This is a genomic window from Pseudomonas sp. LBUM1645 (assembly GCF_059716185.1).
Genome location: NZ_CP166811.1, coordinates 5,745,952 through 5,803,622 on the forward strand (window position 1 = coordinate 5,745,952; position 57,671 = coordinate 5,803,622).

52 protein-coding genes and 1 pseudogene (2 of these 53 only partly in view) are annotated in these 57,671 nt (G+C 59.3%); 21 read left to right on the forward strand and 32 right to left on the reverse strand.

Features of this window, described 5'->3' with window-relative positions; translation table 11 throughout:
* From ispC to rpsB, 7 genes are all read right to left on the reverse strand, one after another.
* On the reverse strand, window positions 1–408 hold the start of the coding sequence (ispC, locus tag ACA079_RS26085) for a 1-deoxy-D-xylulose-5-phosphate reductoisomerase (RefSeq protein ID WP_497701445.1). 783 nt of this gene lie to the left of the window's left edge; only the first 408 of its 1,191 coding nucleotides appear in the window; it begins with the start codon at window positions 406–408; its stop codon lies off the left edge, out of view.
* Window positions 405–1,211: a phosphatidate cytidylyltransferase gene (locus ACA079_RS26090; protein WP_415771118.1), complete on the reverse strand. Its 807-nt coding sequence runs from the start codon at window positions 1,209–1,211 to the stop codon at window positions 405–407. The genes ispC and ACA079_RS26090 overlap by 4 nt, the downstream gene beginning before the upstream one ends.
* Window positions 1,211–1,966: a polyprenyl diphosphate synthase gene (gene uppS / locus ACA079_RS26095; RefSeq protein WP_033056297.1), complete on the reverse strand. Its 756-nt coding sequence runs from the start codon at window positions 1,964–1,966 to the stop codon at window positions 1,211–1,213. Before uppS ends, ACA079_RS26090 begins: the two co-directional genes overlap by 1 nt.
* Before the next feature lie 13 nt (window positions 1,967–1,979).
* Entirely contained in the window at window positions 1,980–2,537 is a 558-nt protein-coding gene (gene frr, locus ACA079_RS26100; protein WP_208669802.1) for a ribosome recycling factor, read from the reverse strand.
* Complete coding sequence (pyrH, locus tag ACA079_RS26105; RefSeq protein ID WP_003172271.1) at window positions 2,534–3,277, reverse strand: UMP kinase; 744 nt, start codon at window positions 3,275–3,277, stop codon at window positions 2,534–2,536. The genes frr and pyrH overlap by 4 nt, the downstream gene beginning before the upstream one ends.
* Window positions 3,278–3,487: 210 nt before the next feature.
* Window positions 3,488–4,351, reverse strand: coding sequence for a translation elongation factor Ts (tsf, locus tag ACA079_RS26110; protein WP_033056302.1), 864 nt, complete (start codon window positions 4,349–4,351; stop codon window positions 3,488–3,490).
* A gap of 192 nt (window positions 4,352–4,543) precedes the next feature.
* Complete coding sequence (gene rpsB, locus ACA079_RS26115; RefSeq protein ID WP_003219330.1) at window positions 4,544–5,281, reverse strand: 30S ribosomal protein S2; 738 nt, start codon at window positions 5,279–5,281, stop codon at window positions 4,544–4,546.
* Window positions 5,282–5,654: 373 nt separating this feature from the next.
* Between rpsB and map the strand changes: the two genes are divergently transcribed.
* From map to ACA079_RS26155, 8 genes are all read left to right on the forward strand, one after another.
* Complete coding sequence (map, locus tag ACA079_RS26120; protein WP_123365851.1) at window positions 5,655–6,437, forward strand: type I methionyl aminopeptidase; 783 nt, start codon at window positions 5,655–5,657, stop codon at window positions 6,435–6,437.
* A 45-nt stretch (window positions 6,438–6,482) separates the two neighbouring features.
* Window positions 6,483–9,185 (forward strand): [protein-PII] uridylyltransferase, encoded by a 2,703-nt coding sequence (locus ACA079_RS26125; RefSeq protein WP_497701446.1) that lies wholly within the window; start codon window positions 6,483–6,485, stop codon window positions 9,183–9,185.
* Between the two features lie 214 nt (window positions 9,186–9,399).
* On the forward strand, window positions 9,400–10,599 hold the full coding sequence (gene dapC, locus ACA079_RS26130) for a succinyldiaminopimelate transaminase (RefSeq protein ID WP_497701447.1): 1,200 nt from the start codon (window positions 9,400–9,402) through the stop codon (window positions 10,597–10,599).
* A 165-nt stretch (window positions 10,600–10,764) separates the two neighbouring features.
* Window positions 10,765–11,496 carry a M12 family metallopeptidase gene (locus ACA079_RS26135; protein WP_497701448.1) on the forward strand — a complete coding sequence of 244 codons (732 nt, stop codon included), beginning with the start codon at window positions 10,765–10,767 and terminating at the stop codon, window positions 11,494–11,496.
* Between the two features lie 534 nt (window positions 11,497–12,030).
* The gene (locus tag ACA079_RS26140; RefSeq protein ID WP_059407789.1) at window positions 12,031–12,393 is read left to right on the forward strand and encodes an ArsC family reductase; all 363 of its coding nucleotides are present in this window, start codon (window positions 12,031–12,033) and stop codon (window positions 12,391–12,393) included.
* 33 nt (window positions 12,394–12,426) lie between these two features.
* Window positions 12,427–13,461 carry a 2,3,4,5-tetrahydropyridine-2,6-dicarboxylate N-succinyltransferase gene (gene dapD, locus ACA079_RS26145; RefSeq protein WP_497701449.1) on the forward strand — a complete coding sequence of 345 codons (1,035 nt, stop codon included), beginning with the start codon at window positions 12,427–12,429 and terminating at the stop codon, window positions 13,459–13,461.
* A 138-nt stretch (window positions 13,462–13,599) separates the two neighbouring features.
* On the forward strand, window positions 13,600–14,805 hold the full coding sequence (locus ACA079_RS26150) for an aminotransferase class V-fold PLP-dependent enzyme (RefSeq protein WP_497701450.1): 1,206 nt from the start codon (window positions 13,600–13,602) through the stop codon (window positions 14,803–14,805).
* Window positions 14,802–15,209, forward strand: a complete 408-nt coding sequence (locus tag ACA079_RS26155; RefSeq protein WP_497701451.1) for a SufE family protein — start codon at window positions 14,802–14,804, stop codon at window positions 15,207–15,209. The genes ACA079_RS26150 and ACA079_RS26155 overlap by 4 nt, the downstream gene beginning before the upstream one ends.
* A 92-nt stretch (window positions 15,210–15,301) precedes the next feature.
* Here ACA079_RS26155 and tcdA read toward each other — a convergent pair whose 3' ends face one another.
* Window positions 15,302–16,120, reverse strand: coding sequence for a tRNA cyclic N6-threonylcarbamoyladenosine(37) synthase TcdA (gene tcdA / locus ACA079_RS26160; protein ID WP_497701452.1), 819 nt, complete (start codon window positions 16,118–16,120; stop codon window positions 15,302–15,304).
* Between the two features lie 228 nt (window positions 16,121–16,348).
* Here tcdA and ACA079_RS26165 point away from each other — a divergent pair, with 228 nt between their 5' ends.
* The 4 genes from ACA079_RS26165 (at window position 16,349) to ACA079_RS26180 (ending at window position 21,595) form a co-directional block, all read left to right on the forward strand.
* A complete protein-coding gene (locus ACA079_RS26165; protein ID WP_497701453.1) occupies window positions 16,349–18,940 on the forward strand; it encodes a glycosyltransferase in 2,592 nt (863 codons plus the stop codon).
* 233 nt (window positions 18,941–19,173) lie between these two features.
* Entirely contained in the window at window positions 19,174–20,325 is a 1,152-nt protein-coding gene (gene dapE / locus ACA079_RS26170; protein WP_111451022.1) for a succinyl-diaminopimelate desuccinylase, read from the forward strand.
* The gene (locus ACA079_RS26175) at window positions 20,325–21,134 is read left to right on the forward strand and encodes a putative RNA methyltransferase (RefSeq protein ID WP_415771137.1); all 810 of its coding nucleotides are present in this window, start codon (window positions 20,325–20,327) and stop codon (window positions 21,132–21,134) included. Before dapE ends, ACA079_RS26175 begins: the two co-directional genes overlap by 1 nt.
* Window positions 21,135–21,217: 83 nt before the next feature.
* Window positions 21,218–21,595: a hypothetical protein gene (locus tag ACA079_RS26180; RefSeq protein WP_008146702.1), complete on the forward strand. Its 378-nt coding sequence runs from the start codon at window positions 21,218–21,220 to the stop codon at window positions 21,593–21,595.
* Window positions 21,596–21,731: 136 nt separating this feature from the next.
* Here the strand turns inward: ACA079_RS26180 and ACA079_RS26185 are convergent, their stop codons facing one another.
* On the reverse strand, window positions 21,732–21,941 hold the full coding sequence (locus ACA079_RS26185) for a cold-shock protein (RefSeq protein ID WP_008146705.1): 210 nt from the start codon (window positions 21,939–21,941) through the stop codon (window positions 21,732–21,734).
* Window positions 21,942–22,105: 164 nt separating this feature from the next.
* Here ACA079_RS26185 and plsB point away from each other — a divergent pair, with 164 nt between their 5' ends.
* The 4 genes and pseudogenes from plsB to ACA079_RS26205 all read left to right on the forward strand — a co-directional run bounded on the left by plsB (window position 22,106) and on the right by ACA079_RS26205 (window position 26,281).
* Entirely contained in the window at window positions 22,106–24,589 is a 2,484-nt protein-coding gene (gene plsB, locus ACA079_RS26190) for a glycerol-3-phosphate 1-O-acyltransferase PlsB (RefSeq protein ID WP_497701454.1), read from the forward strand.
* A gap of 114 nt (window positions 24,590–24,703) precedes the next feature.
* Window positions 24,704–25,306, forward strand: coding sequence for a hypothetical protein (locus tag ACA079_RS26195; RefSeq protein ID WP_497701455.1), 603 nt, complete (start codon window positions 24,704–24,706; stop codon window positions 25,304–25,306).
* A gap of 88 nt (window positions 25,307–25,394) precedes the next feature.
* A pseudogene (locus ACA079_RS26200) lies at window positions 25,395–25,562 on the forward strand (YbaY family lipoprotein); the annotation flags it as partial.
* A 29-nt stretch (window positions 25,563–25,591) separates the two neighbouring features.
* Window positions 25,592–26,281, forward strand: coding sequence for a DUF4197 domain-containing protein (locus ACA079_RS26205; RefSeq protein WP_497701456.1), 690 nt, complete (start codon window positions 25,592–25,594; stop codon window positions 26,279–26,281).
* A gap of 124 nt (window positions 26,282–26,405) precedes the next feature.
* On the opposite strand, the gene ACA079_RS26210 is transcribed toward ACA079_RS26205, so the two are convergent.
* From ACA079_RS26210 to ACA079_RS26220, 3 genes are all read right to left on the reverse strand, one after another.
* Complete coding sequence (locus ACA079_RS26210; RefSeq protein ID WP_497701457.1) at window positions 26,406–27,752, reverse strand: Fic family protein; 1,347 nt, start codon at window positions 27,750–27,752, stop codon at window positions 26,406–26,408.
* A gap of 96 nt (window positions 27,753–27,848) precedes the next feature.
* A complete protein-coding gene (locus ACA079_RS26215) occupies window positions 27,849–30,920 on the reverse strand; it encodes an efflux RND transporter permease subunit (protein ID WP_497701458.1) in 3,072 nt (1,023 codons plus the stop codon).
* Between the two features lie 6 nt (window positions 30,921–30,926).
* Complete coding sequence (locus ACA079_RS26220; RefSeq protein WP_497701459.1) at window positions 30,927–32,027, reverse strand: efflux RND transporter periplasmic adaptor subunit; 1,101 nt, start codon at window positions 32,025–32,027, stop codon at window positions 30,927–30,929.
* 93 nt (window positions 32,028–32,120) lie between these two features.
* Between ACA079_RS26220 and ACA079_RS26225 the strand changes: the two genes are divergently transcribed.
* Window positions 32,121–32,765, forward strand: coding sequence for a TetR/AcrR family transcriptional regulator (locus ACA079_RS26225; protein WP_497701460.1), 645 nt, complete (start codon window positions 32,121–32,123; stop codon window positions 32,763–32,765).
* A gap of 118 nt (window positions 32,766–32,883) precedes the next feature.
* Here ACA079_RS26225 and ACA079_RS26230 read toward each other — a convergent pair whose 3' ends face one another.
* Window positions 32,884–33,666, reverse strand: coding sequence for a class I SAM-dependent methyltransferase (locus tag ACA079_RS26230; RefSeq protein ID WP_497701461.1), 783 nt, complete (start codon window positions 33,664–33,666; stop codon window positions 32,884–32,886).
* A gap of 94 nt (window positions 33,667–33,760) precedes the next feature.
* Between ACA079_RS26230 and ACA079_RS26235 the strand changes: the two genes are divergently transcribed.
* Entirely contained in the window at window positions 33,761–34,381 is a 621-nt protein-coding gene (locus ACA079_RS26235; protein ID WP_497701462.1) for an energy transducer TonB, read from the forward strand.
* A gap of 17 nt (window positions 34,382–34,398) precedes the next feature.
* Here ACA079_RS26235 and ACA079_RS26240 read toward each other — a convergent pair whose 3' ends face one another.
* The 7 genes from ACA079_RS26240 to ppc form a co-directional block, all read right to left on the reverse strand.
* Entirely contained in the window at window positions 34,399–35,094 is a 696-nt protein-coding gene (locus tag ACA079_RS26240) for an extensin-like domain-containing protein (RefSeq protein ID WP_497701463.1), read from the reverse strand.
* Between the two features lie 2 nt (window positions 35,095–35,096).
* Window positions 35,097–35,918, reverse strand: a complete 822-nt coding sequence (locus ACA079_RS26245; protein ID WP_497701464.1) for an isocitrate lyase/PEP mutase family protein — start codon at window positions 35,916–35,918, stop codon at window positions 35,097–35,099.
* Window positions 35,919–35,951: 33 nt separating this feature from the next.
* A complete protein-coding gene (locus tag ACA079_RS26250) occupies window positions 35,952–36,812 on the reverse strand; it encodes a DUF72 domain-containing protein (protein WP_497701465.1) in 861 nt (286 codons plus the stop codon).
* Complete coding sequence (locus ACA079_RS26255) at window positions 36,812–37,117, reverse strand: hypothetical protein (protein WP_008156859.1); 306 nt, start codon at window positions 37,115–37,117, stop codon at window positions 36,812–36,814. Before ACA079_RS26255 ends, ACA079_RS26250 begins: the two co-directional genes overlap by 1 nt.
* 268 nt (window positions 37,118–37,385) lie before the next feature.
* A complete protein-coding gene (gene tsaB / locus ACA079_RS26260; protein WP_497701466.1) occupies window positions 37,386–38,060 on the reverse strand; it encodes a tRNA (adenosine(37)-N6)-threonylcarbamoyltransferase complex dimerization subunit type 1 TsaB in 675 nt (224 codons plus the stop codon).
* 93 nt (window positions 38,061–38,153) lie between these two features.
* Entirely contained in the window at window positions 38,154–38,801 is a 648-nt protein-coding gene (adk, locus tag ACA079_RS26265; protein WP_497701467.1) for an adenylate kinase, read from the reverse strand.
* A 289-nt stretch (window positions 38,802–39,090) separates the two neighbouring features.
* The gene (gene ppc / locus ACA079_RS26270; protein ID WP_497701468.1) at window positions 39,091–41,721 is read right to left on the reverse strand and encodes a phosphoenolpyruvate carboxylase; all 2,631 of its coding nucleotides are present in this window, start codon (window positions 41,719–41,721) and stop codon (window positions 39,091–39,093) included.
* A gap of 933 nt (window positions 41,722–42,654) precedes the next feature.
* Between ppc and ACA079_RS26275 the strand changes: the two genes are divergently transcribed.
* The 3 genes from ACA079_RS26275 to lptF all read left to right on the forward strand — a co-directional run bounded on the left by ACA079_RS26275 (window position 42,655) and on the right by lptF (window position 44,525).
* On the forward strand, window positions 42,655–42,999 hold the full coding sequence (locus ACA079_RS26275; protein ID WP_415759296.1) for a pilin assembly protein: 345 nt from the start codon (window positions 42,655–42,657) through the stop codon (window positions 42,997–42,999).
* A 274-nt stretch (window positions 43,000–43,273) separates the two neighbouring features.
* On the forward strand, window positions 43,274–43,687 hold the full coding sequence (locus ACA079_RS26280) for a DUF4398 domain-containing protein (RefSeq protein WP_415771159.1): 414 nt from the start codon (window positions 43,274–43,276) through the stop codon (window positions 43,685–43,687).
* A 49-nt stretch (window positions 43,688–43,736) separates the two neighbouring features.
* The gene (gene lptF, locus ACA079_RS26285) at window positions 43,737–44,525 is read left to right on the forward strand and encodes a lipotoxin F family OmpA-related lipoprotein LptF (protein ID WP_497701469.1); all 789 of its coding nucleotides are present in this window, start codon (window positions 43,737–43,739) and stop codon (window positions 44,523–44,525) included.
* Between the two features lie 165 nt (window positions 44,526–44,690).
* Here lptF and ACA079_RS26290 read toward each other — a convergent pair whose 3' ends face one another.
* From ACA079_RS26290 to ACA079_RS26345, 12 genes are all read right to left on the reverse strand, one after another.
* Window positions 44,691–45,020 carry a PA3694 family proteiin gene (locus ACA079_RS26290; RefSeq protein ID WP_033056344.1) on the reverse strand — a complete coding sequence of 110 codons (330 nt, stop codon included), beginning with the start codon at window positions 45,018–45,020 and terminating at the stop codon, window positions 44,691–44,693.
* On the reverse strand, window positions 45,017–45,931 hold the full coding sequence (locus tag ACA079_RS26295) for an alpha/beta hydrolase (protein ID WP_497701470.1): 915 nt from the start codon (window positions 45,929–45,931) through the stop codon (window positions 45,017–45,019). The genes ACA079_RS26290 and ACA079_RS26295 overlap by 4 nt, the downstream gene beginning before the upstream one ends.
* Window positions 45,932–46,094: 163 nt before the next feature.
* The gene (locus ACA079_RS26300) at window positions 46,095–47,345 is read right to left on the reverse strand and encodes a flavohemoglobin expression-modulating QEGLA motif protein (protein ID WP_497704383.1); all 1,251 of its coding nucleotides are present in this window, start codon (window positions 47,343–47,345) and stop codon (window positions 46,095–46,097) included.
* Window positions 47,346–47,409: 64 nt separating this feature from the next.
* Entirely contained in the window at window positions 47,410–47,964 is a 555-nt protein-coding gene (locus ACA079_RS26305; RefSeq protein ID WP_497701471.1) for a hypothetical protein, read from the reverse strand.
* A 159-nt stretch (window positions 47,965–48,123) separates the two neighbouring features.
* On the reverse strand, window positions 48,124–48,840 hold the full coding sequence (locus tag ACA079_RS26310) for a TetR/AcrR family transcriptional regulator (RefSeq protein WP_046048164.1): 717 nt from the start codon (window positions 48,838–48,840) through the stop codon (window positions 48,124–48,126).
* A 102-nt stretch (window positions 48,841–48,942) separates the two neighbouring features.
* A complete protein-coding gene (lysS, locus tag ACA079_RS26315; RefSeq protein WP_415771169.1) occupies window positions 48,943–50,445 on the reverse strand; it encodes a lysine--tRNA ligase in 1,503 nt (500 codons plus the stop codon).
* 71 nt (window positions 50,446–50,516) lie between these two features.
* Window positions 50,517–51,612, reverse strand: a protein-coding gene (gene prfB, locus ACA079_RS26320) for a peptide chain release factor 2 (protein ID WP_095920368.1) whose coding sequence is annotated in 2 segments (ribosomal slippage) — window positions 50,517–51,539 and window positions 51,541–51,612 — 1,095 coding nt in all. Because the reading frame shifts where the segments join, the coding sequence is not laid out codon by codon here.
* Window positions 51,613–51,896: 284 nt separating this feature from the next.
* The gene (locus tag ACA079_RS26325; RefSeq protein ID WP_497701472.1) at window positions 51,897–52,898 is read right to left on the reverse strand and encodes a diguanylate cyclase domain-containing protein; all 1,002 of its coding nucleotides are present in this window, start codon (window positions 52,896–52,898) and stop codon (window positions 51,897–51,899) included.
* A 47-nt stretch (window positions 52,899–52,945) separates the two neighbouring features.
* Entirely contained in the window at window positions 52,946–53,956 is a 1,011-nt protein-coding gene (locus tag ACA079_RS26330; RefSeq protein WP_497701473.1) for a chemotaxis response regulator protein-glutamate methylesterase, read from the reverse strand.
* A complete protein-coding gene (locus tag ACA079_RS26335; RefSeq protein ID WP_497701474.1) occupies window positions 53,953–56,241 on the reverse strand; it encodes a hybrid sensor histidine kinase/response regulator in 2,289 nt (762 codons plus the stop codon). Before ACA079_RS26335 ends, ACA079_RS26330 begins: the two co-directional genes overlap by 4 nt.
* Window positions 56,238–56,921, reverse strand: coding sequence for a chemotaxis protein CheW (locus ACA079_RS26340; RefSeq protein ID WP_497701475.1), 684 nt, complete (start codon window positions 56,919–56,921; stop codon window positions 56,238–56,240). The genes ACA079_RS26335 and ACA079_RS26340 overlap by 4 nt, the downstream gene beginning before the upstream one ends.
* On the reverse strand, window positions 56,918–57,671 hold the 3' portion of the coding sequence (locus ACA079_RS26345; RefSeq protein ID WP_497701476.1) for a CheR family methyltransferase. The gene runs 521 nt beyond the window's last position; the window shows 754 of its 1,275 coding nt (coding positions 522–1,275); its start codon lies beyond the right edge, outside the window; the stop codon is at window positions 56,918–56,920. Before ACA079_RS26345 ends, ACA079_RS26340 begins: the two co-directional genes overlap by 4 nt.

The following is a 57,671-nucleotide window of genomic DNA, read 5'->3' on the forward strand; positions in this document are numbered from 1 at the left end:
CGCACCGGACATCACCAGTGCTTCTTTGTTGGCCAGGAGGATTTTCTTGCCGGCTTCGACCGCCGCCAGAGTCGGTCGCAAGCCCGCAGCGCCAACGATGGCCGCCATGACCGCATCGACCTCAGGATCGGAAGCAACCTGACACAGACCCTCCTCACCCACCAGCACGCGGGTCGGCAGGCCTGCGGCGCGCAGGTCGTCCTGCAAACCTCGGGCAGCACCCGCCTCAGGCACTACGGCGAACCGCGGCGTATGACGAACACACAGCGCCAACAGCTCGCTCAGACGGGTGAAACCGCTCAAGGCGAAAACCTGATAACGCTCGGGATGGCGAGCGATGACATCAAGCGTGCTCAGACCAATCGAACCGGTCGCCCCCAGGACTGTAATCTGCTGCGGGCGGCTCACGGTGCCGCCATCCACAGCAGCACAGCAAACACTGGAATCGCTGCAGTCAGGCTGTCGATACGGTCCAGCACGCCGCCGTGACCCGGTAGCAGATTACTGCTGTCCTTGATCCCGGACTGACGCTTGAACATGCTTTCGGTGAGATCACCTACCACCGAGATAAACACGATGATGGCTGCACCAATCAGACCTTTGAACAGCTGCGCCACCGTCCAGTCTCGAACCAGACCGACAATGACAGTAATGAACAGACTCGCCGCGAGGCCGCCGTAGACGCCCTCCCAGCTTTTGCCGGGACTGACCTGTGGCGCCAGCTTGCGCTTGCCAAAGGCACGGCCAGAGAAGTAAGCACCGATATCAGCGCCCCAGACCAGCACCATCACCGCCATGATCAGCCAGTTGCCCAAAGGCTCCTGCTTGATCTGAACCAGACCTTGCCAGGCGGGCAGCAGGATCAGCAGACCGATCACCAGCTTGCAGGCAGCGCTGGACCAGAGTTCGCTGGAGCGCGGATACGTCAGCACCAGATAGGTTGCAACGCCCCACCAAAGCACCGAAGCGCCCAATACCCAAGGCGCGAGCCCAGGCACGATATGCATGACAAACAGCATCAACGCGACCACAGCTGCATAGGCAATGCGGATCGGCTGCTCAGTGAAGCCTGCCAGGCGAGCCCACTCCCATGCACCGAGGGTCACGACCAGCCCGATGAACAGCGCAAAACCGGTGCCTTCGAGCAGGAAAAACCCGCACAGGGCAATCGGCAGCAAGATCAGCGCAGTGATGATTCGTTGTTTAAGCATTAAACCCGGGCTCCAGCCTCGACCTGCTCGCTCGTTTTACCGAAGCGGCGCTGCCGAGAAGCAAAATCGGCCAGCGCGGTACGCATGGCATCGTGTTTGAAGTCCGGCCAGAACAGGTCGGAGAAGTACAACTCGGCGTAAGCCAGTTGCCACAGCAGGAAGTTACTGATGCGGTGCTCGCCACCGGTACGGATGCACAAGTCCGGCAACGGCAAATCGCCGGTAGCCAGGCAGGTTTGCAACAGTTCGGGGGTAATGTCTTCCGGTCGCAGGTGCCCGGCCTGAACTTCCCGAGCCAGACGCTGTGCGGCCTGCGCGATATCCCACTGTCCGCCATAGTTGGCAGCGATCTGCAGAACGAAGCGATTGGTGCCCGCCGTCATTGCCTCAGCTTCACGCATGGCAGCCTGAAGCTCTGGATGAAAGCGCGAACGGTCACCAATAATGCGCAAACTGATGTTGTTTTCGTTCAGGCGCTTGGCCTCGCGGCGCAATGCCTTGAAGAACAGATCCATCAAGGCGCTGACCTCGTCGGCCGGGCGCTGCCAGTTCTCGCTGGAGAAGGCGAACAGGGTCAATACTTCGACCCCGGCCTCAGCACACACCTCGATCACCGCACGAACCGCATCCACGCCCGCTTTATGACCGGCGACACCCGGCATAAAGCGCTTTTTCGCCCAGCGATTATTACCATCCATGATGATCGCGACATGGCGCGGCACCGCGGACGGCGCAGTCTGCTTGGTCTTTTCCATGAAAACGCGACCCTTATACGGCCATCAGGTCTTTTTCTTTCTGTGCCAGATTCGCGTCGATTTCAGCCACGTACTTCTTGGTCAAATCGTCGATCTCGCCAGTGGCGCGACGTTCTTCGTCTTCGCTTATTTCTTTTTCCTTGACCAGATCCTTCAGCGAGCTGTTGGCATCGCGACGGATGTTGCGCACGGCAACACGAGCATCTTCAGCGACATCGCGAGCCTGCTTGGTGAAGCCCTTACGGGTTTCTTCGGTCAGGGCCGGCATGGAGATCAGCAGCAATTCACCCAGGTTGGTCGGGTTGAGGTTCAGACCCGCGCTACCGATGGCCTTGTCGACGGCACCCAGCATGTTGCGCTCAAAGGCAACGACTTGCAGGGTACGGGCGTCTTTGACGGTGATGTTCGCCACTTGCTTGATCGGAGTGTCGGAACCGTAATACGGCACCATCACGCCTTCAAGGATGCTCGGGTGCGCCTGGCCGGTACGAATACGGCCGAAGTTGTGCAGCAGCGACTCGACGGATTTTTTCATGCGCTCTTGAGCGTCTTTCTTGATTTCGTTGATCATTGTTGGCCTTCCTCGATCAGGGTCCCTTCAGCGCCGCCATGTACGATATTCAGCAGGGCGCCGGGCTTGTTCATGTTAAATACGCGCAACGGCATCTTGTGGTCGCGGCACAGGCAAATGGCGGTCAGATCCATCACGCCCAGCTTGCGATCCAGCACTTCATCGTAAGTCAGATGATCGAACTTCTCGGCATGCGGGTCTTTGAATGGGTCAGCGGTGTAGACGCCATCGACCTTGGTCGCCTTGAGCACGACATCGGCATCGATTTCGATTGCACGCAAGCACGCTGCCGAATCCGTGGTGAAGAACGGATTGCCGGTACCGGCCGCGAAAATCACGACTTCCTTGGCGTTCAAGTGGCGCATGGCTTTGCGGCGATCATAGTGATCGGTTACGCCAACCATGGAAATGGCCGACATCACGATGGCCGAGATATTGGCACGTTCCAGCGCATCGCGCATGGCCAGGGCGTTCATCACAGTGGCCAGCATGCCCATGTGGTCGCCGGTAACCCGATCCATGCCGGCCGCGCTCAGCGCTGCACCGCGGAACAGGTTGCCGCCGCCGATCACCAGACCGACCTGAACACCGATGCCGACCAGTTGGCCGACTTCCAGCGCCATGCGATCCAGAACTTTCGGATCGATCCCGAACTCTTCCGAGCCCATCAGGGCCTCGCCGCTAAGCTTGAGTAGAATGCGTTTATAGCGAGCCTGATAACCACTGCCCTGCTGAGCCATTGCGAATCTCTCCTGCGGCGTATTTTAAAAATTCTTTGCGAGCTGTTTACAGCTGGCGCTCACTCTAACTTGGCGCTGCTTCAGCGCCATCGGAACATGGCTTTGTAAGCCAGTTCCAAAAGGAAACCAATTAAAAATTGGTGCCCCATCTGAAAAGAGGCTGCGCGCGTGAGCGGGCAGCCTCTTCAGGGCGACAGTTAAAAAACCGTCTTATTGCTTGGCGGCAGCCAGCTGGGCAGCAACTTCTTCAGCGAAGTTGTCGACCGGCTTCTCGATGCCATCGCCTACTTTGAAGTAGGTGAAGGAAACGATTTCAGCACCGGCTTTCTTGGCCAGTTCGCCAACCTTGATTTCAGGGTTCTTGACGAACGCCTGCTCAACCAGGCTCGCTTCAGCCAGGAACTTGCTGATACGGCCTTTGACCATGTTTTCAACAATGTTTTCTGGCTTGCCGGCGATCTTGTCAGCGTTGAGGGTCAGGAACACGCCTTTCTCACGCTCGACCGCTTCAGCGGAAACTTCCGATGGCAGCAGGAATTCAGGGTTGGTCGCCGCTACGTGCATGGCGATGTCTTTGGCCAGCTCAACGCTGCCGCCTTTAAGGGCAACCACAACACCAATCTTGTTGCCGTGCAGGTAACCACCAACAACATCACCTTCAACGCGAGCCAGGCGACGGATGTTGACGTTTTCGCCAACCTTGCCGACCAGAACCAGGCGATCGGCTTCTTGAGCTGCGATCAGCGGAGCGACGTCAGTCAGTTTGTCAGCGAACGCTTTTTCAACGCTGGAAGCGACAAATGCCTTGAAGTCGTCCTGCAGAGCCAGGAAGTCGGTCTGCGAGTTCACTTCCAGCAGAACGGCGGATTTACCGTCTTCTTTAAGAGCGATAGCGCCTTCAGCGGCAACGTTGCCAGCTTTCTTGGCAGCCTTGATGGCGCCCGAAGCACGCATGTCATCAATGGCTTTTTCGATGTCGCCGCCGGCCTTGGTCAAGGCCTTTTTGCAGTCCATCATGCCTTCGCCAGTACGCTCGCGCAGTTCTTTGACCAACGCTGCAGTAATCTCTGCCATTTCAAAATTCCTCTTGGATAGGTTTTCAACCATTCCACCCGATCGAACGGGCGATCAATTCTTCCCGAACCACCCTTGCTGGCTGCTGCAGGTTACAGAGGCTGTAACTGCGCTGCCGACAAACGGTTTTCGAGGTGGCAAAAAGGGGGCCAAGCCCCCTTTTTGCTTACTGAGTCAACGCCAAGGCGTCAATTACTCAGCTGCTGCTACCGGAGCTTCTTCAACGAACTGCTCGGTGCCGCCAGCAACGTGGTTGCGACCGCGGATAACTGCGTCAGCCATCGAACCCATGTACAGCTGGATAGCGCGGATTGCGTCATCGTTGCCTGGGATGATGTAGTCAACGCCTTCCGGGCTGCTGTTGGTATCGACTACGCCGATAACCGGGATGCCCAGTTTGTTGGCTTCGGTGATCGCGATGCGCTCGTGATCAACGTCGATAACGAACAGTGCGTCTGGCAGACCGCCCATGTCCTTGATACCACCCAGGGAACGATCGAGCTTCTCAAGATCGCGAGTGCGCATTAGCGCTTCTTTCTTGGTCAGCTTGGCGAAAGTACCGTCTTCGGCTTGCACTTCAAGGTCACGCAGACGCTTGATAGAAGCACGGATGGTTTTGAAGTTGGTCAGCATGCCGCCCAACCAGCGGTGATCGACGTACGGCGAACCGCAACGTGCTGCTTCTTCAGCAACGATCTTGCCAGCGGAACGCTTGGTGCCGACGAACAGAATCTTGTTTTTGCCCTGGGCCAGACGCTCTACGAAAGTCAGAGCTTCGTTGAACATTGGCAGGGTTTTTTCAAGGTTGATGATGTGGATCTTGTTACGCGCGCCGAAAATGTATTTACCCATTTTCGGGTTCCAGTAACGGGTCTGGTGACCGAAGTGCACACCGGCCTTCAGCATATCGCGCATGTTGACTTGGGACATGATAGTTCCTTAATAAGTCGGGTTTGGCCTCCACGTATCCCAATGACCAACCAGCAGCATCAGCTGAAGGCACCCAGGTCATCGTGTCGACACGTGTGTGGATTTAGGCTTTTCAGGGGATCCCCGGAAAGCGGCGCATTTTATATCACAAGGCTGAAAAAAACGGAACCCGGATTGTTAAATCCTGTCGCGCGCCTTGGTTCCGCCCCTTGGAATCCTCCAAGAATGCGCCATTCTATAAGGAGAAGCGATGCACAGAGGCTCAGATTTGCGCTGCTCGTCTGTTAGAATCGCGTTTTTCAGGGCCGCGAAGATCGACCGCGCAACGCCCATCCCGTTTTAGAAGGCGCCATCGAGCGCAGAGAGAGCCTGTATGACCGTCACCCTCAAAACCCCAGAGGACATCGCAAAAATGCGCATCGCCGGCAAACTGGCCGCCGATGTGCTGGAAATGATTGCCGAACATGTCAAGCCGGGCATTACCACTGAAGAACTGGACCGCATCTGCCACGACTACATCGTCAACGAGCAGAAAGCCATCCCTGCCCCGCTCAACTACAAGGGTTTCCCGAAGTCGATCTGCACCTCGATCAACCACGTGGTCTGCCACGGCATTCCGAACGAGAAGCCATTGAAGGATGGCGACACGCTGAACATCGACGTCACCGTCATCAAGGACGGCTACCACGGCGACACCAGCCGCATGTTCCACGTCGGCACCGTTCCGGTCTGGGCAGAGCGCCTGTCGCAAATCACCCAGGAATGCATGTACAAGGCCATCGAAATCGTCAAACCCGGCTGCCGTCTGGGCGACATCGGTGAAGTGATCCAGAAGCACGCTGAAAAGAACGGTTTTTCCGTTGTTCGCGAATTCTGCGGTCACGGCATCGGCAAGGTGTTCCACGAAGAGCCGCAGATCCTGCACTACGGCCGCGCTGGCACCGGCATGGAACTGAAAGCCGGCATGACGTTTACCATTGAGCCGATGATCAATCAGGGCAAAGCGGACACCAAGGTGTTGGGCGACGGCTGGACCGCGATCACCAAGGACCGCAAGCTGTCGGCACAGTGGGAACACACCCTGCTGGTAACCGAAACCGGTTACGAAATCTTCACCCTGCGCGCCGACGACACCATCCCGCGCGTTTCGGCCTGATCCGGGCGCGCAGCTCCTCAGCCTTATAGACAGGAAAGCCAATCGATGCCGCAGGTGGATCCCGAACTCTTCGACCGTGGCCAGTTCCAGGCTGAACTGGCCCTGAAGGCAAGCCCGATCGCGGCCTTCAAAAAGGCGATTCGCCAGGCCCGCGAGGTGCTCGACGAGCGCTTTCGCAGCGGCCGCGAGATTCGCCGGTTGATCGAGGATCGCGCCTGGTTCGTCGATAACATCCTGCAAAAGGCCTGGGAGCAGTTCAATTGGAGCGAAGACGCCGACATCGCGCTGGTCGCGGTCGGCGGCTACGGTCGCGGCGAGTTGCACCCTTATTCCGACATCGATTTGCTGATCCTGCTGGACAGCGCCGATCACGAAGTTTTCCGAGATTCCATCGAGCGTTTTCTGACGCTGTTGTGGGACATCGGCCTTGAAGTCGGTCAGAGCGTTCGCTCCGTGGACGAGTGCGTCCAGGAGGCCCGCGCCGACCTGACGGTCGTCACCAACCTGATGGAAAGTCGTACCATCTGCGGCCCCGAGCGCTTGCGCCAGCGCATGCTGGACGTCACCAGCACCGCGCACATGTGGCCGAGCAAGGACTTCTTCCTGGCCAAACGCGCCGAGCAGAAGGCCCGTCACCACAAGTACAACGACACCGAATACAACCTGGAACCCAACGTCAAAGGCTCGCCCGGCGGCCTACGGGATATTCAGACGATTCTGTGGGTGGCCCGTCGTGAATACGGCACCCTGAACCTGCGGGCCCTGGCTGGCGAAGGTTTCCTGGTCGAGAGCGAAAACGCGCTGCTGGCCTCCTCCCAGGAATTCCTGTGGAAGGTTCGTTACGCCCTGCACATGCTCGCCGGCCGTTCCGAAGACCGCCTGCTGTTTGATCACCAGCGCACCATTGCCGGGCTGCTGGGTTTCAAAGGCGATGACGCCAAGCAAGCCATCGAAAACTTCATGCAACAGTATTACCGGGTGGTCATGAGCATTGCCCAGCTCAGCGACCTGATCATCCAGCACTTCGAGGAAGTCATCCTCGCGCCCGAAGACGAAGCGCCACCGCAGCCGATCAACTCGCGATTCCAGCTGCACGACGGTTACATCGAGGCGCGCAACGACAACGTGTTCCGCCGTACACCGTTCGCCATGCTGGAAATCTTCGTATTGATGGCCCAGCAGCCGGAAATCAAAGGCGTGCGCGCCGACACCATTCGTCTGCTGCGAGAAAACCGTCACCTGATAGACGACGATTTCCGCAACGACATCCGCAATACCAGCCTGTTTATCGAACTGTTCAAGTGCAAGATCGGCATCCATCGCAACCTGCGACGGATGAACCGTTACGGCATCCTCGGGCGCTACTTGCCGGAGTTCGGCTTCATCGTCGGGCAGATGCAGCACGACCTGTTTCACATCTATACGGTCGATGCTCACACCCTGAACCTGATCAAACATCTGCGTAAGTTGCAGTACACCCAGGTGTCGGAAAAATTCCCGCTGGCCAGCAAGCTCATGGGCAAATTGCCCAAACCCGAGCTGATCTACCTGGCCGGCCTGTACCACGACATCGGCAAGGGCCGGCATGGCGATCACTCGGAAATCGGCGCCGTGGATGCCGAAGCCTTTTGCCAGCGCCATCAGTTGCCGGTGTGGGACAGCCGCCTGATCGTCTGGCTGGTGCAGAACCATTTGGTGATGTCGACCACGGCCCAGCGCAAGGACTTGTCCGACCCGCAGGTCATCCACGATTTTGCGCAGATCGTCGGCGACGAAACTCACCTCGATTATCTGTATGTACTGACCGTCGCCGACATCAACGCCACCAACCCGACGCTGTGGAATTCCTGGCGCGCCAGCCTGTTGCGCCAGCTCTACACCGAGACCAAGCGTGCCTTGCGCCGCGGCCTGGAAAACCCGGTCGATCGCGAAGAGCAGATTCGCCAGACCCAGAGCGCAGCACTGGATATTCTGGTGCGCGGCGGCACCGATCCGGACGACGTCGAGCAGCTGTGGGCACAATTGGGCGATGACTATTTCCTGCGCCACACCGCCGGCGACGTGGCCTGGCACAGTGACGCGATCCTCCAGCAGCCGGCCGACGGCGGGCCGCTGGTGCTGATCAAGGAAACCACCCAGCGCGAGTTCGAAGGCGGCACGCAGATCTTTATCTACGCGCCGGATCAGCACGACTTCTTCGCCGTGACCGTGGCTGCAATGGACCAGCTCAACCTGAACATTCACGACGCCCGGGTCATCACCTCCAGCAGCCAGTTCACCCTCGACACCTACATCGTGCTCGACACCGACGGCGACTCGATCGGCGATAACCCGGCGCGGGTCAAACAAATCCGCGACGGCCTGACCGAAGCCCTGCGCAACCCGGACGACTACCCGACCATCATTCAGCGTCGGGTACCGCGCCAGCTCAAGCATTTCGCGTTTGCGCCACAGGTGACGATCCACAACGACGCCCAACGCCCGGTAACAGTGCTGGAGCTCAGCGCCCCGGATCGCCCCGGCCTGTTGGCGCGGATCGGCACGATCTTCCTGGAGTTCGACTTGTCGCTACAGAACGCCAAGATCGCCACCTTGGGCGAGCGCGTGGAAGACGTGTTCTTCATCACCGACGCGAACAACCAGCCGTTGTCCGACCCATTGCTGTGCAGCCGCTTGCAGGATGCAATCGTCGAACAGCTGACCGTCAGTAACGAACCCGATATCAAACTGTCGCGCATCAGCATTTGATTTGAATTAACAAACTTCCCCCCTGTGGGAATGAGCAACCCCAAGAATGTTCAGTTAAACGAAACCCATGTGGGAGCGAGCTTGCTCGCGATAGCGGAGGATCAGCACACATTGTTGTTGAATGTGCCGCCGCCATCGCGAGCAAGCTCGCTCCCACAGGTTTTATGTCTTGATTGAGATTTGAGTGCGCTCCCCACATTGAACGAGGCCCCGCATGAACAACGCTCTGAACCAGTTGCAGCCCTACCCGTTCGAGAAGCTCCGCGCCCTGCTCGGCAGCGTCACGCCAAACCCGGAAAAGCGCGCCATTGCGCTGTCCATTGGCGAGCCGAAACACCGTTCGCCAAGCTTTGTCGCCGAAGCCCTGGCAAGCAATCTGGATAAGATGGCCGTGTACCCGACCACCCTCGGAATTCCGGCCCTGCGTGAAGCCATCGCCGCGTGGTGCGAACGTCGTTTCAGCGTTCCGAACGGCTGGCTCGACCCGGCGCGCAATGTGCTGCCGGTCAACGGCACTCGTGAAGCGCTGTTCGCCTTCACCCAGACCGTGGTCAACCGTGGCGACGATGCACTGGTGGTCAGCCCGAACCCGTTCTATCAAATCTACGAAGGCGCAGCGTTCCTTGCCGGGGCCAAGCCGCATTACCTGCCATGCCTGGACGAAAACGGCTTCAACCCGGACTTCGACGCCGTTTCCCCAGACATCTGGAAACGCTGCCAGATCCTGTTCCTGTGCTCGCCAGGCAACCCGACCGGCGCACTGATCCCGGTCGAAACCCTGAAGAAGCTGATCGCCCTGGCCGACGAATACGACTTCGTGATCGCCGCCGACGAGTGCTACAGCGAACTGTACTTCGACGAACAAACCCCACCCGCCGGCTTGCTCAGCGCCTGCGTGGAACTGGGCCGCAAGGACTTCAAGCGTTGCGTGGTGTTCCACAGCCTGTCCAAGCGCTCCAACCTGCCGGGCCTGCGCTCGGGTTTTGTGGCCGGTGATGCGGACATTCTCAAAGGCTTCCTGCTGTACCGCACTTATCACGGCTGCGCGATGCCGGTTCAAACCCAACTGGCCAGTGTTGCCGCGTGGAATGACGAAGTGCATGTACGCGCCAACCGTGCGCTGTATCGCGAGAAGTACGATGCAGTGCTGGAAATCCTTGGCCCAGTGATGGACGTGCAGCGTCCGGATGGCGGTTTCTACCTGTGGCCGAGCGTTGACGGTGATGATGAAGCGTTCTGCCGTGATCTGTTTGTCGAAGAGCATGTGACGGTAGTGCCGGGTTCTTATCTGTCCCGTGAAGTTGACGGCACTAATCCGGGTGCCGGTCGCGTGCGCATGGCGCTAGTCGCACCGTTGGCCGAATGCGTAGAAGCGGCGAAGAGAATTCGCGACTTTATTATTCGTAATAAGTAAGTATCCCGGCCCGCATTGTGCAACGCAATGCGGGCCTCTCATACAGCCAGTTACACTTCAGCCAAAATTAAAGTTCACCGAACTGCAGAGCCCCCTTACTCTCATGTAGCGCATTACTGTGCGCACTCACACAATTTTTACCAAACTTCATGGAAGAAGTAGCCAATGAACAGTATTGAAGACTGCAACCTCATCCAATGGCCCGACGATCAACAATCCTACGACGCTGCTGTTAACGAGAACCCTGATAACACAGGTTCCGCAACCAGCACTCGGCGCAAGCGCTCGCTGATCAATTATTCGAAACTCTGGGCAAACGGACGCACGCTCAAAATCGCTTTTATCGATGGCCCCGACGATGACCACAAACAGAAGATCATCGACGCCGCCAGTCAATGGCTGCCGTATATCAATCTCAAATTTGAGTTCGTCGATGATTTGCAGGGCGAGATTCGGATCGCCACCAGGAACGATGACAACAGCTCAATGCTGGGCACCGACGCGCTGTTGATTCATCCCGACTGGCCGACCATGAACCTGGGGGTTAAACCCGAGCATGAAGACTTCAAGGTGATTGTGACTCACGAATTTGGTCACGCCTTGGGAGCAATGCACGAACATCAACACCCCGAAGCCAATATTCCCTGGGATAAACCGAAGGTGTATGAGTTCTACCAGAATAGAGAGATGAATCCATTGACCAAAGAGCAGGTCGATAGAAATCTCTTTGAGCCCTTCAATACAATCGAAGCGATTTATAAGCCGTACGACAGAAAATCCATCATGCACCACCCGGTCGCTAACACGCTGACACTGAGCAATTGGGAAATCCCTATCAACCGAAAAATCAGTAAAAAAGATAAAAAACTGATGAAGTTGCTTTATCCAAAACGTTAGCAATCAAGCATCAACATCCTGAGGCAAACATTCCGTGGGGCAAGGAAAAAACCTACGAGTTGTATCGACAAAAATTTGGTTGGTCGAAGGCGCAGGTGGACCTGAACGTCTTTCCACTCCCCCGCGATGCCAGCCGGACTTTGCGGCGTATGACCGACATTCGGTCATGCACTATGAGATATCCAACGAGTACACCCTGGGTGATTGGAAGCAAACAGAAAACCCACATATCAGCACAGCCGACATCACGTTTATTCGTCAAATTTACCCTTAAGTGTCTATCCAGCCAAACGCCTGTTACACCGCCCTTATTCACCAATGGGAGTTCCCCAGGCACACTTCAGGTAACAGGCTGCAGTGGAAGTGCCATATTCGCCGCTTAGACTGGAGGCTGGCCGCCGCAAAAAGGTCGCATCCGACCCGGTCGCCGCTCAGGCCGCCGGGTAACACCTGGACGTGGCTGAGGCCGAAACCGTCCGGTCATGGCATAATCCTTCACCTTTTATTTCCAGCACCTGCAAAGGGGGCAATTCCTTGACCGTTTCAAGCAAAACGTTGCACCTTTTCGGCATCAAAGCCTGCGACACCATGAAAAAGGCGCGCACCTGGCTCGATGAACACGCTGTCAGCTATGACTTCCATGATTACAAAGCGGTCGGAATCGACCGTGAACACCTGACCCAATGGTGCGACGAGCACGGCTGGCAAGTGGTGTTGAACCGTGCAGGCACGACCTTTCGCAAGCTCGACGACGAACGTAAAGCCGATCTCGACCAGCCGAAAGCCATCGAATTGATGCTCGCACAACCCTCGATGATCAAGCGCCCGGTGCTTGATCTCGGTGACCGAACCCTGATTGGCTTCAAGCCAGATATCTACGCGGCAGCACTCAAGTAAGGCAGCCCGTTCCATTTTGTTAGAGGTATCAACATGTCTACTACCCTGTTCAGCCTGGCCTTTGGTGTCGGCACTCAAAACCGTCAAGGCGCATGGCTGGAAGTGTTTTACGCACAGCCACTGCTCAACCCGTCGGCCGAACTGGTCGCTGCCATCGCGCCTGTTCTGGGCTACACCGAAGGCAATCAGGCCATCGCCTTCACCACCGCTCAGGCGTCGCAACTGGCTGAAGCCCTGAAAAGCGTCGACGCAACCCAGGCTGCCTTGCTGACCCGTCTGGCCGAGAGCCACAAGCCGCTGGTCGCGACCATTCTGGCCGAAGACGCTCAGCTGACTTCCACGCCTGAGGCTTACCTCAAGCTGCACCTGCTGTCCCATCGTCTGGTCAAGCCGCACGGCCTGAACCTGGCGGGCGTGTTCCCGTTGCTGCCGAACGTGGCATGGACCAGCCAGGGCGCAATCGACCTGGCCGAACTGGCCGAACATCAACTGGAAGCCCGTCTGCGTGGCGAGCTGCTGGAAGTGTTCTCGGTGGACAAGTTCCCGAAAATGACCGACTACGTGGTTCCGGCCGGCGTGCGCATCGCTGACGCGGCACGTATTCGTCTGGGCGCCTACGTCGGCGAAGGCACCACCGTGATGCACGAAGGTTTCGTCAACTTCAACGCCGGCACCGAAGGCCCGGGCATGATCGAAGGCCGCGTTTCCGCTGGCGTATTCGTCGGCAAGGGTTCGGACCTGGGCGGCGGTTGCTCGACCATGGGCACCCTGTCGGGCGGCGGTAACATCGTGATCAAGGTCGGCGAAGGCTGCCTGATCGGCGCGAACGCCGGCATCGGCATTCCGTTGGGCGATCGCAACACCGTTGAATCGGGCCTGTACGTGACCGCTGGTACCAAAGTGGCGCTGCTGGACGAAAACAACAAACTGGTCAAAGTCGTGAAGGCGCGTGAACTGGCCGGTCAACCTGACCTGCTGTTCCGTCGCAATTCGGAGACCGGTGCCGTGGAATGCAAAACCCACAAATCGGCCATCGAACTGAACGAAGCGCTGCACGCTCACAACTAAGCAGAGCGTCAAACGATCACCTGTAGGAGCTGAGCTTGCTCGCGATGGGGCCCTTGAGGCCGCCAAGAGCTTCGCGAGCAAGCTTTGCTCCTACAGGCTCAGGCGTACACCCGCCCATGTTTAACAGGGCTCGATAGCATGATGATTCCCTCTCCCTGGCGCGCCGATTTTCCGGCCATCGCCGCATTGCAACGGCAAGACCAGACGTATCTGGACAACGCCGCCACCACGCAAAAACCTCAAGCCCTGCTGGATGCCCTGGCGCATTACTACGCCAACGGCGCGGCCAACGTGCATCGGGCGCAACACCTGCCCGGCGCCCACGCCACCCAGGCATTCGAGGCCAGCCGCAGCAAAGTCGCCCACTGGCTCAATGCCGGCGATTGCGGGCAGATCATCTTTACCCATGGCGCAACGTCTGCGCTGAACCTCCTGGCTTATGGCCTGGAACATCTTTTCAATCCAGGCGATGAAGTTGTCATCAGCGCCCTGGAGCATCACGCCAATCTGTTGCCGTGGCAGCAGCTGGCCCACCGTCGCGACCTGAAGCTGGTGATCCTGCCACTGGACGCTGACGGTTTGATTGACCTTGATGCTGCCGCGCAGCTGATCGGTCCGCGAACCCGCTTGCTGGCGGTCAGTCAGCTGTCCAACGTACTCGGCGCCTGGCAGCCCTTGCCCGCCCTCTTGACGCTGGCCAAGGCGCATAACGCGTTGACCGTAGTCGATGGCGCCCAAGGCGTGGTTCACGGCCGGCACGACGTGCAGGCGCTGGGCTGCGACTTCTATGTGTTTTCCAGCCACAAGCTCTACGGCCCCGATGGTCTGGGCGTACTGTTCGGTCGCAACGAAGCGCTTGAGCAACTGCGTCACTGGCAATTCGGCGGCGAAATGGTGCTGGATGCGGATTACCACAGCGCACGGTTCCGCCCGGCGCCGCTGGGTTTCGAGGCGGGTACGCCGCCGATTGCCGGTGTGATTGGTTTGGGGGCGACGCTGGATTATCTGGCTGGGCTCGATCAGGACGCGGTTTGCGCCCACGAAGCGGCGCTGCATGACTATTTGCTCAAAGGCCTTGAATCGCGCAACGGCATTCGGTTGTTGGGCAAGCCGCAACTGGCGCTGGCCAGTTTTGTCGTCGAGGGTGTGCATAACTCTGATTTGGCGCATTTGCTGACCGAACAGGGGATCGCGGTGCGCGCCGGTCATCATTGCGCCATGCCGCTGCTCAAGCGTTTTGAACTGGCTGGGGCGATACGGGTGTCGTTGGCGCTGTACAACGATTCCGAAGACCTGGAGCGGTTCTTTGAAGCGCTGGATCAGGCGCTGGAGTTGTTGCGATGAACTTGCCTGCCGATGCGGCCACGGCGCTGGAGACTTTTCAGAATGCTGCCGGTTGGGAACAACGGGCGCGGCTGTTGATGCAGTGGGGCGACCGTCTGCCCGCGTTGAGTGATGTGGATAAGAGTGACGTCAACCGCGTGCATGGCTGTGAAAGTCAGGTATGGCTGGTGGGCGCGCTGGATGACGGTCACTGGCAGTTTGCCGCGAGCAGCGATGCGCGGTTGATTCGCGGGTTGGTGGCGTTGCTACTGGCGCGGGTCAACGGGTTGTCGGCGGCTGAATTGCGACAGGTGGATTTGCCGGAGTGGTTCAATCAGCTTGGGCTGAGCCGTCAGCTCTCCCCTTCACGCAGCAATGGCCTCAATGCCGTGTTACAGCGGATGCGGAGCCTGAGCGACGTGTAGGAGCTGCCGAAGGCTGCGATCTTTTGATCTTTAGCGGGAGCACCTACGCCGAAGATCAAAAGATCGCAGCCTTCGGCAGCTCCTACACGGGTTTACGTTTCAGTTTGAGATTTGATGCGATCCGCGGGGCGACGCACACCCGCCACAATCTTATCCACAGCCTTGGTCGCCGCGACCATGCCAAACGTCGCCGTCACCATCATCACCGCACCAAACCCTCCGGCGCAGTCGAGCTTCACACCGTCACCGACAAAACTCTTCTGCAAGCAAATGCTGCCATCCGGTTTCGGGTAGCGCAGTTGTTCGGTGGAAAAAACGCACGGCACGCTGTAATGGCGGGTCACGGTGCGTGAGAAGTTGTAATCCCGACGCAACGTCGAGCGCACTTTCGAAGCCAACGGATCATTGAAGGTCCGATTCAAATCGCAAACCTGAATCAACGTCGGATCAATCTGTCCGCCCGCGCCGCCGGTGGTGATGATCTGGATCTTGCGGCGTTTGCACCAGGCGATCAGCGCCGCCTTGGCATTCACGCTGTCGATGCAATCAATGACGCAGTCGATGTTCGGCGTGATGTATTCGGCCATGGTCTCGCGGGTGACGAAATCCGCCACCGCGTGCACGGTGCAGTCCGGGTTGATCCCGCGCAGGCGCTCGGCCATCACGTCAACCTTGGGTTTGCCGACGGTGCTGTCCAGCGCGTGCAACTGACGGTTGGCGTTGCTGACGCAGACGTCATCCAGGTCGAATAGCGAAATCTCCCCCACGCCACAACGGGCGACGGCTTCCGCCGCCCAGGAACCGACGCCACCGACGCCGACGATCGCCACGTGGGCCGCGCGCAAGCGCTCCAGGCCGTCGATGCCATACAAACGGGCGATGCCTGCAAACCGCGGATCTTCTGTACTCATGACCATTACCCCAAAAACCGGCGCGCATTATAGGGCCACAGTGCGAGAACTTTTAACCTTCCAGCGACAAGTGTAAGAACTTATGTGAAACCAGAGTGCCCAATGTCGGGCGTTTCCCTGTTCGCTGTACGGTCAGAGAACCTCCAGTGTAGGATGCGCGCCCCTGCCCCCTGGCAGCCAGCCGCAAACCGTTCCTTCGTTCCACAGCCTTTGGAACCTGAAAAAGCTATGTCATCGCGTAAATTTGGACTCAACCTGGTCGTGGTGCTCGCCATCGCTGCCTTGTTTACCGGCTTCTGGGCGCTGATCAATCGCCCGGTCACCGCCCCCAACTGGCCTGAACAGATCTCCGGCTTTTCGTACTCGCCGTTCCAGCAAGGGCAGTACCCACAAAAAGAGCAATATCCGACCGACGATGAAATGCGTCGCGATCTGGAGATCATGAGCAAGCTGACGGACAACATCCGTACTTACTCGGTCGATGGCAGCCTGGGTGATATTCCCAAGCTCGCCGAAGAATTCGGTTTGCGCGTGACGCTGGGTATCTGGATCAGCCCGGACCAGGAGCGCAACGAGCGTGAAATCCTGCGCGCCATTGACCTGGCCAATACCTCCCGCAGCGTGGTTCGCGTCGTAGTTGGTAACGAGGCGATCTTCCGTAAGGAAATTACCGCCGCCGAACTGAGCGTGATCCTGGATCGCGTCCGCGCGGCAGTGAAAGTACCGGTGACGACCTCCGAGCAATGGCACGTCTGGGAAGAAAACCCGAGCTTGGCCAAGCACGTCGACCTGATCGCCGCCCACGTCCTGCCGTACTGGGAACATGTTCCGATGGAGCAGTCCGGGCAGTTCGTACTCGACCGCGCCCGTGACCTGAAAAAGATGTTCCCGAAAAAACCGCTGCTGCTGTCGGAAGTCGGCTGGCCGAGCAACGGCCGTATGCGCGGTGGCGCCGACGCGTCGCCGGCAGACCAGGCAATCTATCTGCGGACCTTGGTCAACAAGCTCAATCGCCAGGGCTTCAACTACTTCGTAATCGAAGCCTTTGACCAACCGTGGAAGGCCAGTGACGAAGGTTCCGTGGGCGCTTACTGGGGCGTTTTCAACGCCGCGCGCCAGCAGAAATTCAACTTTGAAGGCCCCGTCGTCGCGATCCCGCAATGGCGCGTACTGGCGGTCGGTTCGGTGGTTCTGGCGCTGCTGTCCCTGACCTTGCTGATGATCGACGGCTCGGCCCTGCGTCAACGCGGCCGCACCTTCCTGACCTTTATCGCCTTCCTCTGCGGATCGGTGCTGGTGTGGATCGGTTACGACTACAGCCTGCAATACAGCACCTGGTTCAGCCTGACGGTAGGATTCCTGCTCGCCCTCGGCGCACTCGGGGTCTTTATTGTGCTGTTGACCGAGGCCCATGAACTGGCCGAAGCGGTCTGGACCCACAAGCGCCGACGTGAATTCCTGCCGGTGGTCGGCGAATCGGACTACCGACCGAAAGTCTCGATTCACGTACCTTGCTACAACGAGCCGCCGGAGATGGTCAAACAGACCCTCAACGCCCTGGCCAACCTCGACTATCCGGATTTCGAAGTCCTGATCATCGACAACAACACCAAGGACCCGGCGGTCTGGGAACCAGTGCGCGATTATTGCGAAACCCTCGGCCCGCGCTTCAAGTTCTTCCACGTTGCACCGTTGGCCGGCTTCAAGGGTGGCGCGCTGAATTACCTGATTCCGCACACCGCCAAGGATGCCGAAGTGATTGCGGTGATCGACTCGGACTACTGCGTCGACCCGAACTGGCTCAAACACATGGTGCCGCACTTCGCCGATCCGAAAATCGCCGTGGTGCAGTCGCCGCAGGATTACCGCGACCAGAACGAAAGCACCTTCAAGAAGCTCTGCTACGCGGAATACAAAGGTTTCTTTCACATCGGCATGGTTACCCGTAACGACCGTGACGCGATCATCCAGCACGGCACCATGACCATGACCCGGCGCTCGGTGCTCGAGGAACTGGGCTGGGCTGACTGGTGCATCTGTGAAGACGCCGAGTTGGGTCTGCGCGTATTCGAAAAAGGCTTGTCAGCGGCGTATTACCACACCAGCTACGGCAAAGGCCTGATGCCCGATACCTTTATCGACTTCAAGAAACAGCGTTTCCGCTGGGCTTATGGAGCGATTCAGATCATCAAGCGTCACACCACCAGTCTGCTTCGCGGCAAGGGCACCGAGCTGACCCGTGGCCAGCGCTACCACTTCCTCGCGGGCTGGTTGCCATGGGTGGCGGACGGCATGAACATCTTCTTCACCGTGGGTGCCCTGCTGTGGTCGGCGGCGATGATCATCGTGCCGCAACGGGTCGACCCTCCGTTGTTGATTTTCGCGATCCCGCCATTGGCGCTGTTCGTGTTCAAGGTGGGCAAGATCATCTTCCTGTACCGTCGTGCGGTCGGGGTCAACCTCAAGGATGCGTTCTGCGCGGCACTGGCCGGGCTGGCGTTGTCGCACACCATCGCCAAAGCGGTGCTGTACGGTTTCTTCACCAGCAGCATTCCGTTTTTCCGCACGCCAAAGAACGCCGATAACCACGGTTTCTGGGTGGCGATTTCGGAGGCGCGCGAAGAAGTGTTCATCATGCTGCTGTTGTGGGGCGCGGCGCTGGGGATTTACCTGGTGAACGGCATGCCGAGCAACGACATGCGCTTCTGGGTGACCATGTTGCTGGTGCAGTCGCTTCCGTACCTGGCGGCGCTGATCATGGCGTTCTTGTCTTCGCTGCCGAAACCGGCGGTCGAGGGCGAGACGGCTCCGGCGGTCTAAATCGTTCCAGATGCACTAAACGGCGGCCAATGGCCGCCGTTTTGCTTTAAGATAACCGCCATTTTGCAGGGCTTGGCGGAATACGGTTCGCCGATCGAACCCAATCCCTGTGGGAGCGAGTTTGCTCGCGATTGCGGTGTAACAATCAACGTTTATGTTGACTGACACACCGCAATCGCGAGCAAGCCCGCTCCCACATAGCCATGCCCAATTTCAAGCTTCCGGAGTCTTACATGACGGCCCACGCCGACCTTTCGCCGACCCTTCAACTCGCCATCGACCTGATCCGCCGTCCGTCCGTGACGCCGGTCGACGCCGATTGCCAGAAGCAGATGATGCAGCGCCTGGGCGATGCCGGTTTTGCGCTTGAGCCAATGCGCATCGAAGATGTGGATAACTTCTGGGCGACCCACGGTAAACATGACGGTCCGGTACTGTGCTTTGCCGGCCACACCGACGTGGTGCCGACCGGCCCGGTGACTGCCTGGCAGATCGACCCGTTCAACGCGGTGATCGACGAACACGGCATGCTCTGCGGCCGTGGCGCGGCGGACATGAAAGGCAGCCTCGCCTCCATGACCGTGGCGGCCGAGCGTTTTGTCGCCGACTACCCGGATCACAAGGGTAAGGTGGCATTCCTGATCACCAGCGACGAAGAAGGTCCGGCGCACCACGGCACCAAGGCTGTGATCGAACGCCTTGCCGCCCGTAAGGAGCGTCTGGACTGGTGCATCGTCGGCGAACCATCGAGCACCACTCTGGTGGGCGATGTGGTCAAGAACGGCCGTCGCGGCTCCCTCGGCGCCAAACTGACCGTGCGCGGCGTGCAAGGTCACGTGGCCTATCCGCATCTGGCGAAAAACCCGATCCACCTTGCTGCCCCGGCGCTGGCCGAACTGGCCGCCGAGCACTGGGACCACGGCAACGATTTCTTCCCGCCGACCAGTTTCCAGATCTCCAACGTGAACTCCGGCACCGGCGCGACCAACGTGATCCCGGGTGATCTGGTGGCAGTGTTCAACTTCCGCTTCTCTACCGAATCCACCGTTGAAGGCCTGCAAAAGCGCGTCGCCGATATTCTCGACAAACATGGCCTGGACTGGCACATCGACTGGGCGCTGTCCGGCCTGCCGTTCCTCACCGAACCGGGTGCATTGCTGGATGCTGTCGCGTCGAGCATCAAGGACATCACCGGTCGTGAAACCAAGGCTTCCACCAGTGGTGGCACCTCCGACGGGCGCTTCATTGCGACCATGGGTACTCAGGTGGTTGAACTGGGCCCGGTCAACGCGACCATCCACCAGGTCAACGAGCGTGTGCTGGCTGCCGACCTCGATGTGCTGACCGAAATCTACTACCAGACCCTGATCAAGTTGCTCGCCTGATGCTCGCCTGCCCGATCTGCAGCGAACCGCTGAACGCGGTGGACAACGGCGTGGCCTGCCCCGCCGGGCATCGTTTCGACCGTGCGCGTCAGGGTTACCTGAACCTGTTGCCGGTGCAGCACAAGAACAGCCGCGACCCTGGGGATAACCTGGCGATGGTCGAAGCCCGGCGCGACTTTTTGAACGCTGGTCATTACGCACCAGTGGCCAAGCGTCTGGCCGAACTGGCGGCGCAATACGCGCCTCAGCGCTGGCTGGACATCGGTTGTGGCGAGGGTTACTACACCGCGCAAATCGCCGAGGCCTTGCCGAACGCCGACGGTTACGCGTTGGACATCTCCCGGGAAGCCGTCAAACGCGCCTGCAAACGCAACCCGCAGCTGACCTGGTTGATCGCCAGCATGGCGCGGGTGCCGTTGGCCTCCGGCAGCTGCCAGTTTCTCGCCAGCGTCTTCAGCCCGCTGGATTGGGAGGAAGCCAAGCGTCTGCTCAGCCCGGGTGGTGGCTTGATGAAAGTCGGGCCGACCAGCGGCCATCTGATGGAATTGCGCGAGCGTCTGTACGACGAAGTCCGTGAATACACTGACGACAAGCATCTGGCCCTGGTGCCGGAAGGCATGGCGCTGCAGCACAGTGAAACCCTGGAGTTCAAACTGACGCTGGAAAGTGGCCAGGATCGGGCGAACCTTTTGGCCATGACGCCCCACGGCTGGCGCGCCAGTGCTGAACGCCGGGCGGCGGTTATCGAACAGGTCGAGCCGTTCGAGGTCACTGTTTCAATGCGCTACGATTACTTCGTACTTCAATAATTTTTAATTTTTTGGTCTTCGGCATTTGCCGTAGACCGGCTAAATCCGCGAATGGATTTTTCAGACCCGCAGTGAGGACATCCATGCGCCAACCCGATATCGAGATTTACCTGAAAGACGCCGACGTCGATTACAAGGCCGTCGCGGCCTGGCTCGGCACTGCTTTGGGCCCATGCACCGACTGGGTCCAGAAAGGCCAGACCTACAAGTGCAAGGCCGGCAACGTGTCGGTCACCTGGCTGCCGAAAGCCGTGGGCAAATGGAACAGCCTGTTCCTGGACAGCGACCAGACCCCGTGGGAAGACGACATCGCCTGCGCCCGCGCTGCGTTTGCCGCGCTGAACGTCGAAGTGCGTTGCGCGCCGGGTAGCTGGGTCGAGGAAGAAGGTGAAGAGACAGCGGATCGCTGGATGCGCATCAGCGCGGACGGCGAAGAAGAAATCACCTGGAAAACTGTCTAAAAGCTGTACACAAAACCTGTGGGAGCGAGCTTGCTCGCGATAGCGAACTGACATTCAACATTGATGTTGACTGAAAGGGCCTCATCGCGAGCAAGCTCGCTCCCACAGTGGTTTTGGGTGATCCGTAAGATACGGATTACAGACCTACGACATCCTCAGCCTGCAAGCCCTTCTCGCCGGTCACCACACCGTATTCGACCTGCTGACCTTCAGCCAACGAGCGATGCCCTTCGCCGCGAATCGCGCGGTAGTGCACGAACACGTCCACCCCGTCCTCGCGCTGAATGAAGCCATAACCCTTGGCATCGTTGAACCACTTCACATTGCCAGTTTCGCGCGTAGCCATGTCAGTACCCCCTTATTTTTATTTTGAACGGCCGAGTATATGACAGCCGCCAAAACTCTCAACTCAACTTTACTTAGGCGCTTTTTTGCCGATTTTCGGCGAATACGGCACACTATCGGCCGCCCGAGCAAACGCTCGGTTTTATTCACTCATGCAGATGCCGTATGACCCGTTCCCCGTTCCGCCGTCTTGTGTTTGGCACCCTGCGCCGATTGCTCTACCTCTGGGTTCGCTCGGAGACGATCAATCAGTCGTCGTTCACCCTCAACCTCGACCGCAGCCGTCCGGTGTTCTACGTCCTGCAAAACCCTTCGCTGACTGACCTGGCCGTGGTCGATACCGAGTGCAGCAAGGCGGGTTTGCCCCGCCCGGTGTTGCCGGTCTCGGTAGGTACGCTGGAGGAACCCGCGGCGTTCTTTTACCTGACGCCGGAGCCTGATTGGTTGGGTCGTCAGGACAAGCGTGGTGCACCGCCGACCTTGACCCGCCTGGTCAGCGCCCTGAGCCAGAACGCCGCCGAAGACGCGCAGATCATTCCGGTCAGCGTGTTCTGGGGTCAGTCGCCGGACAGCGAATCGAGCCCGTGGAAACTGCTCTTCGCCGACAGCTGGGCAGTCACCGGACGCCTGCGTCGGTTGTTGAGCATCATCGTGCTGGGGCGCAAAACCCGCGTGCAGTTCTCGGCGCCGATCCATTTGCGCGAGTTGATTAACCACAACAAGGGCCACGAGCGCACCGTGCGCATGGCCCAGCGGATTCTGCGGGTGCACTTCCGCAACCTGAAAGCAGCGGTGATCGGTCCGGACATTTCCCACCGCCGCAATCTGGTCAAAGGCCTGCTCAATCAGCCGCTGGTCAAGCAAGCGATCCTTGACGAAGCCGAGCGTGAAAACATCTCCCCGGAGAAAGCCAAGGCCCTGGCCCTGCGTTACGGCAACGAGATCGCCTCGGACTACACCTACACTGCGATCCGCTTCATGGAGGTGGTGCTGAGCTGGTTCTGGAACAAAATCTACGACGGCATCAAGGTCAACAACATCGAAGGCGTGCAAAAGGTCGCCCCGGGTTACGAAGTGATCTACGTGCCCTGCCACCGCAGCCACATCGACTACCTGCTGCTGTCCTATTTGCTGTTTCGCAACGGCCTGACCCCGCCGCACATCGCCGCCGGGATCAACCTCAACATGCCGGGGATCGGCGGCCTGCTGCGTCGCGGCGGTGCGTTCTTCATGCGCCGCACCTTCAAGGGCAACCCGCTCTACACCTCAGTGTTCAACGAATACCTGCACACCCTGTTTACCAAAGGCTTCCCGGTGGAGTACTTCGTCGAGGGCGGTCGCTCGCGCACCGGGCGCATGCTGCAGCCGAAAACCGGGATGCTCGCAATCACCCTGCGCAGCTTCCTGCGTTCGTCGCGGATGCCGATCGTTTTCATCCCGGTCTACATCGGTTACGAGCGTGTGCTGGAAGGCCGGACCTACCTTGGCGAACTGCGTGGCGCGACCAAGAAGAAAGAATCGATCTTCGACATCTTCAAAGTCATCGGCGCCCTCAAGCAGCGCTTCGGCCAAGTGGCGGTGAACTTCGGCGAGCCGATCAAACTGGCAGAATTCCTCGACAGCGAGCAGCCGGACTGGCGTAAACAGGAGCTCGGCCCGCAGTTCAAACCGGCCTGGCTCAACGAAACCACCAACCGCCTCGGCGAGAAAGTCGCGCAGCATCTGAACGAAGCGGCGGCGATCAACCCGGTCAACCTGGTGGCCCTGGCGCTGCTGTCCACCAGCCGTCTCGCGCTGGATGATCGCGCTATGGCGCGCGTGCTCGATCTGTACCTGGCGCTGTTGCGCAAGGTCCCGTACTCGCCGCACACCACGCTGCCGGAAGGTGACGGCCGGGCGCTGATCGAGCATGTTAAGGACATGGATCTTCTGTCCGAGCAGAGCGATGCCCTAGGCAAGATTCTGTACCTGGACGAACAGAATGCCGTCCTGATGACCTACTACCGCAACAACGTTTTGCACATCTTCGCCTTGCCGGCGTTACTGGCGAGCTTCTTCCAAAGCGCGTCGCGCATGAGCCGCGAACAGATCCTGCGCTACACCCGTGCGCTATATCCGTATCTGCAATCGGAACTGTTCATTCGTTGGTCGCTGGACGAGCTGGATGCGGTGATCGATCAATGGCTCGAAGCGTTCGTCGAGCAAGGTCTGCTGCGTTTTGAGAATGATGTCTACCTGCGGCCGGCGCCGAGCTCGCGGCATTTCGTGCTGCTGACCCTGCTGTCGAAAAGCATCGCCCAGACCTTGCAGCGCTTCTACATGACGGTCTCGCTGCTACTCAACAGCGGTCAGAACAGCATCAGCGCCGAAGAGCTGGAAGACCTGTGCACGGTCATGGCCCAGCGCCTGTCGATCCTCCATGGCCTCAACGCCCCGGAGTTCTTCGACAAGAGCCTGTTCCGCCACTTCATCCAGACGATGCTCGACCTCGACGTGCTCAAGCGCGATGAGGCCGGCAAGCTGAGTTATCACGAACTGCTCGGCGAACTGGCCGAAGGCGCGGCCAAGCGGGTGTTGCCGGCGGAGATTCGCTTGTCGATCCGTCAGGTCGCGTTGCATCGCAGTGAAGATGCGGCGGATCAGGCTTAGTTGAGGTCGCTTGTAACTTTCTGACAATGACTATAAGAACAAGGATGTTCTTATAATCACCAAGTTATGAATTAATAGAGACCCTCTACAACTAATTTCGATACGGACATCGCGATGAACCCATTAGAAAATATCAACTCATACGCCACCCTCACCTTTAGTTTGCCTGAAGACTTTCTACCGCCCAGCGGTGGCGAAGGCGAAACTTATATAAGCGTTCATACCGCAAACTCTTCCACCCCCATCAAAGTGGCGCAATCCCGTGAACCCGTACTGCGTAGTGGGCGCTGGAACTTTTCATTTGCACACAACTATTCCGATGTCAGCGTTAAATACCTTGTCGCTGTCAGCATGACCCACAACGGCGTTCCACTGCTGATTGACCTGGACTACTTCGTGATTGTCCATCGTGCGCCACACCGACAAACCCTGCATCTCAGCCCAGTTGGCCGTCTCTACCTCCAGGCGCAAGCGCCTCAAGCGGTTCAACCTGAACATGCAGTCACTGTTGTCGCCCACGAGTACGACGATACAACTGCGCAACTGACGCCAATACATATCAGCAAACAAATGGCCGAGGCGTTCTATCTGGAATACGACCCGGACACTGTCGTACCTGGCAAACGCTATACGCTGACAGCCACTGAAAATGAATACCATAATTCAATTGCGGTATATCCCGGGTCCGTTGTATTGAAACCCTTTAGTAGAATTTGAAAAAAGCGCATATCAAAAGATCCATGGGGCGAAATCGCCGGAAAAATCCGTTAAATTGTCGTCGGCGCTCATCTACTTCGGGCGCCATCATCTGAGTTACGATCCGGCCCAGGTCAAACCCGGCCATCGGTACTCGGTCAGCGCACGGATCGAAGTGAATGGCGAACTGATGTTCATCACCACCGAACATCACGCCGTGCAGCTGGATGGCAGCGACCCGCAGCCTCTGAAAATCCGCGTCGACGCCGCTCGCTAACTCTCAATTTTTGAACAAAGGAAGCTGCCATGTTCCGCTCTACCCTTCGCTTCGCCGGCCTGTGCGCAGGCTTGATGATCTCCGCCAGCGCCCTGGCACTGTCACTCAACGACCTGTCACAAAAAGACGCCACCGGCGGCCTCAAGGATGCCCTGACTCAAGGTGCGCAACTGGCCGTGAAGCAACTCGGCACGCCGGGCGGCTTCAGCAACAACCCGGACGTGAAAATCGAACTGCCGGGCAAACTGGGCAAAGTCGCCAGCAAGATGAAACAGTTCGGCATGGGCGACCAGGTTGATCAGCTGGAAACCAGCATGAACAAAGCGGCTGAAACCGCCGTGACGCAAGCCCAGCCGATCCTGGTGGACGCGGTGAAGAAGATGAGCGTGGAGGATGCCAAGGGCATTCTCAGCGGCGGCAAGGACTCGGCCACTCAGTACCTGAGCAAAACCAGCCGCGAACAGATCCGCGTCAAGTTCCTGCCAATCGTCAAGCAAGCCACCGACCAGGTGGGCCTGGCCAAGCAGTACAACTCGTTCGCCGGGCAAGCCGCGACGATGGGTGTGGTGGATGCGAAGAGCGCCAACATCGAAAGCTACGTGACCGAGCAGGCGTTGAACGGTCTGTTCGAGATGATTGGTAAACAGGAAGAAACCATTCGCCAGAATCCTGCAGCGGCAGCGACCAGTTTGGCGAAGAAAGTCTTCGGTACGCTCTAAGCCTTAACACCGACCTTGTGGGAGCGAGCTTGCTCCGGGCGGCGTTCCGACGATGAGGCCGTGTCAGTCGACATTAACTGTGGCTGATACACCGCCATCGCGAGCAAGCTCGCTCCCACATAGGTCAAGCAGTCGATGCAGCCCGCAGAAAGAACACCCACTCGCGACCGATCTTCCTTTTCTCGAACACATTCAACTCGACCAGCCCGTTCAGGGTTGCCGACGCGGTGTTGTAAGAACAGTCCAGATTCTCCTTCACATTGACCGCTGTAAACTCCTTGGCCATCCCGCTCTTGGCCACTTGGAATACGGCTCGCTGCTTCTCGGTCAATCGGTCAAAAAAGCCGGACGCCAACAACCAGCGATCAAAGCTTTCGGCATACGCCAGACTTTTCCGATATGCCTCGGTGAAACCGCTGACAGCCCGCAGGATGACCGAACACTGGAAATCGATGAAGTAAGTCAGGTCGAGGTCATCAGCCTCAGAGTTCAGATAAGACCGTCCGTATTTCACCGGCGCACTGCGCAGCAAAATGCTGATCGCAATGTAGCGAAAGGCAGAGAAGTCATTCTTGAACATGAACCAGTAAAACAGTGCCCGCGCCACTCGGCCGTTGCCATCGCGAAAAGGATGCTCATAGCCCAGAGCAAAATGCAGTGCGATGCCTTTGATCAGTGGATGAAGGTAATCCACTTGATCGGGATCGTTGTGGGGCTGGTTGATCCACGTCGACAGCACCCGCAATCGTGACACCAGCCCTGCTGCGGGCGGCGGTGTATGCACGGTGTTGCCCTCGCCGTCCTGCACCACCACATCATCGTTGCGCCTGAACTCCCCCGGCGAATATTGCGTGTCATCAATGCCCTCGACACCCACCCGGTGCATGGCTGAAATCAGTTCGATACTCAGGGCGTCATAACGCTTTTCCCAGGCGAAGTTCATCATCTTGTAGTTGCCGATCACCATTCGCTCATCCGGCGTGCGCGGCAGGCGATTGCGCTTGAGCATGTCCTTGGCCACCCGCGTGGTGGTCGCCGCGCCTTCGAGCTGGCTGCTGCTGATGGCTTCGTCTTCGATCAAATCGTTGAGCAGATAGCTGAAGTGCGCATGTTCACCAATCTGACTGGTCATGTACTCCAGCGCGGCCGTTGTGGCTTGTCGATCGACGGCGGAAATAGCTTTCTGCGCCAACGGCGTGAGCACGAATTTGCCCCATTGAAGCGGCTCGCCCAGTGGCAAAAGACTTGAGTACTGCGCAGTCCGGGCTTTCTTCACCAGCGCCCAGCACAGATTCGAATCCAGCCCCGGCGCCCAGCGGTAGCGCAACTCATCGAAAGGCAGATAACGCCCCTGATCGTCCAGCGGCTTGAGCAAGGCGAGGTAATCCGAGAGGCGTTCCTTGTGGGGCGACTTCCCCAAAAGGTCGAATACCGGGTCGGTCCTTCCCCTCAAAATGGGCGGCTTTTTCATTATGGCTGTCTCAAAAGCTCGTAAAACTGAGTTTTGAGTACAGCATTCAGATCCCTATGACTCAATATCAGAGGGATCTGAAATACACGTAGGACGTTAGGCTGGGTCTTTCTTGATCCGGAACCACGCGGCATACAGCGCCGGCAGAAACAGCAACGTCAGCGCCGTCGCGACAATCAACCCGCCCATGATCGCCACCGCCATCGGCCCGAAAAACACGCTACGCGACAGCGGAATCATTGCCAGCACCGCCGCGAGTGCAGTCAACACAATCGGCCGGAAGCGCCGCACCGTGGCTTCAATAATCGCCTGCCAAGGCTTGAGCCCGGAAGCAATGTCCTGCTCGATCTGGTCCACCAGAATCACCGAGTTACGCATGATCATCCCGGACAGCGCGATCGTCCCGAGCATCGCCACGAAACCGAACGGCTGACGGAACACCATCAGGAACAAGGTCACACCGATCAAACCCAAAGGCGCCGTCAGAAACACCATTAACGTGCGTGAGAAACTGCGCAGTTGCAGCATCAGTAACGTCAGCACCACAACGATGAAAAGCGGCACACCGGCCTTCACCGAATTCTGCCCGCGAGCCGAGTCTTCCACTGTGCCGCCGACTTCCAGCAAGTAGCCGTCCGGTAGTTCGGCGCGAATCGGATCGAGGGTCGGCATGATCTGCTTCACCAACGTCGCCGGTTGTTCCTTGCCGTAGATATCGGCGCGGACCGTTACGTTCGGCAAGCGGTTGCGGTGCCAGATGACGCCTTCTTCGAAGCCGTATTCCAGCGTCGCGATTTGCGACAGCGCGACGCTGCGGCCATTGTCGGTCGGCACCGCCAGGCTTGGCAGCAATGACAGTTCGGTGCGTTCATGCAACGTGCCGCGCAACAGAATCTCGATCAACTCGTTGTCTTCACGGTACTGGCTGACGCTGGAACCGGTCAGAGAACTTTGCAGGAACTTCGACAGGTTCGCGGTGCTCACGCCAAGCGCCCGGGCGCGGTCCTGATCGACGTTCAGATAAACGACTTTGCTCGGTTCTTCCCAATCCAGATGGACGTTGACCACATGCGGATTCTCGCGAACCTTGGCGGCCACTTTACGGGCCAGCGCGCGGACTTCCTCGATGTGCTCACCGGTGACCCGGAACTGCATCGGATAGCCAACCGGTGGCCCGTTCTCCAGACGTGTCACCCGCGCGCGCAGGGCCGGGAATTGTTCCTTGAGGGCTTCGATCAGCCAGGTGCGCAGGACTTCGCGCTCCTCAATGGTTTTGGCCAGGACGACAAACTGCGCGAAGCTCGCTGCAGGAAGTTGTTGATCCAGCGGCAGGTAAAAACGTGGCGAACCGGTGCCCACGTAAGCGACATAGTTGTCGATACCTGCGTGATCCTTGAGCAGTGCTTCGAGGCGTTTGACCTCATCGCGGGTGTTGCTCAACGAGGCGCCTTCCGCCAGTTTCAGATCGACCATCAACTCCAGACGACCCGATGCCGGGAAGAACTGTTGCGGCACAAATCGAAACAGGATGACAGAACCGATAAACAACACGGCCGTCAGGACAATGACCGTCTTGCGCCGCCGCACGCACCACTCCACCAAGCGTCTGACGCGCTGATAGAACGGCGTGCCGTAAGGGTCGGGCTGGCCGTCGCCAGTACCATGTTTGGCTGCATGAATCTTCGCCAGATCCGGCAGGAGTTTTTCCCCCAGATAAGGCACAAACACAACAGCGGCCACCCACGAGGCCAGCAACGCGATGGTCACCACCTGGAAGATCGAACGGGTGTATTCGCCCGTACCCGATTGCGCAGTGGCAATCGGCAGGAAGCCGGCAGCGGTGATCAGCGTACCGGTGAGCATCGGGAATGCGGTGCTGGTCCAGGCGTAACTGGCCGCCTTGATCCGGTCGAAGCCTTGCTCCATTTTGATCGCCATCATTTCCACGGCGATGATCGCGTCGTCCACCAACAAACCCAGTGCCAGCACCAACGCCCCGAGGGAAATCTTGTGCAGGCCGATTCCCAGGTAATACATGCAGGCGAACGTCATCGCCAACACCAAAGGAATCGCCAGCGCTACCACCATGCCGGTGCGCACGCCGAGGGAGAAAAAGCTCACCAGCAGGACGATTGCCAGTGCTTCCACCAGCACCTGAACAAACTCACCGACACTGCTTTTCACGGCGGCGGGCTGGTCGGAGACCTTGCGCAGCTGCATACCGGCAGGAAGGTTTTTCTGGATCCGGTCGAACTCGATTTCCAACGCCTTGCCCAGCACCAGAATGTCGCCACCGTCCTTCATGGCCACGGCCAGACCGATGGCGTTTTCCGCCATGAAGCGCATGCTCGGCGCTGGCGGATCGTTGAACCCCCGACGCACATCAGCCACATCGGCGATGCGGAACGTACGATCACCGACGCGGATCGGGAAGCTCTTGATCTCTTCGACCGTCTGAAAATTCCCCGAGACGCGTAGCTGCAATCGCTCGCTGGAGGTCTCGAAGAACCCGGCTGTGGAGACCGCGTTCTGCTCTTCAAGCGCTTGCTGCACGGCGGCCAATGGCAAACCGAGGGTGGCGAGTTTGACGTTGGAGAGTTCGATCCAGATCTTCTCGTCCTGTAGCCCGAGCAGATCGACCTTGCCCACATCCTTGACCCGTTGCAGCTGAATCTGCACGCGGTCGGCGTAGTCCTTGAGCACCGCGTAATCAAAACCTTCGCCCGTCAGCGCGTAGATATTGCCAAACGTTGTGCCGAACTCATCATTGAAGAATGGCCCCTGGATGCCCGGAGGCAGGGTCTGACGAATGTCGCCGATCTTCTTGCGAACCTGGTACCACAGGTCCGGGATTTCCACCGAGTGCATGGAATCACGGGCGACGAACGTCACTTGGGATTCACCCGGACGGGAGAACGAAACGATGCGTTCGTACTCACCGGTTTCCATCAGTTTCTTTTCAATACGCTCGGTGACCTGGCGCGACACTTCCTGCGCCGTGGCCCCCGGCCAGTTGGTCCGAATCACCATGGCCTTGAAGGTGAACGGAGGGTCTTCACTTTGGCCGAGCTTGGTGTAGGACAGTGCGCCGACAATGGCCAGCAAGAGCATCAGGAACAGTACGATCTGGCGATTACGCAGCGCCCATTCGGAAAGATTGAAACCCATCGGGGATTACTCCTTGTCCGCCAGATTGACCACGCGGTTGGAGCGATCCACCGGACGCACCTGCTGCCCTTCAAGCAGCACATGGACGCCAGCGGCCACCACCCAGTCGCTGGCGTTCAGGCCTTCGAGCACCGGTACGGTTTTCTCGCCGAAGGCTCCGACCCGGACCGGGGTTTTCTTCAAGGTGTTGTTTGCACTGACGACCCAGACGTAGGTTGCGCCGTTTTCCGCTGTCAGCGCGGAAAGCGGCACCGACAGCGGCACCACATCGGAGGTTTGAACGAACACCCGGGCACTCTGGCCGAGTTCCGCAGGAACCTTGCCGGCAGTGAAGGCGATGCGGGCGGCAAAGGTGCGCGATTTTGGATCGGCCGCGGGCGACAGCTCACGGATGCGCCCGGCGAAACGTTGGTCGGGTTGGGTCCAGAGTTCGACTGACACTGGTTGACCGACCTTGAAGCGGCCAAAGCTCTGCTCCGGCAAGCTGATCAACACTTCGCGTTCGCCATCGGTGGCGAGGGTAAATACGGTTTGCCCCGCCGCCACCACTTGCCCGACTTCAACCGCGCGTTTAGCCACCACGCCATCCTGAGGCGCACGCAGCACCGCGTAACTGGCCTGATTGGTCGAAACGTTGAATTCGGCTTTGATTTGCTTGAGGCGTGCTTCACCGGATCGGTAAAGGTTTTCGGAATTGTCGTACAGCGAACGGCTGACCATCTGACGGTCCATCAGGGTCTTGTAGCGATCACGTTCGGCGCGCACCAGGTTCAGGTTGGCCTCGGCAGCGGTTACCTGGGCACGGGTGGCTTCCAGTTGCAGGCGCACGTCCTGAGGGTCGAGCTCCGCCAAAGGTTGGTCGGCCTTGACCCGCTGCCCTTCTTCGACCAGTCGTCGACTGACTTTACCGCCAATGCGAAACGCCAGTTCCGGCTCATACCGTGCGCGGACTTCACCGGGAAAACTTTCCATCGCCTGGGACGACGGCTCTGGCTGCACGACCATAGCCGGGCGAACGGTGACTTGAGGCGCCTCTTCGTGACCACACGCAGACAATAAAAACGCCAGACTGACTGGCAACGCGAGGGGCAAGGCATAGCGGAACATGGTGAAGGACCTTTCGCTAATGGTGCTTGGAATAATTATACTGAGCAGTATGTTATTAATAGCAAACTCACCAGTCCAGTATTAAAAGCGCATATGCCTAACAATCTTTCAGTACCCAACGGCCCGGGCCGTCCCAAGGATCTGGCCAAGCGCCAGGCGATCCTCGATGCGGCGAAAACTCTGTTTCTGAGCAAGGGTTATGCGAATACCAGCATGGACGCCGTGGCGGCCGAGGCCGGTGTGTCGAAGTTGACGGTCTACAGCCATTTCAACGACAAGGAGACGCTGTTCTCCGCCGCCGTGATGGCCAAGTGCGAAGAGCAGTTGCCGACGCTGTTTTTCGAATTGCCGGACGGCACTGCGGTAGAAACGGTGCTGTTAAACATTGCGCGTGGCTTTCATCAACTGATCAATAGCGACGAATCGGTCAACCTGCATCGATTGATGATGACGCTGGGCAGCCAGGACCCGAAACTCTCGCTGATCTTCTTCGAGGCCGGGCCTGAGCGCATGCTGCATGGCATGGAGCGGTTGCTGATCAAGGTTAATCAGAGTGGCGCGTTGAGCATCGACAAACCGCGCAATGCGGCCGAGCATTTCTTCTGCCTGCTCAAGGGTGCGGGGAATTTCAGGCTGCTTTATGGTTGTGGCGAGCCGTTGACCGGGGATGCGGCCGAGAGCCATGTGCAGGAAGTGGTGGGGTTGTTTATGCGGGCGTATCGACCAGCGACAGCCTGATAGATATTGGTCGTCTGATCTGACGCCATCGCGAGCAAGCTCGCTCCCACAGGGGATCTACGGTGTTGCATAGATCCAGTGTGGGAGCGAGCTTGCTCGCGATGGGGACGACGCGGTCTTAAGGTTTCAGCGCTTTCTTCGGGTAAATGTCATACCGGCTGGATTTACCATCCAGCGCATGACTCGGTTTCGGCCCTTCGATGCATGGCGCCTTGCGCGGGCGCTTGACCACCACCCGGTGGCTGGCCAACGCCAACGCGGCTTCGAGCAGTGCAGGCGCATCCGGGTCATCGCCTACCAGCGGCCTGAACAGGCGCATTTCCTTCTTCACCAAGGCCGTTTTCTCACGATGAGGAAACATCGGGTCGAGGTAGATCACCTGCGGCGGCTCGCCTTCCCAATTGCGCATCACCTCGATCGAATTACCTTTGAGCAAGCGCATCCGCGCCACGATCGGCGCCACCTCAAAGTCTTCCGCGCCGCGCGCCAGGCCATCTTCAAGCAACGCGCCAATCAGCGGCTGACGCTCGATCAGGCTCATCTCGCAGCCCAGGCTCGCCAGCACGAACGCATCTTTGCCTAGCCCCGCCGTGGCATCCAGCACGCGCGGACGCACGCCTTGGGCAACACCGACCGCCTTGGCGATCATCTGCCCCGTGCCACCACCGAACAACCGCCGATGCGCCGCACCGCCCTCGACAAAGTCCACCCGCACCGGCCCCGGCGCGTCCGGGCCCAGTTGCTGCAGCTGCAAACCCTGATCGCCGACCTGCAAGGCGAACTCACCGTCATCCACCTGCATCGGCAAACCCAGGCGCTCGGCCCATTGTTCGGCCTGTGGCTGAAAAGTCGCGGCCAGGGCCTCGACATGGATGCGGCAGGCCGCAGGTTGCTCAATCATGGGGAAAACACACTCAAAAAATTAATGATCGGCAAAAACGGCCGATAACAAAACTAACGAGCATTTTGCCAGAGCTGAGCGTCGACCGAGAAAAATGTCAGACATTCAATCCACATCCGTTGGCTACATATCGCGTCATGGCGATTATGGCCTGCGAAACTCTCAAGCACTGAGCGGCGTCAGTCACCTGTGGCAGGATTTTTTTGCCCAGGCCCTGGCCGATCAGTCGAGTGATGTGGTGCCGGCGTGTGGCACTTTCCCACCGGTTGACCTCGAGAGCCCGGTCGAGCCGACCGTCGGCAGCGAGCTGCTGGCGCACATTGTCAGTCAGCGCGAATGCGATGTGAAGGAAACCGAAGTCAAACCGCCTGAGCCACTGTTCCTGCCGATTGCCGAGTTCGAAATGGACCTGGCCGACAAACCTTTCCCACCGTTCCCGGCACAAGAAATCGTCGCTCAACAGAAGCAACAGGACTTCGAAAGCCGCTGGGTCCGCCCGATCGTGCTCACCGCAGGTCAGCCTGTGCCGGAAGCAGGTCCGGCGCCGCAACCGCGTCCGCTGCACCTGCCGATCGCCGAATTCGAACTCGATCTGCTGGACAAGCCATTCCCGCCGTTCTCGCCCGAAGAGCTGGTGGAGCAACAGAAACAACTCGATTTCGATAACGGCTGGGCTCGCCCGATCGTCCTGCAGAACCTGCGCATCGCCGCCTGATCTTCAATAACAGGCCTTCAGCGACACACCCACCACGGCCCGACATCCACATGAAAGTGATTGCGATGGGCGGCGTTGTAGTCCGGACTCAAGACCACACTGAACATGTCGCAGGCGCCATCGCGGACCTGACGTAAAAACCGTGCGTCCTGATTATCCTTCGGCCAATCCTTGAGCACGTTGATGGATCGGCCATCAGCCAAACGAAAACCGGCGATATCCAGCGCATCGGCGCTGGCATGCTGGCTGCGTCTGCCGTTTTCGCGGCTGTAGACGTTGCGACAGGCAAAGCTGCCGAGATGGTCGACACGCGTTACCGCTTGGCCGTACACCGCTTGTGCGGCGGGTTGCAGGGCGTGGTGTTCGAACAGGGCGAACGACACCGCCAGGCGGCAACTGGCGAGGAAACTGCTGCTCAGCGCCACCTCGCCGCCTTGCACACGCAAAGTGTTGATCAACGGGCACGTCGCGTCGGGGCTGTCGGCCTGATGGGTTACGCGCAATCCAGAGCTGCTCAGGGCTTGATCGCACAACTGCGGATCATCGCGCAGGCGCATCAGTTTGTAGCGGGTCAGAAAATTGGGCGCGGCCTTCACGTCCAGCGGCGCCCAGGGATTCCACTGCGGCGGCAGTGAGATCCAGCCGCGCCAGACGCTCACCGCCGCCGTGCCGATGATCAACAGCATCAACAGCAGCCACCACCGAAACCGCATCGTCAGCCTTTGAACAATTTATTGGCCTGGGCGTACGGCATGGACCGCGAGGTGAACCCGAATGTGCCCGACGTCTTGATCTCTTCGGCAGCGCGGTAAAACTCGCCATACGCCGCCAGCGCCAGAGCCGAACCGACACTGATACGTTTGACGCCCATTTCGCTCAACTGCTCGACCGTCAATTTCAGTCCGCCAGACATCAACACATTCACCGGTTTCGGCGCCACCGCACGGACCACCGCCAACACATCTTCAGCACTGCGCAGACCCGGCGCGTACAGCACGTCGGCACCCGCCTCGGCAAACGCCTGCAAGCGGCGAATGGTATCGGCGAGATCAGGGTTGCCGTGCAGAAAGTTCTCCGCTCGCGCGGTCAACATAAAGGGAAACGGCAAGCTGCGAGCAGCTGCCACGGCAGCCTCGACGCGCGCGACGGCATGCTCGAAGCAGTAGATCGGCGCTTCTTCACGGCCCGTGGCATCTTCGATTGAACCGCCAACCGCACCGGCCTCTGCCGCCCGCAAAATACTCTGTGCGCATTCGGCTGGATCGTCAGCGAAGCCGTTTTCCAGGTCGACGGCGACTGGCAGATCAGTTGCCGCGACAATCGCCCGAACGTTTGCCAGGGTGTCGTCCAGCGTCAGCGCGCCATCGGGGCGGGCATTGGAAAAGGCGTATCCGGCACTGGTGGTCGCCAGCGCTTCGAAACCAAGGCTGGCGAGCATTTTCGCCGAGCCGGCGTCCCACGGGTTAGGAATGACAAAAGCGCCCTCGCGTTCATGCAGTGCTTTGAAGGCTTGGGCTCGAAGGGTTTGCGCATCCATTGGCAGGCTCCTGAAAAAGGCAGGGAATCCGCTTCAGAGCAGGCCAAGTTGCTCGGCAGCGGGCTCTCTGTATAGCTCAGGCAGCGGCGGCAGGCCAGGCAAGCGCAGCATCAGTTTTGCGTGGAAACGTTGCGCCAGTTTGGCGGCCAGCAAATTGTCGGCGGTGTGCAGGAAGATATAGGGCGTGCGGCCCTCTTCGATCCACACGGCGATTTTCTCAACCCACGGCACCAGGAACGGGTCGTTGGCCTCAAGTTGCGGATGGCCGATGAAGCGTACCTGCGGACATTGCGTGAAGGCTGCCGGGCGCGGCGGCACCCTGGGCTTTTTCGATTGGGCGTGAAGTACAGAAGGATCGGTCGATGTGCAGCTGAACAGCGCGCGAGGATCGAGGCAAATACGCTCGACACCGCGATCCAGCAGCAGGCGATTGAGCCTTCTCTCGGCATCGCCCTTGGCGAAGAACTCGTCATGCCGCACTTCAACCGCCAGAGGCCGGTCCACAGCATCAATAAAACCGGCAAGCTCCGACAGTCGCTGCGGCGTAAAGCTTTTGGACAGTTGCAGCCACAGCGGTGAAACCCGTTCGCCGAGGGGGCTGAGCAATTGCAGGAAGGTTTCGGCAGCGGTCAATTGTTCGCGCAGGTCACCGCTGTGGCTGATGTCACCGGGGAACTTGGCAGTGAAGCGAAAGTGTTCGGGCATGGTCTCGGCCCAACGCTGCACAGTGGTCGCAGCCGGGCTCGCGTAGAAGGTCGTATTGCCTTCCACGGCGTTGAAAACCTGGGAGTAGAGACTCAGAAACTCAGCGGATTTGGCGTCCGGCGGATAAAGATAATCGCGCCAGGCGTTTTCACTCCAGGACGGACAGCCAAGGAAGTAAGGCAGCAGCATCAGATGTACAGGTCGAGGCCCAGCACATCCGAATCCCAATCGACAAAACCGGCAGTGCTCAGGTAGCTGGCCAGGGCCTTCGCGACACTGCTGCTCATGGCACGGTGATAAAGCATGTCTTGTTGACGGGCAGGGAGATTGCTCAAGCGTTGCGCAGAGGCTTTGGCAGCGCGGGCAGCCATTTGCTCTTCGGATGGAATTTCCAGCTCGCCGTCGATATCGACGTAGTCGTCATCCGCCACAGGGCCTTTGCGAGGCTTGCGCTTGATGGGGTAGGACTGAGAGGGAACGCCGTCTATACGCATGAGTACATGTCCGGGATCAATGATGGCAGTTTAGTGGCGCAAAACCCGCTGCGCAAACCGCCGAGTGATAACTAGAACACAGAAAATGGAAAAGGTTTAAAAGCTGGGGTTAGAAACTGACGATTGGCTTGAGTTGGAATACTCATTGTGGCGAGGGAGCTTGCTCCCGTTGGGCTGCGAAGCGGCCCCAAATTTCATCTGGCACACCGCGCAGGTAGGTTTACGACTGCTTCGCAGCCGAACGGGAGCAAGCTCCCTCGCCACAAGATCAACGTGCTTTGGGAGTGGCGACTTTATCGCGCAGGTACACCGGCTGAGCCTCATCAGCCACGATCGCCTCGCCACGCGCCCAGGCAAAACGCGCCAGGGTCAGCAAGTCTTCAGCGTGAGGCAGCATGGCCGCATCCTGCCCGGCCAGGCTGACGGCGATCCGCTCGGCATAACCCCAGCCAGTGCCGGCGCCAAACCACTCACCGCTGGCGTCAGCCGGCAACGCGGCCACTTCCGGCGGAAGCACTGCTTCATTGCCGACCAGCCGCATCTCCCCCGCCGTTTCGCGGTAGCAACCCCAATACACTTCGTCCATCCGCGCATCGATGGCGGCAGCCACCTGGCTCACGCCATGTTCGCGATAGGCCCGCTGCGCTAGCACGGCCAGGTTCGATACTGGCAACACCGGACGATCCAGCGCAAACGCCAGCCCCTGCACCACGCCGATGGCGATCCGTACGCCGGTGAACGCACCCGGACCACGTCCGAAGGCGATGGCATCGACCGCTTGCAAAGTGGTCCCGGCATCCGCCAGCAACTGCTGAATCATCGGCAGCAACTTCTGCGCATGCAGGCGTGGGATCACCTCGTAATGACTCGTGACTTTGCCGTCATGCAGCAAGGCAACGGAGCAAGCTTCAGTCGCGGTGTCCAGGGCCAGCAAGGTGCTCATCGATGTTTCCGTAAGAGAGGTCAGAAAAAGTGCGCCAGTATAAACAACTACGGCCCGCAAGCGGGCCGTAGAAGATGAAGCGATTCAGACTTTTCAGCTCAGTGCTTCAAGCACCTTGCCAGTGATCGCTTCAACCGAGCCAACACCTTCGATGTGGCTGTACTTCGGTTTGCCCAGATCAGCGGCCAGGTTCTGGTAAAACGCTACCAGAGGCTTGGTCTGGGAATGGTAGACCGACAGGCGATGACGCACGGTTTCTTCGGTGTCGTCCTTGCGCTGCACCAGCTCTTCACCGGTGATGTCGTCTTTACCGGCGATTTTCGGCGGGTTGTAGACGGTGTGGTACACGCGGCCGCTGGCCTCGTGAACGCGGCGACCGGCGATACGCTGAACGATTTCTTCGTCGTCGACGGCGATTTCGACCACGTGATCCAGCTCCACGCCAGCTTTCACCAGGGCTTCAGCCTGAGGAATGGTGCGCGGGAAACCGTCGAACAGGAAACCGTTGGCGCAATCGGCCTGGCTGATGCGTTCCTTGACCAGATTGATGATCAGGTCATCGGAAACCAGACCACCGCTGTCCATGACGCTCTTGGCGATCAGGCCCAGCTCGGTGCCGGCCTTGACCGCGGCACGCAGCATGTCGCCGGTGGAGATTTGCGGAATGCCAAATTTTTCGGTGATGAACTTAGCCTGAGTACCTTTACCGGCCCCGGGAGCTCCCAGCAGAATGACGCGCATCGATGTGCTCCTCAATTTTTTATATAGATAACGTCAGATTCGCCTCGTGGGGCCAATCTCAAAAAAAGGGTCGTGACCGCCCAAACGGTCAAAGGCTGATCAAGATACACAGCAGGCCCGGAGCACACAAGCCGCCGAAAGTCGGAGAAACCCGCGCCTGATGTGGCCTTTCGTCGGGGTAACCCTAGTCGCAACCCCATCACTAACTGTCGCCTGGCAGCACTTTTCAACCCCTCGCCTACAGGCAACTCGACGCTCGCGCCGAGTGCCTTGCCCCACGACGAAAACCTTAGCCGGTATTACGCAAACCGGCGGCAATCCCCGCCACAGACACCAGCAGCGCCTGTTCTACCGGGCTGCCCTGCGCCACTTCCTGTTGTCGCGAACGCGCCAACAACTCAGCCTGCAATAGATGAAGAGGGTCGAGGTAAGTGTTGCGCAAGCGGATGAATTCAAGCGTGGCTGGGCTATGTGCCAGTAGCTGCGACTGACCAGTCAACCCAAGGACCACCGAGCAGGCCTGCGACAATAGGTCGCGTAAATGCGCACCCAAAGGGAGCAGATCCGGCTCGACCAAGCGCTCATCGTAAGACCGGGCGATATCGGCATCGGCCTTGGCCAACACCATTTCCAGCATATCGATGCGCGTGCGGAAGAACGGCCACTGCTCACGCATCTGCCCCAGCAGCTCGCCTTCGCCGCGCTCCAGCGCCTTGCTCAGCGCTGCTTCCCAGCCGAGCCACGCCGGCAACATCAGACGCGTCTGGGTCCAGCCGAAGATCCACGGGATCGCCCGCAGGCTTTCAATCCCGCCGGCGCGGCGCTTGGCCGGACGACTGCCCAGCGGCAAGCGTCCCAGTTCCTGCTCCGGAGTGGACTGGCGGAAATACTCAACGAATTGCGGATTTTCCCGCACGACGGCGCGATAAGCGCTGACACCGTCAGCGGCCAATTCGTCCATCAGATTGCGCCAGGCAGGCTCCGGTGGCGGCGGCGGCAACAAGGTCGCTTCCAATACCGCTGCCAGGTACAGGTTGAGGTTCTGCTCGGCGATGTCCGGCAGGCCAAATTTGAAACGAATCATTTCCCCCTGCTCGGTGGTACGGAAACGCCCCGCCACCGAACCCGGCGGCTGCGACAGAATCGCCGCGTGTGCCGGGCCGCCGCCGCGTCCCACGGTGCCACCGCGACCGTGGAACAACAGCAGTTCCACTTGCTGCTCGCGACAGATGTCGACCAAGCGCTCCTGCGCCCGATACTGCGCCCAGGCCGCCGCCGTCGTGCCGGCGTCCTTGGCCGAGTCGGAGTAGCCGATCATCACTTCCTGCGGCCCTTGCAAGCGCGCGCGATAACCCGGAAGCAGCAACAGTTTTTCGATCACCGGGCCAGCGTTGTCGAGGTCGGCAAGGGTTTCGAACAGCGGCACCACGCGCATCGGCCGCAACACGCCAGACTCTTTGAGCAGCAGTTGCACGGCCAGCACGTCGGAAGCGGCGCCGGCCATGGAGATCACATACGAACCGAGGGATGCGCCCGGTGCGGCAGCGATTTCCCGGCAGGTCGCCAACACTTCAGCGGTGTCCGCCGATGGCTTGAAGTACGCCGGCAGTAACGGCCGACGGTTGTTCAATTCACGCATCAAGAAGACGATGCGCTCTTCCTCGCTCCAGTCCTCGTAGCGCCCCAGGCCCAGGTAATCGGTGATCTCGGTCATCGCCGCGGTATGGCGCGTCGAGTCCTGACGCACATCGAGCCGCACCAGGAACAGCCCGAACGTCACCGCCCGGCGCAGGCAATCGAGCAGTGGACCATCAGCGATCACGCCCATGCCGCACTCATGCAGCGAGTGGTAGCACAGCTCCAGCGGATCGAGCAGCTCGCGGTTGTTTTGCAACACATCGGCGGGTGCCGGCGTGGTCTTCGTCAAGGCGGCGTGAGCCCAGTTACGCGTCGCGCGCAGGCGCTCACGCAGCTGTTTAAGCACCGCACGGTAAGGTTCGGCGCTGTCGCCAGCCTTGGCCTTCAAGTCGTCGCTGGCCTGCTGCATCGACAACTCGGCCGCCAGGTGATCGACATCGCGCAGGTACAAGTCCGCGGCCATCCATCGCGCCAGCAGCAAGACTTCACGGGTTACGGCAGCGGTCACGTTGGGGTTGCCGTCCCGGTCGCCGCCCATCCACGAGGCAAAGCGAATCGGTGCGGCCTCCAGCGGGAGGTGCAGGCCAGTGGCGTCATGCAGGGCTTTATCAGCCTTGCGCAAATAGTTGGGGATCGCCTGCCACAGCGAATGCTCGATCACCGCGAAGCCCCATTTGGCTTCATCCACTGGGGTTGGGCGGGTACGGCGGATTTCTTCGGTGTGCCAGGCTTCGGCGATCAGGCGCTGCAACTTGGTGTGGATCTGCTCGCGTTCGGCAGCGGTCAGGTCGCGATGGTCCTGGGCAGCCAGTTGCGCGGCAATCGCATCGTATTTCTGGATCAGCGTGCGGCGCGCCACCTCGGTCGGGTGCGCGGTGAGGACCAGTTCGATCTCCAGCCGTCCGAGTTGCCGGGCCAGGGACTCGGCGCCATGACCTTCAGCACTCAGGCGGGCGAGCAGTTCCGGCAGTACCCGCGCTTCGAACGGCGCAGGCTGTGACTCTTCGCGACGGTGAATCAGCTGATATTGCTCGGCGATATTGGCCAGGTTGAGAAACTGGTTGAACGCCCGCGCCACCGGCAGCAACTCTTCTTCGCTCAATTGGTTGAGGCTGGCGCTCAGTTCGGCGTCCATCGAACCGCGACGGTCGGCCTTGGCGCCTTTGCGGATCTGCTCGATCTTGTCGAGAAAACCGTCGCCGTACTGTTCACGAATGGTGTTGCCCAACAGTTCACCCAACAGGTGAACATCCTCGCGCAAGCGTGCATCAATATCGGTCATCAGCAGTTCTCCAGCGAAAATCCGGGTGACTTGGTGTCCATGCTCTTGGGTTAGAGAGTGCCGCTGTAAAGTGGTTCTTACAAGCGGACGACGAAGGGAATGCTATTGGGGATTGGGATTGGTGGGTGCATATCCGTTTCTGTGGTGATGGCTGCTGGCGGTTTCGCTTTTACAGCGAGTCACTTTCGAAAAGCGCGAAAGTAACCAAAGCGCTTCTGCCCCGCCATTCGGTGCCTCGCCTAGGCTCGGCATGCCCTCACTCCGGCATTGCTCCGGGGGCCCGCCGCCATCGGCCATCCATGGCCGGGGGCGGCTACCGCGGCATCCTTGCCGCGGTGCCCCCTGCGCAATACCTGCGTTCGGCCTCTGGGAAAGGGGCGGCAGATCTGAAGCAACAGCCACAGCCAGATCAAAAGATCGCAGCCTCGTTTCACTCGACAGCTCCTACAGGGGGGGCGGGGGTGTACGCACGCTTCTCACCACTCAACAGGCCGAGCGTTAGCTCGCCTGCAGCTCTTGATCTTGATGCACCGCCGCCTCGAGAGGCCGAGTGGAGGTTCTGCGCAGTGGGCAACCCGGCATGGATGCCGGGTTAGCCGCCCCCGGCCATGGATGGCCGATGGCGGCGGGCCCACGGAGCAGGACCGGAGCGAGGGCATGCCGAGCCTAGGCGAGGCACCGAACGAAAGTGGCAAAAGCGCTTTGGTTACTTTCGCGCTTTTCGAAAGTGACTCGCTGTAAAAGCGAAACCGTAATCAGCCATCACCGCAAAAACGGATATACACCCAATCCCCCCAACGGCATTAGACGACGAAGGGACTTTAAACCTTGGGCGTTAAAGCTAGTCTGAAGAGTAAGCCTTACAACGGCTGCCGCCGGCGATTGCCGGACACTGACACTGCCTGCCACGAGCAGGTGCGCATTGAGGTCACTATGAAAATCCGCGAACTTGCCCATCACTGGGAAGAAAACGCCAAGGGTCGTCTGACCGATACCGGATACTCGATTCATCTGGATGTGGAGGCCGCCGCACGGCTGGCGGCCATTATCGAAATGTACCCCAAACGACACCCCGAAGAACTGCTCGGCGAACTGATCGGCGCCGCCCTGGAAGAGCTCGAAAAAAGCTTCCCGTACGTAAAGGGCTCGACGGTTGTGGCCACCGACGAAGAAGGTGATCCGCTGTACGAAGACGTCGGTCCGACTCCGCGTTTTCTCGCATTATCCCGTCGTCACTTGCACGATTTGTCGGCCGTCGACGACAAACAGAAACACTGATTACCGCACTTCTTTCCCCCTCCCAAAATGCGTATTCCTGGCCCCCTGCAGGGCCGGGAATACGGCTGCTTGCGGTAAGAATTCCCGGTTTAGAGCCTTGTCCGCTCGGTCAAAGTTTTTCGGGCAATGGGCCATATTCTCTGAACTTTTGAAAAACGCCTCGGGTCACACCCATTAACCACGCCTGGGACGGCCGTTTTAAAACACCCCCGGAAATTGAAGGTTGCGGCTCCTTGCCCAGGATGGATTTTTTAGTTTTTCAGGAGTTATTCCAATGGAGTTGAAGACCATGAAAACCCGAACTGCCAAATCCTCGTTCCCCCCTCTGCGTAGCCTCAAACTGGCTGCACTGGCAATCGGCAGCAGCTTCGTTCTGGCCGGTTGTGCCGGTAACCCGCCAAGCGAGCAATTCGCCGTGACGGAATCAGCGGTCAACAGCGCCGTCAGTGCCGGCGGTACCGAATTCGCGGCAGTGGAAATGAAATCCGCGCAGGACAAGCTCAAACAAGCCGAAATCGCCATGCACGACAAGAAGTACGCCGAAGCCAAGGTCCTGGCCGAACAGGCCGAGTGGGACGCTCGCGTGGCTGAGCGCAAGGCCCAGGCGATCAAAGCTGAACAGGCTGTGAAGGACTCTCAGAAAGGTGTTCAAGAACTGCGTCAGGAAAGCCAGCGCACCGTGCAGTAAGCGGCGCGGCACGACGTACTTCTTACTCGACTAAAAGGACGAAACCACCATGCGTAAACAATTGATGATCCCTGCCCTGCTGGCCGCAAGCGTTGCACTGGCTGCCTGCTCCACACCGCCCAACGCGAACCTGGAACAGGCCCGCACCAACTACACCGGCCTGCAAACCAACCCGCAAGCCAGCAAAGTCGCGGCGCTGGAAACCAAAGAAGCCAGCGATTACCTGGACAAGGCTGACAAGGCTTACCAGGACAAAGAGGACCAGGCCAAGGTCGATCAACTGGCTTACCTGACCAATCAACGGGTTGAAGTGGCGAAGCAGACCATCGCCCTGCGCAACGCCGAAGCCAATCTGAAAGATGCCTCTGCGCAACGTGCCCAGGCTCGTCTGGACGCACGCGACGCGCAGATCAAGCAATTGCAGAACAGCCTGAATGCCAAGCAAACCGATCGCGGCACGCTGGTGACGTTCGGTGATGTGTTGTTTGCCACCAACAAGGCCGAGCTGAAATCCAGCGGCCTGGTGAATATCAACAAACTGGCCCAGTTCCTTCAGGAAAACCCGGACCGTAAAGTGATTATCGAAGGCTACACCGACAGCACGGGTGCGCCGAACTACAACCAGTCGCTGTCGGAACGCCGTGCGACTTCCGTGCAGGTGGCTCTGATCAAGATGGGTGTCGATCCAGCGCGCATCGTGGCGCAGGGTTACGGCAAGGAATACCCGGTTGCGGAAAACACCAGCACTTCGGGTCGTGCGATGAACCGTCGGGTGGAAGTGACCATTTCCAACGACAACCAGCCGGTGATCCCGCGTTCGGCAGTCAGCTCGAACTAAGTATCGTCTGCTGAAACACAAAAGCCCCGCCTGAGTCGATCAGGCGGGGCTTTTGTTTTTAAGATCAAAAGATCGCAGCCTCGTTTCACTCGACAGCTCCTACATAAGAACGCGGTCTATGTAGGAGCTGTCGAGTGAAACGAGGCTGCGATCTTTTCGGGCGCGCTACGGTTGCAGCTTCTGCGGGGTTTCCTCACCCATGCAGCGCACGGCTTTTTTCTTGTTGTTGACCAATACGCCGCTCAGGCCTTTCTGTTCGGTGTCGAACATCACCAGCACGCCATCGATGCATTGCGCGACTTGCGGGGCCGGTTCCAGGGAGACTTTGTAATCTTCGCCCGGCACAGTCTTGAGCATGGTGAAGTCGCTGAGCAGCAGCGCATCTTCGGGTTTGGCGAAGTGCAGGTAACCGTAGAACCACAGGGCTCCGACGGTGCCGAGGATGCTGCAGATACCGGTGATGATCAGCGGGATGGCGTTACGTTCTTCACTCATTGCGGACTCTCTGGTGGTTCATCTTCAGAATTTTTCGGCGCCGGGTAATTCGGGACTTCGCCCAGGCGGCGCAGACCGTTGAAATGCTGCGGGTCGTCGAGAAAGCGCAGCATGACTTTGCGCCAGACCGGGTCGGCAAACGTCTGCACATGACCGCCACGGGTCAGTTGCAGCACTCGCGGCGGCGGCGCAGCTTGATACAGACGGATGCCGTTGGAAAGGGGCACGATCGGATCGTCGATGCTGTGGTAGATCAGTTTCGGCACGCCATTGAGCTGCGCCATGGAATGGATCGCGCTGTCGCCGTCCGGCACCAGCCAGGACAGCGGCACCTGAACCGCCCAGGTCAGCCAGGAATGGCTCAGGGCAAATTGACCGATACTGCGGTAACTGGCGGGCACGCCGTCGAGGACGAAGGCCTTGAGTTGTTTTTGGCGTTCAGGGTGTTGAACCAAGTAATGCACGGCCATCGAACCGCCGAGGCTTTGCCCCAGGAGGATCAGCGGCTTGCCCTTGACCTCCGGCGCCTGATCCAGCCATTTGAATGCGGCGTCGATGTCCTGGTAGATCTCCGGCAGCGTCGGTTCACCCTCGGACAATCCATAACCGCGATAGTCCAGCAGCAGCACTTGATACCCTTCTTTCGGTAACCACCAGCTCCCCCCAAGATGCATGGGCAGGTTGCCGCCGTTACCGTGCAAATGCAGCACCGTGCCCTTGACCTCGACACCTTGTTTGGCCGGCAACCACCAGCCGTGCAGCTTGAGGCCGTCGGCGGTGGTGAGGGTGACGTCGCGGTATTCGAGTTGGGCTTTTTCCGGGGTAAACAGCTGGCCGGGCTCGGGGTAGAACAACAGCGAGCTGCAGCCGCTCAAGGTCAGGAGAAGGCAGAAGAAGCCGAGGATTCTCATCCGATGAAACCTCGCAAGAAATGGAGTTGGAACACAATCCTGTGGGAAATGAATTACCTGTGGGAGCGAGCTTGCTCGCGATAGCGGTGGATCAGCCAACATCTACGTTGAATGTTAAGCCGCCATCGCGAGCAAGCTCGCTCCCACAGGGATATCGCTGTTCTTAGAGGATATTGGAGTAATCCGCTTCGATCCGGTCCAAGCTCAGGTGATTGAGGAAGTTGGAGAAGCACATCCACGCCGACAGCGCGTTCAGGTCACGGAACTGATCCGGCAAATACTTCGGTGGCACCACCAACCCTTCATCCACCAACTGGCGCAACGTCCGCATGTCTTCCAGCGTGGTCTTGCCGCAAAACAGCAGCGGTATCTGCTCAAGCTTGCCCTTACGCACGGCCAACTGAATGTAGTTGTAAACCATGATAAAGCCCTTGAGGTAGGACAAGTCTTTGGTAAATGGCAGACCTGTCGGCACCGAGCCGCGGAAAACCCGACTGGCGTTGCCGTAGCTTTCCGCCATTTCAAAACCTTGCTCGCGGAAGAACTCGAAGATCTGCAGGAAGTCCGCGCCCTCTTCCACCATGTGAATGGCGCGGGTGCGGTTGGTCAGTTTGCGCAGGCGACTCGGGTACGAGGCGAAAGTGATGATTTCCATCAGGATCGCCAGGCCTTCCTGAGTCACCGTCGACGACGGCGGGCCTTTGGAGAGGAAGGTGCAGATCGGCTGGTTCAGGCCATTGAGCGTGGTTCCCACATGCACCAGCCCTTCATGGACTTCCAGAGCGCGCACGTCACGGTCGTTGAACATCGCGTCGGCGCGGATCTTGATGTAATCGGCGCCAGCCGCCGCATCGGCGACGATCCCGTCGGACTCGAATACGCGAATGGTTTCCTCGGCCTCGCCGAATACCTTGTTCAAGCGGGTTTGCAGCAGGTGGACGGCTTCCTTGGCGTTGAGGATTTTCGGTTCGTCCTTCAGGTCGCCACGGCCATCAATATTGTTCAGGTAATCCGAGAGCATCAGGCCCAGGTCGGAAAGGGTCGGATCGCCGGCGTGGAACGCGTCGGAAGCGGCACCGTAAAGCTCCTGTGAAATCAGCCCGAAATCCTCGGTACCGCGCGCTTCGAGCATGCGCACCACCATGCGGTATTCCTTGCACATGCGGCGCATGATCTGGCCAACCGGGTTGAACTGTCCGAGCTGACGGGTGATGTCGCGCTCGATGTTCTGGAATTCCAGTTTCACCTTGCTGGAGTCGAACGCCAGCGGTCGGTTCAGGTAGTAATCGCGGTCCACCGCTGGCATTTCCTTGCCCTTGGCCTTGAGGAAACCCTTGCGGATGTTGTCGTCCCACTTGACTGCATCGAGGACGCGAATCGGCGTCTGCGCCAGCACAATGCGATCGGACAACATGCGTATCGTCTGCTGGTAATCGTCCACCCGAAACTCCTGTAGAAAAACCGTTTACGTGCTGGGTTTATTTGGCTTTGGCCAGGCGCTGATAGCGCACGGCCTCGACGAACACATCGGAATTGGCCGGGTCGTCCAGGTAAACGAAGACCTGGTCCAGATTGTTGTTGATCAACACACCGTCGCCGTCGTCGGTCTGGAAGCCTTCGCCGCTGAGGACTTTTTGCCTCAGGGCCTGGTTGATCTGCTCGAGGTCGAGGTTATAGACCACCAGCTCATGCTTATCGGTGAGTTCAAAACCCAAGAGAGTGAAATGCCCACCGAATTGCGCCGGCACCTTGGCCGACAGGTACCAGCGACTGCCATGGCGGGTCACCGTGAAGGGATAGGCTTCGCGCTCCTTGGGTTTAGCCTTGAAGTAGCTGACAGCCTGATAGTGATTGTCGCCCAGGCGCGTCAGCTCCAGATTCAGCGGCTCGCCCCAGGCGTTGGTGCTGGTCCATTTGCCGAGCAACCCTTTAGGCGCGGGCTCGCTCGAGGGCAGCGGCTCCTTGAAGGTCACCAGACAGCCGCTGAGCAGCAGGAACGACAAGGCGATCACAACGACACGCCAGGCTTTCATTCAACACTCCCTATCGATACACCGCGATCTCAAACCGACCCCGGACCCTGTGGGAGCGAGCTTGCTCGCGATAGCGGAGTGTCAGGCGACATCTATGTCGAATGTTAAACCGTCATCGCGAGCAAGCTCGCTCCCACAGGGGTGTGGGTTCCTTCAGGGTTACACCGACGCCAATACCAGGTGCATGTAGCGGGTCAGGATACCGAGCATTTCGGCTTCGGCGACAGGCTCGGCGTCGTTGAGCAGGCCCTGATATTCCATCCGTCCGATAATCGCCGTCAACACTTTGGCATCCTGTTGTGGCTCGCGGGAACCCAATACCTCGAAAAAATGGCAGGTGCCTTGCAGAAGAATCTGCTGATGCGAGCGCACCAACTCCGCCAGACGCGGGTTCAACAGCGCCTCCTGACGGAACGCCTGCTCGGCCATCAAGTGTTCGCGACGGTTGTGCAATTGGCGCTGCACGTAATCGGCGGTCAGCCGCGCGATATCGTCAGCCAGCTGTGAACGCGACTCGGGGCTGCCATCGCCATAAGCAACCATCTCGCGCAGCAGGCCTTCGTTGCTGGCCCACAACTTGGCCATGAACGCCGCACTGCGTTCCACGTATTGAGCGAAGGTATCGGTGAGCAGGTCATCGATATCCTTGAAATAGTAAGTGGTGGCCGACAGCGGCACACCGGCCTCGGCGGCCACCGCGCGGTGACGCACGGCCCGCACGCCATCGCGCACGACAATGCGCATCGCCGCATCGAGAATATCCTGTCGACGCTGCTCACTGCCCTGTCGGCTAGCCTTGCGACCCTGGTACTGAACACTTTCAGCGACCGCAGTGGCGACGTCCGCTGCACCCTCTTGAGCAATTGCACGGTTCACGACAGGTATTCCTCTCTTACTTCAAAAGTAACCAATTGATACGTTTGTACCAGACAGGCAATAAAAAGCCGCCTGTTTTAGGCGGCTTTTTTATTGAAACACTTACGCTTGTGGCCGCATGTGCGGGAACAGGATCACGTCGCGGATCGACGGGGAGTTGGTCAGCAGCATCACCAGACGGTCGATGCCGATACCTTCACCGGCCGTTGGCGGCATGCCGTACTCCAGCGCGCGAACGAAGTCGGCGTCGTAGTGCATGGCTTCGTCGTCGCCGGCGTCCTTGTCGGCCACCTGAGCCATGAAGCGCTCGGCCTGGTCTTCCGCGTCGTTCAACTCGGAGTAGGCGTTGGCGATTTCGCGGCCACCGATGAACAGTTCAAAACGGTCGGTGACGTTCGGGTTGTCGTCGTTACGACGAGCCAGCGGCGACACTTCGAACGGGTATTGAGTGATGAAGTGCGGCTGTTCCAGCTTATGCTCGACCAGCTCTTCGAAAATCATCACCTGCAGTTTGCCCAGACCTTCGAAGCCCAGCACCTTGGCGCCGGCCTTCTTGGCGATGGCACGGGCCTTGTCGATGTCGTTCAGGTCGTCAGCGGTCAGCTCAGGGTTGTACTTGAGGATCGAGTCGAACACCGACAGACGCACGAACGGTTCGCCGAAGTGGAACACTTTGTCGCCGTAAGGCACGTCGGTGCTGCCCAGAACCAGCTGCGCCAGCTCGCGGAACAGCTCTTCGGTCAGGTCCATGTTGTCTTCGTAGTCGGCGTAAGCCTGATAGAACTCCAACATGGTGAATTCAGGGTTGTGACGAGTCGAAACGCCTTCGTTACGGAAGTTGCGGTTGATCTCGAACACTTTTTCAAAACCACCGACCACCAGACGCTTGAGGTACAGCTCCGGCGCGATGCGCAGGTACATGTCCATGTCCAGGGCGTTGTGGTGTGTTTCGAACGGCTTGGCCGCTGCACCGCCTGGAATGGTTTGCAGCATCGGTGTTTCGACTTCCAGGAAGTCTCGCTTCATCAGGAAGCTGCGGATGTGCGCGATGACTTGCGAACGAACGCGGAAAGTCTGGCGCACGTCTTCGTTGACGATCAGGTCAACGTAACGCTGACGATAACGGGATTCGGTGTCGGTCAGGCCGTGGTGCTTGTCCGGCAGCGGGCGCAGGGATTTGGTCAGCAGGCGCACGCTGGTCATTTCGACGTACAGGTCGCCCTTGCCGGAACGCGCCAGGGTGCCTTCGGCGGCGATGATGTCGCCCAGGTCCCAGGTTTTCACCGCGGCCAGGGTTTCTTCGGACAGGGTTTTACGGTTGACGTAAACCTGAATGCGACCGGACATGTCCTGGATCACCATGAACGAGCCACGGTTGAGCATGAGACGACCAGCAACCTTGACCGGGATTGCAGCCTCTGCCAGCTCTTCCTTGGTCTTGTCCGCGTACTGTTTCTGCAAGTCTTCGCAGTAGTTGTCGCGGCGGAAGTCGTTCGGGAAGGCATTGCCCTTGGCGCGCTCGGCAGCCAGCTTTTCCTTGCGCAGGGCGATCAGGGAGTTTTCTTCCTGTTGCAGGGCTTGCGGGTCGAGTTCTAGGTCGCTCATGTCTTTAAAAATTCCATCACAGGTTCGTTGCCCCCACCGGTGGCAGGGGACTTAAGGTCTTGACTGGCGGTTTACAGGCCTTGCTTCAGGCTGGCCACCAGGTATTCGTCGATGTCGCCGTCGAGCACCTTGTCGCAGTCACTGCGTTCGATGTTAGTGCGCAAATCCTTGATTCGCGACGCATCGAGCACGTAAGAGCGAATCTGGTGACCCCAGCCGATGTCCGACTTGGTGTCTTCCAGGGCTTGGGAGGCGGCGTTGCGTTTCTGCACTTCCTGCTCGTACAAGCGCGCCCGCAACATTTTCATCGCGGTGTCTTTGTTGGCGTGCTGGGAGCGTTCGTTCTGGCAGCTGACCACGGTGTTGGTCGGTACGTGGGTAATACGTACGGCCGAGTCGGTGGTGTTTACGTGCTGACCACCGGCACCAGAGGAGCGGTAGGTGTCGATGCGCAGGTCCGACGGGTTGATGTCGATTTCGATGTTGTCATCGATTTCCGGGGACACGAACACGGCCGAGAACGAGGTGTGGCGACGGTTGCCGGAGTCGAACGGGCTCTTGCGCACCAGACGGTGCACGCCGATCTCGGTGCGCAACCAGCCAAAGGCGTATTCGCCCTTGATGTGCACCGTGGCGCCCTTGATCCCGGCGACTTCACCAGCCGACAGTTCCATGATGGTGGCGTCGAAACCGCGTTTGTCGGCCCAGCGCAGGTACATGCGCAGCAGGATGTTGGCCCAGTCCTGGGCCTCGGTGCCGCCGGAGCCGGCCTGGATGTCCAGGTAGGCGTTGTTGGCGTCCATCTCACCACTGAACATGCGACGGAATTCGAGTTTTTCCAGGGACTCGCGCAGGCGCTCGACTTCGGCAGCGACGTCATCGACGGCAGCCTGGTCTTCTTCTTCGGCGGACATCAGCAGCAGGTCTTTGGCATCGGCCAGGCCTGAATGCATTTCGTCGAGGGTTTCGACGATCTGGGCCAGCAGCGATCGCTCGCGGCCCAGTTCCTGAGCGTACGACGGGTTGTTCCAGACAGACGGATCTTCAAGCTCGCGATTGACTTCAGTCAGACGCTCATGCTTTTGATCGTAGTCAAAGATACCCCCGAATAGTTTCGGAGCGCTCGGACAGGTCCTTGATACTGTTAAGGATCGGGTTGATTTCCATGGCGGGCAGCACTCGTTGGCGAACTTTTGAAAGCCGGCGAGTATAACGTAATCAGGCTGTCACGGCAGCCCGCCTGGCGGCTTTAGGGGCGAATGAATTTGGCGGCGCTGAGCACTTGTAGCAGCTGCCGAGCCCGCGAGGCTGCGTTCGGCCGCGAAGCGGTCGTAAAATCAGGCAACGCGGTCTTTCAGGAAAACCGCACTCACAGGATTGGCGAGGACTTCGTCCTCGAACGCTGCCTCGCAGGGCTCGACAGCTGCTACAGAGCGAGGTGAGTTTGCGAGTTACTCAATCCCAACCTGATTACGCCCATTGTTCTTCGCCAGATACAGCCCCTTGTCCGCCGCCGAGATCAATTGACGGCAATCGCCGCCCGGTTGCGGGGTCATGGTCGACAGGCCGATGCTGATGGTCAGGCTCGAACCTTCGGCCGGGAAAATGTGCGGGATCTTCAGCGCAGACACGGTCTGGCGGAGTTTTTCCGCGACCAGTCGCGCGCCGCCCGGCGAAGTATTGGGCAGCACCAGGGCGAATTCTTCGCCGCCGTAACGGGCCGGCAGGTCCGAAGGTCGGGCGCTGGCATCACGAATCGCCGTGGCCACTTTGCGCAGGGCTTCATCGCCTTCAAGGTGGCCGAAGCTGTCGTTGTAGGACTTGAAGTAGTCAACATCAATCATCAGCAGCGACAGTTGACTCTGGTCACGCAGCGAACGGCGCCACTCAAGCTCCAGGTATTCGTCGAAATGCCGGCGGTTCGACAGCCCGGTCAGGCCGTCTGAGTTCATCAAGCGCTGCAGCACCAGGTTGGTGTCGAGCAACTGTTGCTGGCTGACCCGCAGCGCGCGATACGCTGCGTCACGCTGCAGCAACGTCATGTAGGAGCGCGAGTGATAGCGGATGCGCGCCACCAGTTCGATGTTGTCCGGCAACTTCACCAGGTAATCATTGGCCCCGGCCGCAAACGCCGCGCTTTTGATCAGCGGGTCTTCCTTGGTCGACAGGACAATGATCGGGATGTTCTTGGTCGCCGGATGGTTGCGGTACTCGCGCACCAGGCTCAAGCCGTCAAGACCGGGCATCACCAGATCCTGGAGGATCACCGTCGGTTTGATGCGGATCGCCTGGGCGATGGCCTGGTGCGGGTCGGCGCAGAAGTGGAAGTCGATATTACTTTCGTTCGACAACCCGCGGCGCACCGCCTCGCCGATCATTGCCTGATCGTCCACCAACAACACCATGGCGGCGTTTTCGTCGGTTTTGAAGTCGTCGAGCTGTAATTCATTCATTGGCAGTCACCTGAGTACTACTTGGGCCAGATTGCTGTGAAAATTCTTCATTTGGGGAAAATCTCCAGCAATCGTGGCGCTATCTTTTCCAGTGGGCGAATCTCCACAGCGGCGTCGATGGCCGCTGCCGCCTTCGGCATGCCGTACACCGCGCTGCTGTTCTGATCCTGAGCGATGGTCAGGTAGCCCTGTTGGCGCATGAGTTTAAGCCCCTGCGCGCCATCGCGTCCCATGCCGGTGAGCAAAATACCCACGGCATCGCCGTTCCAGTAATTGGCCACGCTCTCGAAGAACACATCGATCGAGGGCCGGTAGATCTCGTTGACCGGTTCGGCGGTGTAAGCCAGCGTGCCGTTTTTCAACAAGCGAATATGGTGATTGGTGCCCGCCAGCAACACCGAGCCGGTCTGCGGAGGCTCGCCTTCCTGGGCCAGGCGCACATTCAGGCCGCTGGCGCTGCTGAGCCATTCGGCCATGCCGGCGGCGAACACTTGGTCAACATGCTGCACCAGCACGATGGCGGCCGAAAAATCTCGCGGCAACCCCTTGAGCAATACTTCCAGCGCGGCCGGCCCACCGGCCGATGAGCCAATGGCGATCAGGCGCTGGCGCGAAGCCGAACTGCGCAACGGGCTCGGGGCGGCTCGCTCCCGATTGCCCCGGTCACCGATCAGCCAACCGATGTTGATGATCTTGCGCAGTAATGGCGCCGCTGCCTCTTGGGCATTGCCAGCACCGATGGCCGGCGTATCAACCACATCCAGCGCTCCGTGGCCCATGGCCTCAAACACCCGATGCACGTTCTGCTCGCGGTCGACCGTAACGATGACAATCGCGCACGGCGTACCCGCCATGATCCGCCGGGTCGCCTCCACGCCATCCATCACGGGCATGATCAGGTCCATCAGAATCAGATCCGGCGTATTTTCAGCGCAACGCTGCACCGCCTCGGCCCCATTACTGGCGACCCAGACCACCTCGTGCGCCGGATCGAATGCCAAGGCGCGGCGCAGGGCCTCCACCGCCATGGGCATGTCGTTGACGATCGCTATTTTCATGCACGTGCTCCTCCAATGAGCTCAACCACCGCGTCAAGCAGGGCGTCGTCATGAAAACTGGCTTTGGCTAGATAATAGTCGGCTCCAGCGTCCAGTCCACGGCGACGGTCCTCTTCACGATCCTTGTACGACACCACCATAACCGGAAGGGATTGCAGGCGATTGTCCCGGCGCAACAAAGTCACCAGTTCGATGCCATCCATGCGTGGCATATCGATGTCGGTGATCAGCAGATCGAAATCCTCCGAACGCAGGGCGTTCCAGCCGTCCATACCGTCCACCGCCACCGCCACGTCGTAGCCGCGATTGAGTAGCAACTTGCGCTGCAGCTCACGCACGGTCAGCGAATCGTCGACCACCAGAATCCGTTTTCGAGCGGCTTCAACCACCTGGCTGCCTTGACGGGCAATGCGCTCAAGACGCCCGGTATTGAGCAGTTTGTCCACCGAACGCAACATGTCTTCGACGTCGACGATCAGCACCACCGAACCATCGTCGAGCAAGGCCCCGGCGGAAATGTCCTGGACCTTGCCCAGACGCTCGTCCAGCGGCAAAACGACCAACGTCCGCTCGCCGATAAACCGCTCGACCGCCACGCCGTAAATCGCCTCGCGCTCGCGAATCACCACCACTTTGAGGGTTTGCTGACTGTTCTGGCTCGCCGGACGCTGCAACAGCTGACTGGCCGCGACCAGCCCGACATGCCGGCCTTCGTGCCAGAAATGCTGACGACCTTCGACCTGGACAATGTCCGCCGGCTCCAGATCGCACATCCGTTCGATGTGGGCCAGCGGGAAGGCATACGCCTCGTCACCGACTTCCACCACCAGACTGCGCACCACCGACAGGGTCAGCGGCACTTCGAGATGGAAACGACTGCCCTCGCCCGCTGCCTGCTCCAGCACGACCGCGCCGCGCACCTGGCGGACCATGTGCTGGACCGCATCCAGACCGACGCCGCGTCCGGATACTTCTGTGACCGTGTCGCGCAGGCTGAAACCCGGCAGAAACAGGAAGGTCAGCAGCTCTTCTTCACTCAACTGCGCGGCGGTTTCGGCCGGGGACAATTGGCGTTCGATGATGCTGCGGCGGACCTTTTCCAGATCGACGCCGTTACCGTCATCGCTCAGTTCCAACACCAGCAAACCGGCCTGATGGGAAGCGCGCAAACGGATCAGGCCTTCAGCGGGTTTACCCGCCATTAGCCGTTGCTCCGGGGATTCGATGCCGTGATCCACGGCATTGCGCAGCAGGTGAGTCAGCGGCGCTTCGAGCTTCTCCAACACGTCGCGATCGACCTGGGTTTTCTCGCCCTCGATCTCCAGCCGCACCTGCTTGCCGAGGCTGCGGCCGAGGTCGCGAACCATGCGTTCTTGCCCGGCCAGCACATCGGCAAACGGCCGCATGCGGCAGGCCAGCGCGGTGTCGTACAACACTTGCGCCCGTTGACTGGCCTGCCAGGCGAACTCATCCAGTTCGGCGTTCTTTTCCATTAGCAATTGCTGAGACTCAGCCAGTAGCCGACGAGCGTCTTCGAGGGCTTCTTGTGCTTCCAGACTCAAGGCATGTTCCTTGAGGTGGACGTTGAGGTTTTCCAGGGCTCGCAGTCCGTTGTTCTGCATACGCTTGAGGCGTTGCATGGTGGCCAGGTGCGGTTTGAGCCGCAGGGTTTCCACCAGGGATTTGCTCGACAGATCAAGCAGGCTGTTCAGGCGTTCGGCCGTGACTCGCAGTACCCGCTCGCCGTTTTCGGTGGTGCGTTTGGCCTTGCGCGGCGGCTCAGCGGGTTGCAGTTCGGCGACCGGGATTGGCGCCTCGACCTTGGGCGTCGGTGGTTCGAGCTGAAGCTCCGCCATCACTGGGGCGACAGGCGCAGTGACCGGCGCAGGCGCCGCCATCGGATCCAGCAACCGCGCCATCAAGACCACATAGGCCTCGATTACCGCAGGTTCAGGGTTGTTGTCCGGCGTTGCAATGCGCATCAGCAAATCGGTGCCTTGCAACAAGGCATCGATGTGCTCGGGCCGCAAGTACAGGCGTCCTTCCTGGGCACTGACCAGGCAATCTTCCATCACATGCGCAACGCTGACCCCGGCATCGACGCCGACAATCCGCGCCGCGCCCTTGAGCGAATGCGCCGCGCGCATGCACGATTCGAGGTGATCGGCCTGGGTCGGGTCGCGCTCCAGCGCCAAAAGGCCTGCGCTCAGCACCAGCGTCTGGGCCTCGGATTCCAGACTGAACAGTTCCAGCAAAGAGGAGTCGCGCATTTGCTCGGGGGTCATGTGAGGCTCCGGGTCACGGCGGACAGCAGCTGTTCTTCATCCAGCCAACGCAGGCTGCGACCTTTGAATTGCAACACGCCACGGGTGTATTTGCCGCTGGCTTGCGTACCGGAGCGGGACGCCGCCTCGAGGATGCGTTCGTCGATGGCGTGAATCCCGTCCACTTCATCCACCGGTACCACCACCGGCCCGCCGTGGGCGGCGATGATCAGCATGCGCGGCATGACCCGCGCACCGGACGCCACGCTGCTGGCACCGTCGAGTCCGAGCAATTCCACCAGCGACAGGCACGCCACCAACGCGCCGCGCACATTCGCCACGCCGAGCAACGCCCGGGAGCGTTGGTGCGGCAAGGAATGAATCGCTTGCAGCGGCGACACTTCCACCAGACTGCGGGTGGCCAGGGCCAGCCACTCCTCGCCCAGGCGGAACATCAGCAGCGAACGGGTTTTCATCTCGCTCTCGACCGCGCTGGAGACTTGCCCGCGGTCTTCCTGCTGCAACGCGTAGCGGTCGAGCAAGCGCGTCGCCGCGGCCGAATACACCGCGCAATTGCGGCAGTGAATGTGATCGCTCAGCAGCGGGCAGGACTTGTCGCCGTGGACACCGATGCGGTTCCAGCAGTCGTCGATGGCCAGCGCATCTTCATGGGTGAGGCTAAAGGTGTCGGCGACGTTCATCGTTTACGCTCACTGTCAGCGGCGCGCTCGCTGCGGGCTGCGCGGTCTTGCAATCGTCTGGCTCCCGCCGTGTCGCCCAAGGATTGCAGCAACGCCGCCAGGTGCATCAACGCGTCGGGATGTTGCGGGTCGAGGTACAAGGCCTTGCGATAAAAACCCTGAGCTTCAAGGACTCTGCCGGCGACATCGCTGAGCAGGCCCAGCCAGTAAAAGACCTGGGCCACTGGCTCGTGACTGCGCAAATAGCTATCGCACGCGGCGCGGGCCTCGGCACTTTTGCCTTCGTTGGCCAGCGCGGCGATGTTCGCCAGCAGCGCGGCGGTGTCCGGGTTGGCGACTTTCGTCACGACAGGTAGCGGCGCCACCGTTGCGAAGGGCCGGTTGCGAACGGGCGGCGGTGCCACGCTGCGCACCGGTTGGCGCACGGGCAGAGGCGTCGGAACGAACGTCGCAATGGGCGCAGGCTCTGGTGCGCTCTGACGACTGAACGCAAAGGATTGCGGGATGCCGATCGAACGCATGCCAAAACGGCCGAGCAAACTGCCCTCGGCCGGGCCGATAAACAGCACGCCATCCACATGGGTCAGACGCTTGAGCACTTCGAACACTTGCTGCTGGGTCGGCTGATCGAAATAGATCAGCAGGTTGCGGCAAAACACAAAGTCATAGGGTGGCTCGTTGGCCAGCAACGTCGGATCCAGCAGATTGCCGACCTGCAAACGCACTTGTTCGAGCACTCGCCCACTGAGG

Bases quoted from the DNA above. Each gene is read 5' to 3' on its own strand.
- ACA079_RS26090 (WP_415771118.1), bottom strand. From the start codon at position 1,211: ATGCTTAAACAACGAATCATCACTGCGCTGATCTTGCTGCCGATTGCC.
- uppS (WP_033056297.1), bottom strand. From the start codon at position 1,966: ATGGAAAAGACCAAGCAGACTGCGCCGTCCGCGGTGCCGCGCCATGTC.
- frr (WP_208669802.1), bottom strand. From the start codon at position 2,537: ATGATCAACGAAATCAAGAAAGACGCTCAAGAGCGCATGAAAAAATCC.
- pyrH (WP_003172271.1), bottom strand. From the start codon at position 3,277: ATGGCTCAGCAGGGCAGTGGTTATCAGGCTCGCTATAAACGCATTCTA.
- tsf (WP_033056302.1), bottom strand. From the start codon at position 4,351: ATGGCAGAGATTACTGCAGCGTTGGTCAAAGAACTGCGCGAGCGTACT.
- rpsB (WP_003219330.1), bottom strand. From the start codon at position 5,281: ATGTCCCAAGTCAACATGCGCGATATGCTGAAGGCCGGTGTGCACTTC.
- map (WP_123365851.1), top strand. From the start codon at position 5,655: ATGACCGTCACCCTCAAAACCCCAGAGGACATCGCAAAAATGCGCATC.
- ACA079_RS26125 (WP_497701446.1), top strand. From the start codon at position 6,483: ATGCCGCAGGTGGATCCCGAACTCTTCGACCGTGGCCAGTTCCAGGCT.
- dapC (WP_497701447.1), top strand. From the start codon at position 9,400: ATGAACAACGCTCTGAACCAGTTGCAGCCCTACCCGTTCGAGAAGCTC.
- ACA079_RS26135 (WP_497701448.1), top strand. From the start codon at position 10,765: ATGAACAGTATTGAAGACTGCAACCTCATCCAATGGCCCGACGATCAA.
- dapD (WP_497701449.1), top strand. From the start codon at position 12,427: ATGTCTACTACCCTGTTCAGCCTGGCCTTTGGTGTCGGCACTCAAAAC.
- ACA079_RS26150 (WP_497701450.1), top strand. From the start codon at position 13,600: ATGATGATTCCCTCTCCCTGGCGCGCCGATTTTCCGGCCATCGCCGCA.
- ACA079_RS26155 (WP_497701451.1), top strand. From the start codon at position 14,802: ATGAACTTGCCTGCCGATGCGGCCACGGCGCTGGAGACTTTTCAGAAT.
- tcdA (WP_497701452.1), bottom strand. From the start codon at position 16,120: ATGAGTACAGAAGATCCGCGGTTTGCAGGCATCGCCCGTTTGTATGGC.
- ACA079_RS26165 (WP_497701453.1), top strand. From the start codon at position 16,349: ATGTCATCGCGTAAATTTGGACTCAACCTGGTCGTGGTGCTCGCCATC.
- dapE (WP_111451022.1), top strand. From the start codon at position 19,174: ATGACGGCCCACGCCGACCTTTCGCCGACCCTTCAACTCGCCATCGAC.
- ACA079_RS26175 (WP_415771137.1), top strand. From the start codon at position 20,325: ATGCTCGCCTGCCCGATCTGCAGCGAACCGCTGAACGCGGTGGACAAC.
- ACA079_RS26180 (WP_008146702.1), top strand. From the start codon at position 21,218: ATGCGCCAACCCGATATCGAGATTTACCTGAAAGACGCCGACGTCGAT.
- ACA079_RS26185 (WP_008146705.1), bottom strand. From the start codon at position 21,941: ATGGCTACGCGCGAAACTGGCAATGTGAAGTGGTTCAACGATGCCAAG.
- plsB (WP_497701454.1), top strand. From the start codon at position 22,106: ATGACCCGTTCCCCGTTCCGCCGTCTTGTGTTTGGCACCCTGCGCCGA.
- ACA079_RS26195 (WP_497701455.1), top strand. From the start codon at position 24,704: ATGAACCCATTAGAAAATATCAACTCATACGCCACCCTCACCTTTAGT.
- ACA079_RS26205 (WP_497701456.1), top strand. From the start codon at position 25,592: ATGTTCCGCTCTACCCTTCGCTTCGCCGGCCTGTGCGCAGGCTTGATG.
- ACA079_RS26210 (WP_497701457.1), bottom strand. From the start codon at position 27,752: ATGAAAAAGCCGCCCATTTTGAGGGGAAGGACCGACCCGGTATTCGAC.
- ACA079_RS26215 (WP_497701458.1), bottom strand. From the start codon at position 30,920: ATGGGTTTCAATCTTTCCGAATGGGCGCTGCGTAATCGCCAGATCGTA.
- ACA079_RS26220 (WP_497701459.1), bottom strand. From the start codon at position 32,027: ATGTTCCGCTATGCCTTGCCCCTCGCGTTGCCAGTCAGTCTGGCGTTT.
- ACA079_RS26225 (WP_497701460.1), top strand. From the start codon at position 32,121: ATGCCTAACAATCTTTCAGTACCCAACGGCCCGGGCCGTCCCAAGGAT.
- ACA079_RS26230 (WP_497701461.1), bottom strand. From the start codon at position 33,666: ATGATTGAGCAACCTGCGGCCTGCCGCATCCATGTCGAGGCCCTGGCC.
- ACA079_RS26235 (WP_497701462.1), top strand. From the start codon at position 33,761: ATGTCAGACATTCAATCCACATCCGTTGGCTACATATCGCGTCATGGC.
- ACA079_RS26240 (WP_497701463.1), bottom strand. From the start codon at position 35,094: ATGCGGTTTCGGTGGTGGCTGCTGTTGATGCTGTTGATCATCGGCACG.
- ACA079_RS26245 (WP_497701464.1), bottom strand. From the start codon at position 35,918: ATGGATGCGCAAACCCTTCGAGCCCAAGCCTTCAAAGCACTGCATGAA.
- ACA079_RS26250 (WP_497701465.1), bottom strand. From the start codon at position 36,812: ATGCTGCTGCCTTACTTCCTTGGCTGTCCGTCCTGGAGTGAAAACGCC.
- ACA079_RS26255 (WP_008156859.1), bottom strand. From the start codon at position 37,117: ATGCGTATAGACGGCGTTCCCTCTCAGTCCTACCCCATCAAGCGCAAG.
- tsaB (WP_497701466.1), bottom strand. From the start codon at position 38,060: ATGAGCACCTTGCTGGCCCTGGACACCGCGACTGAAGCTTGCTCCGTT.
- adk (WP_497701467.1), bottom strand. From the start codon at position 38,801: ATGCGCGTCATTCTGCTGGGAGCTCCCGGGGCCGGTAAAGGTACTCAG.
- ppc (WP_497701468.1), bottom strand. From the start codon at position 41,721: ATGACCGATATTGATGCACGCTTGCGCGAGGATGTTCACCTGTTGGGT.
- ACA079_RS26275 (WP_415759296.1), top strand. From the start codon at position 42,655: ATGAAAATCCGCGAACTTGCCCATCACTGGGAAGAAAACGCCAAGGGT.
- ACA079_RS26280 (WP_415771159.1), top strand. From the start codon at position 43,274: ATGGAGTTGAAGACCATGAAAACCCGAACTGCCAAATCCTCGTTCCCC.
- lptF (WP_497701469.1), top strand. From the start codon at position 43,737: ATGCGTAAACAATTGATGATCCCTGCCCTGCTGGCCGCAAGCGTTGCA.
- ACA079_RS26290 (WP_033056344.1), bottom strand. From the start codon at position 45,020: ATGAGTGAAGAACGTAACGCCATCCCGCTGATCATCACCGGTATCTGC.
- ACA079_RS26295 (WP_497701470.1), bottom strand. From the start codon at position 45,931: ATGAGAATCCTCGGCTTCTTCTGCCTTCTCCTGACCTTGAGCGGCTGC.
- ACA079_RS26300 (WP_497704383.1), bottom strand. From the start codon at position 47,345: ATGTTGTCCGATCGCATTGTGCTGGCGCAGACGCCGATTCGCGTCCTC.
- ACA079_RS26305 (WP_497701471.1), bottom strand. From the start codon at position 47,964: ATGAAAGCCTGGCGTGTCGTTGTGATCGCCTTGTCGTTCCTGCTGCTC.
- lysS (WP_415771169.1), bottom strand. From the start codon at position 50,445: ATGAGCGACCTAGAACTCGACCCGCAAGCCCTGCAACAGGAAGAAAAC.
- ACA079_RS26325 (WP_497701472.1), bottom strand. From the start codon at position 52,898: ATGAATGAATTACAGCTCGACGACTTCAAAACCGACGAAAACGCCGCC.
- ACA079_RS26330 (WP_497701473.1), bottom strand. From the start codon at position 53,956: ATGAAAATAGCGATCGTCAACGACATGCCCATGGCGGTGGAGGCCCTG.
- ACA079_RS26335 (WP_497701474.1), bottom strand. From the start codon at position 56,241: ATGACCCCCGAGCAAATGCGCGACTCCTCTTTGCTGGAACTGTTCAGT.
- ACA079_RS26340 (WP_497701475.1), bottom strand. From the start codon at position 56,921: ATGAACGTCGCCGACACCTTTAGCCTCACCCATGAAGATGCGCTGGCC.